Genomic DNA, 56,060 nt, shown 5'->3' with positions numbered 1-56,060 from the left:
AGGACTTAGGTAAGTATCTACACTAACGTCGTTAAACACAGAGGGAAAAACATCATTAGAGTCATTGGGAAGTCCGAGTAATTGCGTGATCTCTTCTACAATACAATCCAAAAAGCGCGCCTTTCTGCGTGCATAATCGACAGGAATAATGATGCTACCTTTGGTGATTTCGTATTTTCCATTACGGCTAAAGTTACCTAGGCAAATGGCTTCATTTAGCGCTGCACGAATTTTTTCTGGGTCACCTATGTATTGTCTGACTTTGTTTTCGATATTGTCATAGGTGGTGAAAATAATAAAAATATTGGCTTGTTTAGGGTCGTTGGTAAAGTCGATTGGCAGCCCTGTAATGTAGGCAAGGTGCTGTGCGTGGACGCTGAGTAATTCTTTTTGTAGGCTGGCGTCACCACTGTCGCTTTCAAAAAACAGCTTAATAGGTTTATTCCAGCGGATTAATTTAGGGTATTTGGTTTCTTTGTACTCACGCTCTAAAGCAATTTTAATAAAGCTGTCTTGTATGTAAGCATCGTTTTGCCAGCGTTCCTCACCTAAAGCGAATGAGGAGAGGAAAAAAACTATGAGCCAAAAAGGACTATAGCGGATCATCAGGCTGAGGCTGAGTAAGTTTGTTAGCATAATGTTGTAACGCACTTAACGAATCTGGCGTGAATGGTAAATTGTCAGTATTGTTTAGTACGTCATCGATACTCATTTCATGAACAGAAGCGACTTCTTTAGGTTGTAAGGTTAGTTCGCCATGTACCGTTTCATCGTAGTGACAAGTGAAAATCTTCCCCCATATTTTAAAGCCTTCCCCTTCGGTAAAAAACACACCTTGGCTTTCGAGCGGGGCATCAAATCCTAGTTCTTCTTGCAATTCTCTATGGGCAGAATCAATGTAGGATTCGCCCTTTTCAACCACGCCACCAGTCGTCACTCCGTAAAAACTTGGACAAAAAGCCTTGTCGTCGGTTCTTTTTTGAATGAGTAAATTTCCTGCCGTGTTAAAAACCAAAATATAAGTGACACGATGAAAGTCTCTGCCAAAGTTCATTAAGCGTCGTGGCACATCGCCAATTATCCTGTTATTTTTATCGACTAAGATAATGACTTCGTCATTTTCGGGCATAAAATACTCAATTAGAAAGTGAATCTGGTAGAAAGCAAAAGGGTATCGGCATTTGTCTTGAAAGAAAAGCCTTCTTACTCATTAAAGAGTGCAGAGTGACTCAAGATAATAAGCCTACTAGAGCGTGTAGGGTGTCGAGAAAGCGACCTGTTTTTGCGTAATAGCTACGTCTTGGCATTATTTACCTTATTATTTAGCCTAAAGCGGTATCATAATCTGTTGCTTCTAAGCTGTATTTTGTAATCAAATTAATAGGGAAGGTTAGTGGAAAACATGTCCATTTTGAACAATGATTTTTTAGCGTTAACACTTGCTAACCAAGATGGCATTACGCCTTTTCAGTTTTCTTTTCCAGGTGGTATAGGCTTTGTTGAGGATACGGGAGTTTTACGTCTTGAGCCTACACAGTCGAGTGCGACTAGCCTTGTTTTGTCCGTTGGCGTCCACGGTAATGAAACCGGTCCGATCGAGTTAGTAAATCAATTGGTTACCAATATATTAGAAGGCGCCGTTACATTGAGTGTTCGGTTATTAGTGCTAATAGGTAACCCGGTAGCGGCTAATTCGGCAAAACGTTTTTGTGATGTGAATCTGAATCGATTGTTCAGTGGCGCGTGGCAAAAGTTTGAGGGTTTTGAAGCAAAGAGAGCGCAACGTCTAGAGCAAGCTGTTAGTGATTTTTACTCAAACGTTGAGAATAAAGCGGATCAAGTAAAGCTACATTACGATCTGCACACGGCCATTCGAGGCTCTGTGTATGAAAAATTTGCCGTTTATCCTTATGTTGAAAATGGTGTTTATAACCAAGAGCAATTGGCGTTCTTAGCAGCCAGTGGAATCGACGCGGTTTTATTGTCGCACCAGCCAACAACGACTTTTTCTTATTATAGTTTTGCCGTGCATGATGCTCATGCTTTTACGGTTGAATTGGGGAAAGTGTATCCGTTTGGTGAAAATGATTTGTCGCGCTTTGCTGATCTTAAAGACAGTTTGACTTTGTTATTGGAAAAGGGCGTTCTAGCACAATCTTCCTTGTCTAGTTTGTGTGCATTTAGCGTGTTAGATAGCTTGGTGAAAGACGATGACAGTTATGAGTTAAGTATTGCTGCTGATGTGAAAAACTTTACTTCATTTGAAGCTGGCTATCGAATAGCGCTCTCTAACAAAAGCGATTATTACATTAAGCAAACGGGTGATGCGATTGTGTTTCCAAATACCAATCTCCCTGTTGGTCAGCGTGCTGGCTTGATAGTGCGTTGCGCCTTAATGGCTGATTTAACGTTAAATTAAGCGGGGTAATTTTTGCCTTATGAAAAAAGAGATTTAAGCTAACCCCTTGAATCTCTTTTTTTAATATCGTACTGTTACGTTATAACATTAATTTGACGGTATTGAATAATGAATAAACTTCTTTTGGCCTTAGGTGTGTCAGCCTTATCTCCTTTAGCATTCGCTAAACCCGTAATTGTTACCAGTATTAAGCCTGTTTCTATGGTCGTTGCCGCGATTGCTGGCGATAAAGCGGAGATTCAGCAAATTGTATCCAGTACGGCATCGCCGCATGATTTTGCTTTGCGCCCCTCGGATCTGCGGAAAATTGTCAATGCTGATACAGTCGTCTGGGTAGGCGAGTCTTTAGAACGATTTTTAGAAAAACCACTTGAGAATGCCGGTAAAGAAGACTCGTCAATCGAGTGGTTAGCATTAGATGGTATGGCATTGCATAACTTTGCTAAAGAGCATCACCATGATGAAGACGAAGCGCATGATGATCATGAACACGAAGGGCATGGAGATCATGATGAGCACGAAGAACATGATGAGCACGAAGAACATGATGAGCACGAAGGACACGAAGGACACGAAGGACACGAAGGACACGAAGGACACGAAGGACATCATCATGATGGTGTAGATCCACATGTTTGGCTATCACCTGATAACGCTCGAGTATTGGCAAAAGCAGTTACAGCTCGTTTGGTGTCATTAGATTCGGCGAATGCTGAGTATTACAAAGGGAACTTGGCGTCCTTTGAAAAAGGTTTGAGTGCGAAAGACGCAGAAATTCGCAAAGCACTCAACAAGGTCAATAAAGTTCCTTATATTGTATTCCATGATGGCTATAGTTACTTTGAGCAGCATTACGGACTAAATCACGCTGGCGAAATTACCGTCAGCCCAGAGCGTAAACCGGGTGCGAAAAAAGTCGCTGAGATCCGTCGCGAGATTGAAGAGCATAACGTGCAGTGTGTCTTCAGTGAACCACAATTTAGCCCTGCGATAGTGAAAACGCTATTGGAAGGTTCTGATGTTAAAACTGCACCTTTAGACCCATTGGGTGGCAAGGTGAAAATGGGAAGCAATGCTTACTTCTCATTTTTAGACAGTTTGAGTGGTCAATTTCTTAGCTGTTTAGGATAATACCTCTGTGTTTATCAAAGAGTAGGCAAGGAATGCTTGCTCTTTGATAGTCCTCCCGCTTTCTCCTCTGTATAATGGTCTTACTTTACGATTATTACATTGGGCAGCGAGGCTTTATGAGCGATATATTTAATTTGAGTGCCGATTCGAGTTCCCACTCCGATATCCTTATTGAAAGTGCTCGACGTACTTTATCTACACAAGCTCAATCTTTAGCTAATTTAGCCAACCAAGTAACCGAAGAATTTCCCAAAGCCGTTCGACTGATTCTTGCTAGCAAGGGTCGTACTATTATTTGTGGCATGGGTAAGTCTGGTTTGATTGGTAAAAAAATTGCTGCCACATTAGCTTCAACTGGCACGCCGAGCTTCTTTCTCCACCCAGGAGAGGCTTTTCATGGCGATTTAGGCATGATCCAGCCGGAAGATGTTTTGGTATTGATCAGCTTTTCTGGTGAAACTGAAGAGTTGATGCGCTTACTTCCTTCGCTGAAAAGTTTCGGAAATCCAAGTATTGCCATGGTGGGAAACACAGATTCTACTTTGGCGAAACATTGCGATTGCGTACTGGACCTTTCTATTGATAAAGAAACCTGCCCAAATAATTTAGCGCCAACTACATCGACAACAATGACAACCGCTATGGGTGATGCTTTGGCCGTGGCTTTGATGGAGTGTCGTAACTTCCAGCCACAAGACTTTGCCCGTTTTCATCCTGGTGGCAGCTTAGGTCGTAAACTGTTAACTCGTGTTAAAGATCTAATGCATAAGGATAGTCTGCCTGTTTGTGCACCAGAAACTACCTTGAAAGACGCCATTTCTGTTATGACACGTGGCAGAATGGGCGTGGTATTGATTCAAGAAGCAGGGAGGTTACTGGGGATCTTTACCGATGGTGACTTACGTCGAGCTATGCTTAAAGAAAGTGAAGGCATGATACATAAAACCATGGCTAACTTGATGACTCCTAACCCCAAAACCATCAATGAAAATGTGATGATAGTGCAAGCAGAAGAACAAATGCTGCGTGATAAAATTACCTTGTTGGTTGTGGTGGACGATGCGAACAATTTATCCGGTATTTTAGAAATTTACGATCGATAAAAAACGGCCCAACAAATTTTACGCCGCTTTAGATTTGTTTAAAGTGAGCAAACCTAGATTAAAATGGAGTTCTCATGACGCAGTTAGCTCAAGAATCAAAGATTATTAAAATTGGTAGCAAGATTGAAGTGGCTAACCACCTTCCTTTTGTGTTGTTCAGTGGTGTGAATGTATTAGAGTCTCGCGACTTGGCAATGCGTGTAGCAGAAGAACATGTAAAAGTGACGGAAGCGCTGGGCATTCCTTATGTCTTTAAAGGCTCTTTTGATAAAGCGAACCGTTCGTCTATCAATTCTTTCCGTGGCCCTGGTATGGAAGAAGGGTTGAAAATTCTACAAGAGATCAAAGACACCTTTGGTGTGCCTGTGATTACCGATGTGCACGAAGAGTATCAGTGTGCGCCAGTTGCTGAAGTGGCAGATGTGATTCAGTTGCCTGCTTTCTTGTCTCGCCAAACGGACTTAGTTGTGGCGATGGCGAAAACCGGTGCTGTGATTAATATCAAAAAAGCACAATTCCTAGCGCCACATGAAATGAAACATATCCTGACAAAATGCCAAGAAGCCGGAAACGATCAACTTATGCTTTGTGAGCGTGGCACCATGATGGGCTACAACAACTTGGTTGTTGATATGCTTGGCTTCGGAGAAATGAAAAAGTTTGGTTTCCCTGTCATGTTTGACGTAACCCATTCTTTGCAGCGTCCAGGTGGACGTGAAGATTCTGCTGATGGCCGTCGTGCGCAAGTCACTGAATTGGCTCGTGCAGGTATGTCACTTGGCTTGTCTAGTTTGTTCTTAGAAACTCACCCAGATCCAGATAATGCTAAATGCGATGGTCCATGTGCTTTGCCTTTGGGTAAATTAGCGCCATTCCTAAAGCAGATGAAGCAGCTTGATGAATTGGTAAAAACCTTCGAAACATTGGATACGAGCGTTTAAGAAATGGATGCGGCTTTTCTTTCTTTTTATCCTGCGCTCGAAACTAATAAGGGGTTGTTAGCTAAGCTGCAAGCTTTGAAACTGGTGGTGTTTGACGTTGATGGCGTACTAACTGACGGACGTCTGCTTTACACTGAGCAAGGCGAAACCATAAAGCGCTTCAACGTAAAAGATGGTGTGGCAATGAAGCTGTTGCCAAAGTGGGGTATTCAGGTTGCGGTTATCACCGCGAAAGATTCTGCACCATTAAGGCAACGAATGAAGGAATTAAAAGTAGAACATTTTTATCCTGGTTGCCATAACAAAGCTGAAGCCTTTGATGAGTTGGTAGAGCGTTTGGGGATTAAACCAGAAGAAGCCGCTTATGTTGGCGATGACGTGATTGACCTTCAAGTCATGCCTAAAGTTGGTGTTGCCCTATGCCCAGCAGACGCACATATTTTATTGCAACGTCATTGTCCTATTATACTTAGTAAAGCCGCTGGTGAAGGCGTCGCAAGGGAAGTTGCTGACATGGTGTTAGCGTCTAGAATGTCTTTGGAATACGCCTATGAATTGGCTCAAAAGCCGGAGTTTGAAAAATAATGACGATTCAATCTTTACCTGATTTTCACATCGTAATTCCTGCTCGCTACGCTTCTCAGCGTTTTCCACAGAAGTTGATGGCCGATTTAGGTGGCAAGCCAGTATTGCAGTGGGTTTACGAGTTAGCCTTAAAAGCGGGTGCGCAATCAGTAACGATTGCCACAGATCATCAGCTTATAGAGAAAGCCGCGCTTGGTTTTGGGGCATCAGTTGTGATGACTCGCGATGATCATGAAAACGGCACAGAGCGTCTTGCTGAAGTGGCGGCCAAAATGGGTTGGCTGGGCGATGAGATTGTCGTTAACGTGCAAGGTGACGAACCTTTTTTACCGGTTAACTTGATTCATTCAAGTGTAATCGCGTTAAACCAAGATAAAGAAGCTGAGATGGCAACGGTTGCCTGCGCGATTGATCAGGCCGAAGACTTCTTTAATCCCAATGTAGTGAAAGTGGTGTGTGATGAAAAGCAGCGTGCGCTGTATTTTAGTCGCTCTCCTATGCCTTGGGATAGAGATGGCTTTGCTAGTAACCTTGATAGAACAGGTTTATTGCCAGTTGGTTTTCCTGCCCTTCGTCATATTGGCTTGTACGTATATCGGGCTAGCTTATTAGCGCGATACGCCGATTTGCCAATGTCACCACTTGAGCGTTGGGAAAAACTTGAGCAGTTACGCTTCTTGCATCAAGGCATCAAGGTTCAAGTAGCTTTGGCGGATGGTCTGCCTACTCATGGTGTGGATACCCCAGAAGATTTGGAGAAGCTTAGGTATCAGCTTTCTTTAGATAGCATTTAGTCTATTTATTAAAAACAATTAGAGCGGTAAATCTTATTAAGGTTTGCCGTTTTTTTATGCTTTATGTATTTTTCCGGTATATTTTTCCCTTATTTAGGGTAGGAGAAATGTAAGTAATGCGTATACAATTAGTTCAAAGGTGGTTATTTTTTGCTAATTACTTACGTTTTTGTTTTGCGAAGGGCTATATCATGAAAAAACTCATACTCGTTTCAAGCAGTTTGCTAAGTACTGCAGTCTTGGCAGCAATGCCAGTCAATCAGCCTGTAGGCTCAAGTTTTACATTGAGTAATGCGCCTAACCAACGCGCATTGGCTACCGCTCTTGCTAACCCAGCCGCACCCTTTTTAATGGTTAACCAAGAAGATGAAGATAACTTCCGTTTTGGTATTTTAGGGCCTGTAAGTATTGGCATTGAAATGGGCGATGTGAGTGATTTATCGGATCGCGCTGAAAAAATTGAAGATATTATTGACAATACGACGGATGGAAATGAGGCTACAAGTGCTACTCAAATTCAAAATATTTTGTCTGATATTGGTGACTCGGCTTATGTGAAGACATCCGCATCTCTGCAAGTGCCTCTCATGCCTGTTATTTACAAAACGGACAATAAGGGGGCTTTTACCCTTGATGCTAGTATTTCAGCAATAGCAAAAGCTAATGTGGTATCAAGTCAAGTTGTTGCCGATACCGCTAATGATACTGTTGATACGGATGCTTCTTTTAATGCCAAAACAGCTGTAGATCTTGCTATTGGTTTGGGTTATAGCCAGTCCATGTGGCAAAACTCTCATGGTATGTTGGTCGGTGGTATCAAGGCGACTATGCATAATATTTCAATGGGTCATGCTTTGGTGGCATTGGAAGATGATTCGGTTGAAGTGGATGATGCTATTTCTGATGCAATAGATGATGACGCGGTAGAGTCTACAGGTGTTGGTGTTGATTTGGGAGCCGTTTGGGTGTCGAATTATTACCAAGTCGGTGTGACTTTTGCGAACGTGAATGAGCCGGAGTTTGATGGAGTTGCATTAGATACTACCTGTGGTACCGATAGCTGTGGTGCCGCATCTTCTCTGATTACAGCAGGGAAAGTGGCCTCAGGCGGTAAGTATGTTATGGAAATGCAAACTACAATCGATGCGGCGGTTTCTACGTCTGGTAAACAAGTCACTTTGGGTATGTCTTATGACACTAATGCCGTAAAAGATGCTGTAGGTGATGAATATCAATGGGCTTCCGCTTCTTTGTCTTACTACGGTGATTCGCATTTCTTACCTGGTATTCGTATCGGTTATCGTCAAAATATGGCTGGTACTGAGCTAAGTTACGCGTCACTTGGTTTGACTTTCTTGAAGCGTTTGAATCTAGATCTTGCTGTAGCGCTGGATACTGTTGAAGATGAAGACGGTGATGAAATGCCACGCGGTGGATTCTTATCACTTAGTTACGATACTGCCTTCTAAAAAATGTAAAGATATGACAAAAAAAGCCGATAACATGAATTTTATCGGCTTTTTTATTTTACGGGCTATTTTCGAGCAGTAAGTTTTGGTTAATAGAGGTGCTTCTTTATCATGATCAAGTATTGTTTCTTCGTTTGCTTATCACTGCTTAGTTCTTCAGTGATGGCGGCGATGTATACTTATCAACCTATGGGATCCAGTACTGTATTGGGCAGTTACGCTAACCGCCATGCCTTATCTACGGCTATGGGAAATCCCGCTGCTTCTTATCTTATGGCCAATTTACAAGGCTTTCGGGTTGGCTTTCTTGGGCCAATCGGAATCGGAGTGGAAGGTGGCGGTGTAGGGACTATCAATGACAAGGTGGATGACCTAGAAAGTAGTATTGATACCGACTTTTTATCATCTCTTGATTTAAGTGCGATTGAAGCCGGGGCAACCAATGTCTATAACAACACGGCTGGCAGCGATGCTGACAAAGAGGCTGCTGCGAATGCCTATATTGTTCAGGAAGTAAATGCAGCTCTCGATACAATTGACAGTAGCTTGGCAAATGTGAGCAATGATATTACCGAGATTGCAGATACAACTTATGTTAAATTTGCGACTACGGTGCAAGGACCTTTTATGCCCATCATTTACAAAACTCGTAGAAGAGGGGTTTTTATGGTGGATGCCAGTGCGTCTTTAGTGGGAAGCGCGCAAATTCTATCGGATGATTTATCTTTGCCTGGTTTGAGTGCGCTACGAGATATTAGTGATGCTAATGAGTTACAAAATGCCGACTTGGATGGGATTGAATTAGAAACAGACACGTCTTTGTATTTAAAACGCGTTTCCAATTACAAATTTAGTATTGGATATAGTGAAATGTACTCACGTACTGAGGGAAGTGCTTTGATTCTAGGTGGTCGAGTAAACCTTCATAAGCTCGCAATGGATCAGAAGCTGGAAGTGTTAAATGACGATGGTGAGTCTAGTGTGTCTTACGGTGATTTCTTTTTAAGTCGAGAGTCTGTGTCTGATGGTATTTCTTTGGACTTGGGGGCAATTATTGCTGCTCGATATTTGCAGCTGGGTGCAACATTATCTAATGTGAATGAGCCTGAGTTTGATTATAAAGTAATAAGTAGTTGCGTCGGGCTAACGGGTGCAGACTTTTCTGCGTGTAATGCGGCTCATGATTTCGCGGCTGATGGAAAGCTATCATTGAATGAAACCTACAAAATGAAGGCTCAGCTAAATTTGAGCGCTGCCTTGAAGAGTAAGGATCAAAATTTTTCTATTGCAGGTTCATTTGATGCTAACTCAATCAAAGACCCTTTAGGAGATAAATATCAATGGGGTGCAGTATCCGTTTCTTATTTCAGTGATAATTTTTTCTCAATGGGATTACGAGCAGGAGTTCGCAAAAACATGGTTGAGGATGGAATGACGTATTACACAGCAGGTGTTACTTTATCTCGACGTTTGGATATCGATGTTGCCTACGCACCAGAAAATGAAAAGGGAGATTCTGGTGCGTTTTTCTCGATAGGCTATAGTTTTGTTTATTAATCCTGCTTTGGTTAAACAATGATGATTTGTGTAGGGCTTATAATGCCTTGCAATGGCACATCCCAACCTTCAATAGGTAGGCTTTTTACTTCTTGGCAGTCATGCGCTAAACCTATTAATAATGGTTTTTCATCGGCTCTTTTGTTGGCAAAGGTTCTGTCGTAAAAGCCGCCCCCCATTCCAAGCCGTCCGCCTTTTGAATCGAATCCAACTAAAGGTAATAAGACGATATCCAGCTCATTACCAGATAGGTACTCTTTAGTCATAGGTTCTTTGATACCAAAAACGTTTTCTTGCCAGACCGTTTCTTCGCTATAGCGTGCAAATGTTAGTTGTTTGCCTTGTACGACAGGAAGATAAGTTTCGATTTGCTGTTGCCAGAAATGTTCACAAAGTAGATGAGGAGATATCTCACCATCATTGCTTAAATACAAAGCAACGCGTTTAGGTGGCTGAATAGTTAGTTGTTCAAGCATTTTAGCGTAACGACTTACTAGCGAGTTAGCCGCGTTTAATTGCTCATCAGTAGAAAGGTTTCTTCTACTTTGACGTAGCTGGCGACGAAGGGTTTGTCGAGGATCGAGATGTGAAGTCATAAAAGAGTTTCCCAAGTTGCCGTTTCGGCTATTGGCCTTGAACCCAGTGGTTCAAGGTGGAGAGAGCTGTGATTCTTTAGGCTTTCCGACGCACGGACATGCACACCAAACCAGCAGGCTCTTTCCGGGGTATTACTCATAGGCTCAAGGGCGTTAAGCCGCTTCGAACAACCCAGGAAACGAAGTCCAGTATAGAGTAACTCACCATAGAAATCACTCAATAGCACAAAACGTTTTCTGCATTGTATGAAGAAAATTCGTGTTCTACGCTTGCAATCAAAAAAGTAGATCAAGAAATAAACCATGGATGTTTATTCGTTAACCAACTTTGTTTCATGCGTTAAAGCAGCATCAAGCTGTGATGTCAGTTCTCGCAACTGCTGCTCGTTAGAACGGGCGTATTTTCGGTTATTAAGCATATCGTGAGTAATATTCAATGCCGCAAGTACGGCTATTTTTTCAAGGCCGACTATTTTGCCGCTGGCTTTGATTTCGCGCATTTGATTGTTTAAATACTCGGCAGCTTCTTTCAAATCTGCTTCATGCCCTTTAGGGCAATTTATCTTATAATTTTGTCCCAGTATGGCGACTGAAACGGTTGGCTTATCCATATTGACTCCATTTGATAGCAAGGCCCACAAAAAATGGTCTGTTTTTCCATCATTGGGTAGCGAATGGCATTTTATGCTGCGACTAAATTCGTTACAATTCCGAATCACATTTATCCACACTGTTTATAGCAAATTGACGCCAATATGGAAATAAACCCGATACTTTCAAAGATAAAAGACCTTTCAGCTCGTGCTTTAACCCTTCGGGGGTATCTTTGACTACGAGTCAAAGAAAGAACGCTTAGAGGAAGTTAACCGTGAACTGGAAGATCCAGCTATTTGGAACGATCCAGAATACGCCCAAAAACTCGGTAAAGAGCGTGCAGCGCTTGAAGCCGTTGTTGAAACCCTAGACAGCATGGAATCTGGTCTTAATGATTCCAAAGAACTGTTAGATATCGCCGTAGAAGAAAACGACGAAGATTCTGTAGAAGCGGTTGAACTTGAACTAGAAGAGTTAGAAGCTCTGTTAGGCAAGTTAGAATTCCGCCGCATGTTTTCCAAAGAAATGGACGAAAACAGTGCTTTCTTGGATATTCAGTCAGGCTCTGGCGGTACAGAAGCTCAAGATTGGGCCAACATTCTATTGCGCATGTATTTGCGTTGGGGTGAAGACAAAGGCTTTAAAGTTGAGTTGATGGAAGTATCCGCGGGCGATGTTGCTGGGATTAAATCCGCGACTATTCGTTTTGAAGGCGAGTATGCGTTTGGTTGGCTGCGTACAGAAACCGGTGTACACCGTTTGGTTCGTAAGTCGCCTTTTGATTCAGGTAACCGTCGTCATACATCGTTTGCGTCTGTCTTCGTTTCTCCTGAGATCGACGACAACGTTGATATTGAAATCAATCCGGCAGACATCCGTACAGATACTTACCGTTCATCTGGTGCCGGTGGTCAGCACGTAAACACCACTGACTCTGCGGTACGTATTACCCACGTTCCTACGGGTATCGTGGTGCAATGTCAAAACCAGCGTTCTCAACATGCTAACCGTGACTTTGCCATGAAACAACTTCGTGCCAAATTGTACGAATTTGAAATGATGAAACGGACTGAAGCGGCGCAAGCGGTTGAAGACAGCAAATCTGATATCGGTTGGGGCAGTCAGATTCGCTCTTATGTATTGGATGCGTCACGTATTAAGGATTTGCGTACAGGAGTGGAAACTTCCAATACTGGTGCTGTGTTAGATGGCAATTTAGACCAGTTTATCATTGCAAGTTTAAAACAGGGCCTATAAAGCGCCGTTTCTTATTTAGAACACTTAAAAAGAGTAGATAGCAAAATCATGGCTAACGAAAATAACACAGAATCCGCAGTACAATCTGACGACAACCGCTTAGTAGCAGAACGTCGCGGTAAATTAGCGGCTATTCGCGCTGAGCGTAATGCTTACCCAAATACGTTTCGTCCAAATGCTTACGCAGCGGATCTTCAAGCGGAATTCGGCGAACTAGAAAAAGCCGAGCTAGAAGAAAAAGACCACAAGGTTAGTATTGCTGGTCGTATCGTGCGTAACCGTGGCGCTTTCATGTTGTTACAAGACATGACAGGTCAAATCCAAGCTTATGTAAACCGTAAAGCCTTAAGCCCAGAGCTATTGGCTGATCAAAAAACGTGGGATTTGGGCGATATTATTGGTATTTCAGGTCCAGTTCACAAATCTGGAAAAGGCGACTTGTACATTGATATGCAAGAAGCGCAATTGCTAACCAAATCTCTACGTCCATTACCAGACAAGCACCACGGTTTGTCTGATATGGAAATGCGTTACCGTCAGCGTTATGTTGATTTGATCGTAAACGAAGAGTCTCGCGAGACTTTCCAAATGCGTTCAAAAATCATCTCTACGATTCGTCGCTTCTTAGAAGATCGTCGTTTCATGGAAGTTGAAACGCCAATGCTACAAACCATTCCTGGTGGTGCGTCAGCGCGTCCATTTGTTACGCATCATAATGCGATGGACATGAGTATGTACTTGCGTATCGCGCCTGAGCTTTACTTGAAGCGTTTGGTTGTCGGTGGTTTTGAGCGTGTATTCGAGATTAACCGTAACTTCCGTAACGAAGGTACATCGACTCGTCACAATCCAGAATTCACCATGATCGAATTCTACCAAGCGTACGCAGACTACAAAGATCTAATGGATCTAACAGAAGCTATGTTGCGTGAAGTGGCTGAGAAAGTTTTGGGCACAACGACAGTCACTTACCAAGGTTCTGAATATGACTTTGGTGCGCCGTTTGTTCGCATGAGCATGTTGGATTCGATTTTACACTACAATCCAGAATTGACAGCGGCAGATCTAGAAACGCTAGAAGGCGCGACAGCTGTTGCGAAGAAACTAAAAATCGACGTGAAACCAATTTGGGGCCTGGGTAAGCTTTGGACAGAAATCTTCGAAGAAACCGCAGAGCATAAATTGGATCAACCGACTTTCATTACGGAATACCCAGCGGAAGTATCGCCACTGGCGCGTCGTAATGATGACAATGATTTCATTACCGACCGTTTTGAATTCTTCGTGGGTGGTCGTGAAATCGCTAACGGTTTCTCGGAGCTTAACGATCCAGAAGACCAAGCAGAGCGTTTCATGCGTCAAGTTGCAGAAAAAGACGCGGGTGATGATGAAGCCATGCATTACGATGCAGACTATATCAATGCACTGGAATACGGTCTACCACCAACCGCTGGTGAAGGTATCGGTATCGACCGTTTGGTGATGTTGTTTACTGATGCACCATCTATCCGTGATGTATTGTTGTTCCCACATATGAAGCCTCAGGACTGATCCCAGGCCGGATAGTCACTGATACTTAGTAATGTATTTATAAGGCCTCAATTGAGGCCTTATTTTGTTTCCATACTCTATTTTTGATGACGTACAACGGAGCATTCCATGAGTCGTTTTTGGACAGATAAAATTGCTTCTCTTGACCCTTATGTGCCAGGCGAACAACCGCAAGATAAAAAGTACATCAAGCTAAACACCAACGAAAGTCCATACTCTCCGTCGCCTAAGGCGCTAGAAGTAATGGCGTTGGAAGTCAGTGAGCGTTTACGTCTTTATCCAGACCCAAACTGTGTAACCCTGAAAAACGCCTTAGCAAAAAGTTACCAGCTAAATGCGAATCAAGTGTTTGTTGGCAACGGCTCGGACGAAGTATTGGCGTTGGCTTTCATGGGGTATTTTGCTGGTGGTAAACCATTGGCTTTCGCTGACATCACTTATAGCTTTTATAAAGTGTACGCTGGTTTATACAGCATCGAACCAAAACTGATCCCGCTTAACGATGATTTCGACATCGTCCCTGCAGATTATGAAAACCTAGATGTGTCAGGTGTGGTTATTACCAATCCTAACGCACCGACGGGTAAAGCCTTACCTTTGGCTGATATTGAGAAAATTCTAAAAGCGAATCCAGATGTGGTTGTGCTAGTAGACGAGGCTTATGTGGACTTTGGCGCACAAAGTGCCGCGTCTTTGATTAACCAATATCCAAATCTGTTGGTTGTGCAAACCTTGTCGAAATCACGTGCCTTGGCAGGGATTCGTGTGGGTTATGCATTGGGTCACCCAGATTTGATTGAAGGTTTGGAGCGTTTGAAGAACTCTTTCAACTCCTATCCAATCGATCGCATTGCTTTAGCAGGTGCGACAGCAGCAGTGGAAGATGAAGCCTATCTAAAAGAGATTTGTGATAAAACCATCGCCACGCGCGAGCAGTCTGTTAAAGATCTGCAAGCGTTAGGGTTCAACATCATTCCATCAGCAACTAACTTTGTTTTCGCAACACACCCAGACAAAGACGCTGAGCAAATTTACTTGGCTCTAAAAGAGCAGGGGATTCTTGTTCGTTTCTTTGGTAGCAACAAACCACGTATTGGCAACTATTTACGAATTACTATCGGAACGGATGAAGAAATGGCCGCCCTAACGGCAGCGTTGAAAACACTGTAATCGCGCACTTGTGTTTATTTTAATGGTTATGTTTTATAAAACCGCTTCTCAATGAGCGGTTTTTTTATGCTCTCATTTTTTGTTAAGCTGCATTATCAGGGAAGCGACAGAGAAGAGGGTTATGGGAATATTTGAAACGCTTGATGGCTTGAAAATTTCATACGAAAAGTTTGATCATGAGCCTGTTTATACGTGTGAAGAAGCCAACCGTATAAATTCTCATATATCTGGAGCAAAGACTAAAAATTTATTTTTACGGGACCGAAAAGGCAAGCGTCACTTTCTAGTCGTTGTTTTGGATGAGAAGCAAATTGATTTGAATTACTTATCTAGCATTCTTGATGTGAAGCAGTTGAGTTTCGCCTCTCCTCAACGACTAGAAAAGTATCTAGACACTGCGCCTGGCTCTGTTTCTATTTTAGGTGTGGTGAATGACCCTGAGGGCTTAGTGGAAGTTATTATTGATCAAGATGTATGGCAATCCGAGACGTTACAGTGTCACCCCTTGGTGAATACCTCTACTTTGGTTATGAAACTTAGCGACATAGCGATATTATTTGAACACTTAGGCAGGACAAGTAAGGTTATTCAGCTTTAAATATTTAAGGAGCCATTAATGCTTGAACCTGTAATACAAGAGGAAGCCACTGGTTGCGGCATTGCTACTGTGGCGAATATTCTGGGTAAAACCTATGGACAGATGAAAGCCTCAGCCAATGCAATGGGGATTTATGCGGACGATAAATCTCTTTGGTCGGACACTCAATATGTAAGACAAATGTTATCTGCTGCTGGCGTGAAAACATCGACAGAAGAGATTTCGTTTTCATCATGGAATGATTTGCCGGATTTGGCCTTGCTTGCCATTAAGCATCATCAAGAAGCAGGTAAAGACTTCTGGCATTGGGTGGTGTTTAAGCGAGTTGATGGTAAAGCTTTTGTGCTAGATTCCGCCAGTTACTTACCTGTGAATATTCGAACTGACTTCGAGGCTATGCAGCCAAAATGGTTTATTGAGGTTATGATTTCTTGAATTGGGTTTGATCAAAAATAGTGTAATACTGACACTCTACGAAGTGGGTACCTAATCGATGCGAGTCTTATGAATCAATCTTTATTATCGGAACAGCACACGACGGAATCCTTGGCGAATTTGCTTATTCGAGTGGCAAAAGAAGATCGTTCTGCCTTCTCTGAACTGTATGAAGCAACTTATCGGAAACTTTTTGGCATTGTTTATCGTATCTTGAAGAATCAGGCGGTATCCGAAGAAGTGCTGCAAGAGGTTTATCTTAAAATATGGGATAAAGCATCAAGCTTTGATGCGAGCCTTGCATCACCGATTACTTGGATGGCGACGATTGCACGTAATCGTACCATTGATGAAGTACGAAAAAATCAATTACCAGACAGTGATGCTGATGTGGATTTTGATTTAATCGTAGATGACTCTATGACGCCAGATGATTCTTTTAGCAAGAGTCGAGATTTACTAAAGCTTGAAGCGTGTTTAGATGGCCTCGAATCGCCTCGTGCACAAATGATAAAAGCGGCATACCTTGATGGTTGTTCCCGTCAGGAGCTTGCTGAGCGTTTCGAACAGCCTTTAGGCACTATTAAAACTTGGCTTCATCGCAGCATTAAACAGTTGCAAGGTTGTATGAACTTATGAATAACGACGAAGAAACATCCATTCAGACATTGGCGGCAGAGTATGTGCTTGGTACTTTGGACAAAGACGAGCGTGACGCGGTAGAAGCACGCCGTGTGAGTGAACCTTTGCTTGAACAAGCCATTCTAAGCTGGCAAGCGCACTTTTCTGGGTTGAACGACTATGTGCAGGATGCAGAGCCAAGAAAAGGCTTGTTTGATGAGGTTTTGGCTAAACTCGACCAACGAACGGATAAAAAATCTGTGAGCAGTAGTTCACTAAACTCAGCCGCCTCTGCTGTTGTTATTGAAATGGAAGCGATGCGGGCGAAGCTGAAACGTTGGCGATTTGGTGCGTTTGGCGCGTCGGCTATTGCGGCTTGTCTTGCCATCTTTATGGTGGTTAAGCCACCTGTTGCGCCAGTCGTTCAGGCTAACGCACCTTTTGTTGCGGTGTTTCAAGCAGACGATAAACAACCTGCTTTTATCATGTCGCTGGATATTGATACTCGCCAGCTTACTGTTCGCCCTGTAAGCGCACAAGGGCAGGCAGAGGGGAAAACCTATCAGTTGTGGATTAAAGCGGATGAAATTGGCCCCGCGCCGCGTTCTTTAGGTTTGTTGGCCAATGTTGCTAATCCTATTCAAAAGCAAATCAATTATGATCCAGCGGTGATTCGCCACGCAACGTTTGGCATAAGTGTTGAACCTGCTGGTGGTTCGCCAACGGGAGTACCAACAGGACCAGCCATTCACGGCAGGCTATATCCAACGTCTTTGTGATTTAGGAATCGCGGTACGCAAAGTCGACCTAAAAAACAGCCCTAGCAGCTAGCTAGGGCTCATTAGTAATCAGTATTGCCTTTTTTGAGCAAAGTTTTGTCGTCAAGCGGCGTCAAAACTTGGGCTTAATACTTCTGCAATCGCATCATTTGAAAGACAGGCGATTACTTGGTTGTCACTGTCTAGCACTGGCAACAAATGATGGTCCGTTAATAGGGCGATTGGTAACACAGTTTGTAAGTAGTCTTTTTCTTTCACACAGGCTTGATGCAAAAGTGGTGAATCGATGCGGCCTGCTTGGTAAGCTGCTAGACGATTTTTACTGACCACTCCTTGCAGCTGATTGTTTTTGATCCAAACTAGGGTGTCATGCTTTTTGAACGCATCGCTTAAGCCTTCTGCAAAATCGCAATCGATGATTTTGTTCTTACTTCGATCCATAATATGCCTAACTTTCAAGGCTTTGGCTCGGTTTACGTCTTTGGCAAAATCTCTTACATAATTATCGACTGGATTTAGAATGATGTCTTCAGGTGTGCCGACTTGAATCATTTCACCATCTTTTAGTACGGCAATACGATCCCCTAAACGTAATGCTTCATCTAGATCATGGGTGATGAAAATGATGGTTTTCTGTAATTTGCCTTGTAACCCGATTAACTGAGTTTGCATTTCATAGCGGATCAGCGGATCAAGCGCAGAAAAAGCTTCGTCCATTAAGAGTATTTCAGCGTCCGTGCACAGGGCACGAGCTAATCCAACCCGCTGTTGCTGACCTCCAGATAATTGAGAAGGGTATTGATCCTCATAACCTTCTAAACCTACGACTTCAAGCCATTCTTTGGCTTTGGCTTTCCAAATATTAGGCTTTTCCCCTTGAACAGATAAGCCGTACCCCACATTGTCGAGGACACAGCGGTGAGGCATTAAGCCAAAATGTTGAAATACCATAGACATCTTATGGCGACGGAATTCTATTAACTCTTTTGGACTTAAAGTTAGTATGTCTTCGCCTTCCACTTTTATCTTACCAGCTGTTGGGTCTATTAAGCGGTTAAAATGGCGGATTAAAGTGGATTTGCCAGACCCAGACAGTCCCATAATGACAAAGATTTCACCGCGATTAACCGATAAATTAATGTCACGCAAACCAACGGTGTGGCCTGTTTTGGCGAGCACATCGCTTTTGCTCATACCGTCATTCACCTTTGGTAGTACCTTTGTAGGGTGGTTGCCAAAGATTTGAGTGAGAGACTCAATCTCAATAATGGGCGTTGCGTTATTGTCCATTCTGGCCGCCTCCAAGGTGTTTTTGTGTGCGCTTTGCATAACTCTGAGAGACGCGGTCAAACATGATAGCGAGGGCGACAATCGCCAATCCATTCAGTAGGCCTAGCGTGAAATATTGATTGGTGATGGATTTCAAAACGGGTTGTCCAAGTCCTTTTACACCAATCATGGAAGCGATAACGACCATGGCGAGTGCCATCATGATAGTTTGGTTGATGCCAGCCATAATCGTTGGCATAGCGAGTGGTAGTTGAACGCCAAATAAACGTTGTGTTGGCGTTGCACCGTATGCCGTTGCGGCCTCCAAGGTTTCATGCGGCACTAGGCGTATGCCCAAATTGGTTAAACGAATGACGGGGGGAATGGCGTAGATTACTACGGCGATTACCCCCGGGATTTTACCAATGCCCAATAGCATCACTACAGGAATCAAATATACAAAGGCAGGCATGGTCTGCATTATGTCTAAAAAGGGTGTGATGATGGATTGCGCTCGATTTGAACGTGCCATCATGATTCCCACGGGAATGCCTAGGACGATGGCTAAGAAAGTACAAACGGTAATAATACTGAGAGTTCGCATCGTATTATCCCACATACCAAAATAACCAATGGCTAACAAAGAAACGGAGACGCCAACACAAAGTTTCCAAGAGCGACTCATGAAATAGACTAAACCAGCTAAAACCCCCAACACTAACAACCAAGGTGTATCTAGCAGCAAGTTTTCAAACCACACTAGGAAACTCAGTAGAGGATCGAAGAAAGCTTCGATTTGGTCTCCATAAGCACGTGAAAAATCACGATACGCGCCATCCAGTGTTTTTCGTATTCCCAGAAGTTCTCTGCGGCTCATATCGGGAAATTCAGTAAGCCAAGATTGATCTGCCATAGTGTATTCTTTCGGTTATATCAGGTAGGAAAAGTCATGAGCATGGCAGACACCATGCTCATGATATGAATGTTATACGGCATACTTATAGGTTATCTAATGCGGCTATAAGTTTATTTTTTACCTCTGTGCTGACCCACTTAGACCAGACCTCCTCATGTTCAAACATAAAGTTTTCTGCTGCATATTGTCCATCCGCTTGGTTTTCTTCAATCCAGGCAAGCAAACCATTCATTTGCTCGTTGGTGAAAGAGCGTTTGCCTAAATAGTCATAAGCTTCTGGTGATGTATCAGCAAATTCGTCTGTGGTAACGGTATAGACTGGAGAAGGTGGGTACATAGACACAGTTGGCTCTAAACAGTCTGCTAGCGCAATACAGTTTATGAATTCCTCTTTTTTCACCCCTGAGCCAAAGTCGACTTTAACCATTTTGTACTTTCCTAGCACAGCAGTTGGTGCCCAGTAGTAGCCAAACCATGGTGCTTTACGTTCATAAGCTTTGGCGATGGAACCGGCTAAACCTGCGCCAGAACCTGGGTCGATCAATTCAAACCCTGCTTCCTTCAGTTTTAGGGCTCGGAATAAATTAGAACTGGAAATCTGGCAGCCCCAACCTGCAGGGCAGCCGTAGAAGCCTGATGCGCTGTCATCTTCAGTGTGTGGAAATTCTTTTGCGTGTTTAATTACCCCTTCGATTGTGGCAAGTTCAGGGTTTTCTTTAACCATGTAAGCAGGAACCCAGAAGCCTTCTTCACCGCCGTCAGATAGAGATTTGCCTGCCAGTTTTAAGCGACCCTCATCAACACCTTGATTCAATAAGTCATTGAAAGAGTTGGTCCAGAGTTCCGGCGCTATGTCTGGTTGTCCTTTTTCAATCATTGATGTACCAGTTGGCATTGTGTCGCCCGGTACTAATTCTGCGTCACAACCAAAACCATTGGCTAGAATGAATTTATCGATGTTGGCAATCAGTGAAGCTGAACTCCAATTCATGTCTGCAATAGTCACTTTTCCGCACTCATGATGAGCCGCGAATGCCCCTGAAGCGCCTAGGGTCAGGGCGACAGAAAGTAGCAGTTTACTTTTCATAATAGTGTCCTTTAGTGATGATTTTTATCAAAGAATTTTTAATATTTTTATAGGAGGTTGACTATTAACTTACATCTCTAATTATTGTATTTCAAATATTTAGCCGCTTTAGTTGTGATTGTATGCGTCTAATATGCTTGATTTAGTTGCTTTTTAGCTGAAAAAGATACCCTGAGTATTTGAGAGGGTTGTGTCTAAATTAGAGGTGTAAATTGTTTTGTTTGCCGGAGTTTATTAGCGTTTAACTCTTCTCATAATTTGAAGGATTTGTACTTCTCATGTGTGGTGGGCTGGCATTTATTTTCAAGTGTTAAAAAAATCTAAGAAAACACTAATTGGCTGAAACCTTTTTCAATTGTGCTCGTAGCTATCAGTGTAAAAGGAAAATACTACTCAATAAGACACTATTTAGGAGTTTATTATGAAAAATACATTTTCACGTATAACACTTGGCTTAGGTATTTTGACAATGACTGGTGCTGCTTTAGCAGGTGGAATGAGCGGCAATCTTTCGGTAAAAGGCAGTGATCAAGATGTATCTGGTGGTACAGTAAGTGCAGATGTCGTTACCGCTGATAGTAATGGCTGGTTAGTTGTTCATCGTACAGATAAGGCGATGAAACCCGGTCCTGTCGTGGCCTATGCACCACTTAGAAAAGGTATGAATCATGATGTATCAGCGATTTTAACTGAGCCTGTTAAATCAGGTGAAATGTTGATGCTGATGTTACATGGTGAGGCTGGTGGCATGAAAACCGGTATTTTTGAATACACCTTAGGTGCGAAAGAAGATGGCCCTATCAAGGTGAACGGCAAGCTAGTGATGGACGTAATCACAGCAAAATAATGTCGAAGATTATTGATTCACAAGGGGGAGGTGTATTTTCATCTCCCCCTTTCTTATGCGTTTTCAATAAGGCGTTTATCCCAGTAGGGATGCGAACGGCCAAAAAAGTCTGCCATAAAATCAAGAAAATACACCACTTTTGAAGACTTTAGTCTGTTGCCTGGATAGAGAGCATAAATGCTTTGTAGGGTGTCTTTCTCTGATCCTTCCCAGTTCTCTAGCAAGGCAACCAATTCTCCTGATGCCAAGTACTTAAATACTAACCAGCGTGGAAATAAAATAATTCCTTGGCCAGCTAAGGCAGCTTGCACCAGAATGTCTGCATTGTTGCTGCATAGGTTGCCAGTGACTTCAATGTACTCAAATGCGGTCTTGCCTTCCTGTTGGAAGAACCAGCTACGACGTCCGTTATTGCCTTTATAAACCAAGCAGTTTAAATCGAGCAGTTGCTTTGGATGAGTTAGGGTGTCGATTTTTTCTTTTATGCTTTCAAGGTAACTTGGTGCTGCGCACAGTACGAATTGTTCGTCGGCAATGGCTTGGTAATTCAAACTAGAGTCTTCAAAACCACCAATTCTAATAACAATATCAGAGCCATTCGCGACAGGATCCACATAGGCATCGGTTAGCATCAATTCAACATTAATGTCTGGATAGCGCTGCTGAAACTGACCGATTAATTGAGATAAGTGTAATCGGCCAAATGAAACTGGCGCATTAATGTTTAGATTGCCCTGTGGAGTGAGAAGCGAGCCTTTAGCATGCTCTGTGGCTAAATCTAGGCTAGTTAATGCTTCTCTTACTTCCGCAAAATAATAATCGCCCACTTCGGTAAGTTTCACCGCACGGGTATGCCTATAAAAAAGACGCTGGCCAAGCTCCTCTTCCAAGGCTGAGATGTATCGAGAAATGGAAGAGGGTGGTAAATCCAGCTCGCGTGCTGCTGCGACAAAGCTACCTGTCTTAGCAACGGAAAGAAAAACTCTGAGTGGTTTAATGCTCATAATGCAATTATCACTTGTTATCTGTGTTATTGATTTAATTTAAGCATCAATGAACAATGCTCGCAACGAAAACGAGTGGAATAAAAGCTATGCAAATAATTGTTTATCTCTTGGTGTTGGCAGCGGGCATGGGATTGTCTATTGAGGCTGGACTGTTAGGGCCATTAGGCGAATTAGTTGGGCATTTTTCAGCCACCTTAGCGATTTTTATGATTGGGTCGATATTGTTGTCATTGATTATGGTGTTCTTTGCTAAGCCTAATTTACCTGAGTTGTTTAAACAGCCTAAATGGTTATTAACCGGCGGCGTCTTAGGGCCTGTTTATGTTGTTTTTCTCACCATAGCAACACCGATTATTGGTGTGGGTATGACGATGACCAGTGTTTTATTAGGACAAATCGGTATGAGTCTGGTGATTGATCATTATGGTTTGTTGGGCAGTGAAAAACGCGGGATTGATCCGTATCGAATTTTGGCTGTGGTGATGATTGTCGCCGCCCTTTGGCTTTTGAGTTAGGAGAAAATAGTATGACCGTAATTATCGCCGTGTTTATGTTGATATTGGGTGGTGTGGCCCTGTCTGTTCAGTCTTCCATTAATGGCCGTCTTGGCAATACGGTTGGCGTAATTGCCAGTGCTTGGCTGACTTTTGTGATTGGTTTCGCTATCTCCTTCTTGCTGTTTTTCTTTTTTGAACCAAACCATGACGTTACCCTTTTTAGCGCGCCAAAGTGGCAACTTATGGGGGCGCTTTTTGGTGTGATGTACATGTTAATTGTGGTGTTTGCGGTGCCTAAAATCGGTATCGCAGCAGCGACAGTATGTACGATTTCAGGTCAATTGATTATGAGTCTGGTCATCGACCATTTTGGCTGGTTGGAAAATAATATTATTCCATTAGATAGCAGCAGATACATTGCGATTTTGTTGTTAATTGGCGCGATCATAATGATCTATTTGAGTAACAAGCGCAGTTTAAAAGCCGCTTAATCATTCATCCTGTCACCTTTAGTGGCCTAGCCGATCTATAATCAATAGATTGGCTAGGCTATTTTTGTCTTTACTAGTTCATCACGAGAAGCCTTCTCAATTGAGCTGTCTCAATAAAAGTCTCCGAACTGCGTTCTGTATTTTGCATTTAGCTTGTAAACTGGCATTTTTGGCGAAACACTGCCGACTATAAAGTCAGTAATTACGGAGTAGAAATGGATATTCAGAAAGTTGATATAGCTGATTTGGAACTTGTTAAGCACTTTATTGGCCAAGTATCTGCTGTGGATGTGTTGCCTAATTTTAATGATCAAGGTAAGGCTGAGTACAAAGCGCGTGTTTTGCCAGATATCGTAACAACGTTTGATATAGAACGTTTTCAGACTCTTAAAGCCGTTTGTGCAGGAGAAATTGTTGGTTTTGGTGCGTTACGCGATGGCAATTATCTTACTCATTTATTTGTGTCCAAGTCTGTGCAAGGGCAAGGGGTAGGTAAACGATTACTTAGTGCTTTATTAGATACGACAGACACTAAAGAAATCAGTCTGCGTTCGTCAGTGAATGCGGTTGGCTTTTATGAATCTTATGGGTTTGAAGTAACAGGGAGCGAGGCCGATTTTAATGGTATTCGCTTTGTTCCTATGTGTTTAGAGCGTTGATCAGATTATTAGAAGGAATACTCTTTTGCCTGAGTTAAAAACACTAGGTCTTTTTATGGTAACTGCACTGGCAGAGATTGTTGGATGCTATTTGCCTTACCTTTGGTTGCGTGAAGGCAAAACAATCTGGTTGTTAGTGCCTGCCGCATTAAGCTTGGCGGTATTTGCTTGGTTGTTAACGCTGCACCCGACAGCATCAGGCAGAGTCTATGCGGCTTATGGCGGTGTTTATATCTTCATGGCCGTTTTATGGTTGTGGGTAGTTGACGGTATTCGTCCAACGACGTGGGATATGCTTGGTTCTGCGGTGGCGCTATTAGGAATGGCAATTATTATGTTTGCACCACGGTCAGCATAACGACAGACCGTGGCTTAGATTCAGCCTTGGAAGCCTTCTATAGCGAATTTAGCTTTTTTTCGATACTTTGCAAAATCCCTTCTGCGTCCAATCCTACGCGTCTTAGCATAGATGCATGGCTAGCATGTTCTTCGTATTGATCTGGTAAACCAAGGTGAAGCGTTGGAATGTTTATGTTGTTAGCAAGTAGGAATTCACTTACTGCTGAACCTGCCCCGCCCATGATGGCATTCTCTTCAACGGTTACGATAAGTTTTGCCTCGCGATTAGCAAGTAACGCTTCTTCATCGATCGGTTTAACAAAGCGCATATCGAGCAAGGTCGCGTCTAATTTATCTGCGGCTTGTAGAGCATCGTAAGTAGGGCGACCAAAACCGCAAATGACAACACCAGATTGACCTGCTCTTAGTGTACGAGATTGGCCAATGGCAAGTGTGCTCAATGTTGATTCAATATCAATACCTTGGCCAGTTCCGCGAGGATAACGCACGGCAGCTGGGCCTTTATGTTCGTAACCAGTTTGTAGCATCTTACGGCATTCGTCTTCATCAGAAGGCGCCATAACAACCATATTTGGGATACAACGAAGGTAACTTAAATCGTAAACGCCAGCATGAGTTGGACCGTCTTCACCGACTAATCCTGCTCGGTCAATGGCGAATAAAACATCAAGATTTTGCAAAGCGACATCGTGGATAAGCTGGTCGTAAGCGCGTTGTAGAAAAGTTGAGTAAATCGCAACAACAGGTTTAACGCCATCACAGGCCATGCCAGCGGCTAATGTCACTGCGTGTTGCTCTGCGATGGCAACATCAAAGTATCTTGCTGGGAAGCGATCAGCAAACTCAATGAGATCGGAGCCTTCTTTCATAGCTGGGGTGATAGCGACCAATTTGTCGTCTTGTTCGGCGGCATCACATACCCATTTCCCAAACACATTGCAGTATTTTGGTAATTTGCTTTTCTCTACGTTTGGTTTCGGATCAGGCTCGATCTTATTGATAGCGTGATAGCCGATAGGGTCGCCTTCAGCAGGCTCAAAACCTTTGCCTTTTTTTGTTATGACATGGAGGAATTGAGGGCCTTTTCGGTCTTTTAGATTAGCGATCGTTGTTAATAAATGGTCCATATCGTGACCATCAATCGGCCCGATATAGTTAAAACCAAGTTCTTCAAACATCATGCCTGGCGATACCATGCCTTTCATGTGTTCTTCGGCTTTTCGAGCCAGCTCTAATGCGGAAGGCAAACCTGAAAAAACTTTTCTGCCACCTTCGCGAATGTGGTCATAAGTTTTACTGGCCCAAATACGAGCAAAATAGCTAGACAGTGCGCCAACCGGCTTCGAAATAGACATCTCGTTGTCATTTAGAATGACCAGCATATCGGCTTTCACATCACCCGCATGATTAAGTGCTTCGAACGCCATACCAGCAGACATGGCACCATCACCAATGATTGCCACCGCTTTGCGGCCTGTTTTTAATTGACGTGCAGCAAGTGACATACCCAATGCGGCACCAATCGATGTGCTTGAGTGACCAACACCAAAGGTATCGTATTCACTTTCATCGCGTTTTGGAAAACCGGATATACCGTTTTCTTGGCGAATATTAAGTAACGCGTCGCGACGCCCCGTCAGAATTTTGTGTGGGTAGGCTTGATGCCCTACATCCCAAACAATACGATCTTCTGGTGTGTTGTATAAATAGTGAAGGGCAACGGTTAGTTCTACGACGCCAAGACCAGCGCCAAAGTGACCGCCAGTTTGTCCGACGCTGTACAGCATGAACTCTCGTAACTCGCGGACAAGAGAAGGCAATTGCTCTTTTTTAAAGGCACGCAAGTCAGCAGGTGAGTTGACTTGATCAAGTAGCGGCGTGTCAGGTCGCGCAGTAGGTATCTCTTCGAACATCGGCACAGGTTTGGTCACATTTTAATTAATCTAAAAAAGCGGGTAAGTATATCAGTGGTTACGACCAATAATATAGTTCGCAAGCTCAACTAAAGGCTGGGCTGCGTCACCAAATGGTGAAATAGCGGTAATGGCTTGCTCATGTAAACTCTGCGCAAGCGCTTGAGCGCCTTCTAAACCAAGCAGTTTTGGGTATGTTGGTTTATTTGCGTCTTCATCAGAGAATTGCGTTTTACCCAACGTCGTTGTATCGCTGGTGATATCGATAATATCGTCTTGAACTTGAAATGCTAAGCCAATCGCTGCAGCATAAGCATCTAGAGCAGCGAAATCGGCTTCGCTCTTTGCTCCAGTACTGATTGCGCCCATGCGAATACTGGCTCGAATCAATGCGCCCGTTTTATGCTGGTGCATTTGTTCTAGCGCTTTAACATCAATATTTTTTCCTACATTAGCTAAGTCGATCATTTGTCCCGTGACCATGCCATGGCGTCCAGAAGCATGCACAAGCTCTTGGATCAATTGTATTTGATGTTTTGTGTTCTGGTGTTTTGAGTCACTCAGTAATTCAAAGGCAAAGGTCTGCAATGCGTCACCAGCAAGTATGGCTGTCGCTTCATCGAATTCAATATGACAAGTGGGTTTGCCACGGCGAAGTTCGTCGTTATCCATTGCTGGAAGGTCATCATGTATCAAAGAATAGGCATGGATAGATTCAATTGCTGCGGCGCTAGCGTCAGTCAGTTCATTAGACGGCCCAAACAAAGATGCGGTAGCATAGGTCAGCATAGGGCGAACGCGTTTGCCACCATTAAACAGGCTGTATGCCATGGCTCTTTGTAAATCAGAGGCTGGTTTGTATTGACCTAAGTTTTTTGTAAGGTAATCATCAACTCTACGGCGAGCGTATTGAGAAAAATCGTCTAAAGTCACGAATTTAGTTCCGGATCAAAAGTTTCTAGGTGCTCACCATCTTGTTTTTCCAAGAGTATTTGAACTTTTTGCTCAGCTTGGGTGAGAACTGATTGGCATTCTTGGCTCAGTTTAACACCTTTTTCAAAGGCTTTTAGCGCCTCTTCAAGAGAAAGTTGGTTTGACTCCAGCTGAGTGACGAGCGTGTCTAATTCACTGAGGTTCTCTTCAAAATGACGGACATTCGTTTTACGGGACATGATGATTACTCTTGTTTAAACCTACGTTTTGTAACAGAAAATGAGCTACTGTTCGAGGGAGTGTTAATGAAAATTACAAAAATCCTGTAAGAAGATGTCATTCTTCTTCTGTGTTTCGTATAGAATCATTTAATTGTACTGGTCGCATTATAGCTTTTTTGTTAGGAGACGTGTGTGGATATCGCAACGTTAATAGGCCTTATAGGGTCTTTTATAGTAATTATTTCCGCCATATTTGTCGGTGGATCAGCAGGGATGTTTGTCAATATTCCATCGATTTTGATTGTGTTAATCGGTTCTGTCTTTGTTGTGTTGATGCAATACCCATTAAGTCAGTTTCTTAGTGCTGGTAAGGTCGCTGCAAAAGCCTTCATGTTTAAGACCATTCCATTGGACACTTTGATCGATGAAATCTATGGCCTAGCAGATGAAGCGCGTAAAGGTGGTTTACTTTCATTAGAGGGTAAAGAGGTTAGTCACCCGTTTTTATCAAAAGGTATTCAGATGTTGGTGGATGGCCATGATAGTACGGTGGTGAAGAACCAATTATCTAAAGATATGAATCAGGCATACGCTCGACATACGGCCGGTGCAAAGATTTTTAAAGCCTTCGGTGATGTCGGTCCGGCCATGGGGATGATCGGCACATTGGTTGGTCTAGTACAGATGTTGGCAAATATGTCTGATCCGAAAGCAATCGGACCTGCGATGGCAGTTGCTCTTTTAACAACTTTGTATGGTGCTATGATGGCTAACATGGTTTTCTTGCCTATGCAAGTGAAGTTGAACGTCCGCGCAGATGAAGAGTTGATATGTCAAAAATTGATTTTAGATGCTTTGCTTGCCATTCAGTCTGGTCAGAACCCTCGTATTTTGGATGGTGCTCTTAAGTCTTATATGGCTGAAAACAAGCGATTAGAGCGTGAATAAAATGTTAGATGTAAGCGGAATTTAAGAATGAGTGATGAAGATGAGTCAGAATGCCCTGAATGCGTAGAGGGTTTACCTGCTTACATGGGAACCTTTGCGGATCTCATGTCTTTGTTGATGTGTTTCTTTGTGTTGCTGTTGTCATTTTCAGAAATGGATGTAATAAAATTCAAGCGGTTGGCTGGCTCTATGCAAGAAGCATTTGGTGTGCAACGTGAGGTTCGAGCTGACTCCATTCCTATGGGCACATCTGTAATCGCACAAGAATTTAGCCCAGGTCGCCCAGAGCCAACACCTATTAATGAAGTGAAACAAAAAGTAGACAGTACGCCTGAAAATACGCTCGAGGTTATTTGTAAGCCTGGCGACGCGGAATTAAAAGAGCAGAGCAATTCGGGTTTGCCTTCATCTGTAACTTTTGTTAATAAATCAAATGCCGATCTTGAAAAAGAGAAGAAAATTCAAGAAACAGAAGGCGACGCGCAGATGGTTGCCTCGGTTATGCGTGAAGAAATTTCCAAGGGTACGGTGGAGATTGAAACGCAAGAAGAAACCATAACAATTCGGATCAAAGATCAGGGCTCGTTTGAGTCTGGCTCTGCTGAATTAAATTATGACTTTATTCCTGTTATTGATTTGATTCGTGATGTTCTTGTCGATATTCAAGGCACTATTTCGGTTGAGGGTCATACCGATAACGTGCCAATAGGAAGTGGTCGATTCCGTTCTAATTGGCAGTTATCATCAGCTCGGGCTATTTCTGTTGCTGAAGAGCTGTTTTCAACTGGGCAGCTTAATCAGGGCCGATTCGCTGTTACGGGTTATGCTGATACGCGTCCTTTGGTGCCTAATGATACAGCGGCTCATCGTGCAACCAACCGACGTGTTGAGATTGTCATTAAGCAAAATGACACATCTCGACCTAAAATGCGTAACACAATAGATGAAATACCGTCGGACGGCGTTATTGAGTTTGACAGAGATATGGTTGATGAGCTGAAGCCAAACGAAATATTTTAATCGGCTGGTATTATCATATGAAGGAGCTTCGGCTCCTTTTTTATGCTCTGTAGTCGACCATATTGATTTTTAATGCTGAGATTTAAGTGAATTTTTGCTATGGTTTGCGCAGACAAAATTGATGAGGTAGATCAATGCGAGTAGCAGTTATTGGCGCATCAGGGCGCATGGGAAAAAATTTAATCACCGCGATCCATGATGCTAAAGATGTATCTTTGGGTGCCGCGATTTTGAAACCTGGTAGTAGCCTAATTGGTGCGGACGCCGGTGAAATTGCTGGTGTTGGAAAACTGGGGGTTGCCGCAGTTGCATCATTGGCAGATTGTGTGGATGACTTCGATGTACTGATTGACTTCACAACACCGACGCTAACGTTAGAAAATGCTGCTTTTTGTGCCAAACATCAAAAAGCTATAGTGGTTGGGACAACCGGCTTGAGCGATGCTGAAAAAGCTAAGTTAAATGAGGCGGCTCATAAATCACCCGTTGTTTTTGCTCCGAATATGAGTGTAGGTGTGAATTTGACCTTGAAATTGCTTGCTACTGCTGCACAGATTTTGGGTGATGATTATGATGTGGAAATTGTAGAAGCGCATCATCGCCATAAAGTCGATTCACCTTCTGGGACAGCATTGAGAATGGGTGAAGTGGTCGCTGAAGCGCTAGGTCGTGACTTAAAAGAATGTGCAGTGTATGGCCGTGAAGGACAAACCGGCGCGCGTACTCAAAAAGAAATCGGCTTTGAAACTATTCGTGCTGGTGATGTAGTGGGCGAACACAGTGTGTGGTTTGCGACAGAAGGTGAGCGTATTGAGATTGTTCATAAAGCTAGTAGTCGTATGACTTTCGCTAAAGGCGCTGTTCGCGCAGCAAGCTGGCTGGAAGGTAAATCTGCTGGTATGTATGATATGCAGGATGTGCTTAACCTGAAGTGATTAGTTATCCACTAGATAAAAAATGGCCGCTAACTTGCGGCCATTTTTTTATTTTATATCTTAAACTGATGTATCGGGAGAGTTGATATCCAGTAAAGGCGCAGCGTCTAAGTTTTCTGCGTCCATCATCATTGCGATGCGCTGCAAAGAGGCAAGAACTTGAGTTTGCTCCCAGCCTTCTAGAGAGTCAAACTCGGCAATAAACTTCTCGTGTAACAAGGGGGGCGTGGTTTTTAACGTTTCTACGCCTATTTGTGTTAAGCGAGCGTTAACGACACGCTTGTCTTTTTGTCCTCGAACTCGTTCAACGTATTTTCGATCTTCTAAACGGTTCAGTATCGTTGTGACCGTCGCTTGGCTTAGGGACACACTGTCAGAAATTTTTCGTACAGTAACATCGCCTAGAGCTTCAATAGAACGAAGCACCATTATTTGTGGAATCGTTAGTCCGCAGGCTTTTACAACGCGCTTTGATTGTAGATCCGTAGCACGGATAATGCGTCTAAGGTGGACAAGGACATCATGTAAGTGTTGTGGTGAGTCAGGCATAGCAATTAATATATCCAAAAAAATTTTACGGATTATATGTTTTTGTTTTGATGTGTAAAAGCTTAGTTTGATAAATATTACAACTCAAAGTATAGGCGTGTTTTTTATTTTTGCCAATTTGCCAAAATCGCCATCAGAAAAACACACCTAACTTAGCGTCCCTTTAATTTATCGAACGCCGCAATAGCGGCTAATCTTGCAGGTTTATAATCAATGATTGCTTCTGGGTAATGGCACTGTTTTCTTTGTTCAGGCTTAGGGTCATGAATGGATTTAGCGTCTAATTTTGCGAGTTCAGGCACAAAGCGACGGATAAAACTACCGTCTTTATCATAGGTTTGTGATTGTCTGGTCGGGTTAAAAACTCGAAAGTAGGGTGCGGCATCGCAGCCTGTCGACGCACTCCATTGCCAGCCGCCATTATTGGCAGCGAATTCACCATCGATCAATTTACTCATGAAATAGGCTTCGCCTCTGCGCCAATCAGCAAACATGAGTTTGGTGAAGAAGCTGGCCGCCACCATTCTTAATCGGTTATGCATCCAGCCTGTTTGATTGAGCTGGCGCATGGCAGCATCGACAATAGGGAAGCCTGTTTTACCTTCGCACCATGCTTGAAATTCTTTTTCGTTGTGTCGCCAAACCAACGCATCTGTCTCTGGTTTAAACGGACGGTTTTTGCAAAGAAAAGGAAAGTGCGCCATGAGCTGGCGGTAGAAATCTCGCCATGCCAGTTCTTTTAGCCAAATGCTGTCTTGCCAGCGCCTTTCTTCCTGACCGCAAGTGTAAAAAATCGCTTCCAAACACTGTCTTGGACCTAGTGCACCCAGTGCAAGGTACGGGGATAGCGTGCTGGTGGCAGGCTCAATTGGGTAGTCTCTACTTTCTTGATAATGGCGTTCTTTATGATGACAAAACTGCCAGAGTTTTTGTTTGGCAATGTCGTGATCAGCTGGCCATAAATCCTCTCTAAATGGCTTTTCCCATGTAAGATTTAAACTTGGTTCTGGCAAGGCTTCAGCCTGTGGATCTGGTGCTGGCAATGGTGTTATATCTTGCTGAGCAAGCATGGTGACCCAGCGATTGAAAAACGGTGTAAAAACTTTAAATGGCGTGCCTTGCTGACTAAGTACATCTTGCGGAACAATGATATCTGTCGCCTGAACATGAGCACTAACCTGGTGTTGCTGTAATTTTTCGCATACGGCTTGATCGCGTTGTTGCTCGTGAATAGGTAGATCGCGGTTAAACCAAATATGTTTGATACTATTATTAATGCAATATTCAGTAATGGTATCTGGAAGCTGCCCAAACGTTTCGGCATGCAGAATATGCATTGGAATACCAAGAGTTGCGAGTGTGTTCGCTAGATTTTTGATGAGTCCAGCACGAAGCCCTGTCTTAGCATCCGATTCGTTATGGGTTGCCCATTGTGTTGGTGTGGGAGTAACAACAACCGCAATGCCTTCTTTAGCGGATTTTGCTTCTAAAGAGGCATAATAAAGTGCTGGATTGTCTACGCAGCGAAGGTCGTTTCGCAACCAAACCAAATGTGTGATCTTCATTTTATTGCGTTACCTTAAACCGTGTTACGAATGCCAAGAGGCGATGGATAGGGGATGAAATAGCTTTGCTCATTGATGTACTCACTGCCGTAATGTTTTAAGTAGTGATGCAGTAAGGTGACAGGCGTGGCAAGATTGACTTCACCGCGACGATATTGCTCAACCACATCTAAAATATCCTTTCGAACCGATACATCCACGGCGTGTTTTAAATAACCCACAAGGTGCATGAGCACGTTACAGTGATTTTTACGCTCTGCTGGTTTTGAGAGGGTTGTCATTAAAATTTCAAAATAAGCCGCTTTCAATTCATCAAAAGGTCTTGGATCGTTGCCAGAAAGCATGCGTCCAAGCTGGCGGTAAATGGGTTGAGAATGAGCCATAACCATATATTTATAACGGCTATGAAAAGCAATAAGGTCCTTCATTCTAGATTCTTCGCCCATGCTGTGACGAAAATCATGATGAGTAAAAACACGTAATAAAAAGTTTTCTCTTAGTGCTGGATCATTTAAACGACCATCTTCTTCCACTGGTAATAGTGGATAGCGCTGCTGAAGGGCTTTGGTAAAAAGTCCTGCGCTTCGTTGCATGTGTGGATGACCATTTTCTTGATAAACCTTGATGCGCTCCATGCCGCAGCTTGGCGATTTCTTCATCAAAATATAACCATCTAAATGGGATAAGTTTTCTAGATACTTGTTAGACGCTGCCATGAAGACATCGGATACGTCTTCTTCGGCGTTCTTGCTGAAAACCATTCTTGGATCTTCTGGATTGCCTTCTAGGCGCAGTGTTGGACGAGGCGTGCCAAACCCTGCAGCGACTTCAGGGCAGAATTTTTGATAATCAAAATAGTGGCTGAGTACTTTATCGCAATAATCAGAATGGCTGTGTCCGCCGTTAAATCTAACATTTTCACCCAATAAGCATGAACTAATACCAACAGGGATTTTATGTTTTAGCTGATCTGGTGATGGTTGAGAATGTGGCATAGATGAGTCCTCCATTGGACAACGTCATTGTTCTATTCTGAATCTTTCATATGATTAACAAGTGATAGGGCGCTGAGTAAAGCGCCTTCAGCGTCGCCCTGACACAGCCAGTCACCCGCTAGGCCCACATTGTGTTCAGGAGACCAAACGAAGCATTTGTTGCCCTTGTTTTCAGTAAAGCGACTGAGGAACCAACGATGTGGTTCACCATGTTTTAAAACCCTGTGTTCGGTGATTTCGGCAAACGCTTGTAACAGCGTTTGGGTGATCCATTCTTTATCTGAATCAAGATTTTGCTTTGTCCAGTTAGGCTCTGTTTGAATAACCCAACGGTCGACTTTTTCGTTGTGACGCATGGGTTTGTAGTTGTCTTTTATCATGCGTTTGATTAAAGAGTTTTTTGGTTCAATCAAAGCGTTTAAGTCGCACTGTTCTGTTTCTAACCACATGGCCCACTGAGATAGATAAGAAGCGCTCGCCTGATTTGCCCTCAGTAGCAGTACAGCCAAATTATCGTGTGAAGCCAGTATTGATGCAGCTTGAGGTGCTGGCGCTGCGACGATGATTTTTTTGGCAATGACAACAGGTTGGTATTTATCGTCTCTTAATAACCAACTTGATTGATCATCGCCTTGCTGTGAGATCTGATCCAAATGATGAATGCGAGTGCTCGTAATGAATTTAGCGTTTTGAATCCAATGGCGAGTGATAGCGCTCATTTTGGGCACACCTACAAAGGCTTGTGAGCCCATATTACTAAGCTGTTTCCATGGCGCGACAATATGCTCTTCCATAAGCTGTGCAAAGAGTGCGAGGGTATCTGGATGCTTAGCAACAACGTAAGGCGTACCGAGGTCGCAGCTGATGTCACCATCTAATCTTTTGCTGCTAGCTCTGCCGCCACTACCGCGGCTTTTGTCTATTATGCAAACGCTTTGTCCTGACTGGGAGAGTAAATGCGCACACAAGCTTCCCGCCAGACCAGCGCCAATAATGGCGATATCAAAGGTTGGAGTGTGGACTTGACTGGCGGTTAATGTATTCATCTTATTTTTCCCAGTGTTCATGCTGCTTTTCTTATACAATATATAAAACCGTACAAGAAAATCAACTATCTTATACAAAAAAATATTTGTATAGTTTTTGCTGTGATCTTTGGTGGTTATAAAAGTTTAGGTCACAATCGTTTTATTGCCTTAGATGAATGATGATTTTTGGAAAAATGTATGAATCAGTCAAACAAAAATGCGGAAATAAAAAAACAACAAGACCAAGAATCTTTAGATGAGTTGGTACTATTGGATAGTCCTGCCTATTTCCCTATTCGAGAGTTATCTCTGAAAACTGGCGTGAACTCAGTCACATTACGAGCTTGGGAGCGCCGTTATGGCTTGTTAAAGCCCAAGCGTACTGGCAAAGGTCATCGATTGTATGATCAAAGTGATGTGCAACTTGTAGAAAGTATAGTGCGTTGGATACAACAAGGGGTTGCAGTCAGTAAAGTTCGAGCTTTGCTGGAGAAAGGGGCGACGCTAGATGGCGTAGTGCCATCGAATGAATGGCTAGAGTGGCAAGCATCCTTGGTGAGAGCATCTGAGACTTTTCAAGAGGACAAAATTGAACAGATGTATCAGCAAATTTTTTCACAATATCCTGCTGATATTGCTATACGAGATTGGTTATTACCCAGTTTTGAGCAAATGGGGAGAGGTGCTGTCTTAGCATTCTGTGAGTCTGTTGTACTATCTTGTTTAATGGCTCGTGTGAGTACGTTTAAAGTACAAAAAAGGAATGCGCCTAAGGTGTTGATTACTGGGTTAACTTCCCAGCGTAGCTTGTGGTGTTATATGGCAGCGACCATTTTCTTAGACAAAGGTATGTTGTGCAGTGTCATCCCGAATGTACAGCAAAGTAGTGACTGGTCAACTCTTATTGAGGGGGTTCAGGCTGATTCTGTGTTGGTTTTTTGTGAGAATGAACTTGCTAATAAAGCAATAGAATTAGTTAATCAAATGCAGCAATGGCAAAGGCCCGTTGGTGTGATTGGTGCTAGTTTTTGGTTGGCGGTTCATGAGTCTAATATGACGAGCCTCAATCAGGTCAAAGTGTATTCTGAGCCATTCGAAGGGGTGATGAATTTTATGGATAGGTTGACTGATTGATAAAGTAAAAAGCTATTAGATGCATATCTATAATATATTTTTCTTATGGCAAGGTCTGGCTTACTCTTCTGTTATCAAATAAAACAAAGAAGGGTATTCAATTATGGCTAAGACAATGACGTTTGCTGTTATGCACTTTTCGATCGCGTTCTCTGTTGCGTATCTTATTACAGGGAGTTTGTTAGTCGGTGGCTTGGTGGCTATCGTAGAGCCAGCGATTAATACCGTTGCCTTTTATTTTCATGAGATTGTATGGAATAAAGTTCAACATGCGGGTGTAGCGTCTGAGTTAAGTAAGACGATTCAAACCGCAGGGGAAAATTACGCGCTAAGATCAATGTGACTTTATAGCGACTATAAAAAAACAAACCCCACCAACGCTCTGCGCTGATGGGGTTGGTATTTACAGAAAAGCCTGATTAATAATATTTACAGTATGTAAGTGTTATTTCATCGGGTTTATCAAGAAGTACAATACAACAGCCACTGCGATTGGAGCTGTGAACTTCATAGAAAAATTCCATAGTTTGAATACAGTTTCAGACAAGTTTAGCTCGTCTTGTGCGTATTTGTTTTTCACAATCCAGCCTGCAAATAGTGCAATCAAAATACCGCCTAATGGCAACATGATGTTCGCAGTAATGTAGTCTAGGAAATCAAAAGTATTCTTGCCGAAGAAGGTGACGTCAGACATAAAGCTGAATGAGCCTAAACATGCAATGCCCAATCCCCATACCACAATGCCTAAGCTAATAGACGCTGTAATACGCTTCATTTTGAAACGTTCAACTAGGAAAGCTATGGTTGGTTCTAGCAAAGAAATGGCAGACGTCCATGCCGCTACGCCTACTAAGACGAAGAACAACACACCGAACAACTGACCGAAAGGCATTTGACCAAATGCCACAGGCAAAGAAATAAACATCAAGCCCGGACCTGCAGCAGGGTCCATTCCGTTCGAGAAGATGATAGGGAAGATAGCCAAACCAGCGACCAAAGCAACCAAAGTATCTAGTGCACCGATAGCTAGAACGGTTTTACCGATGGACGCATTTTTAGTCATGTAAGAACCGTAAGCCATGATGGTTCCCATACCCAAGGATAGAGTAAAGAACGAATGGCCCAGAGCGACCAAAGCGGCATTCCAAGTTAACTTGCTAAAGTCAAACTCGAACATGAAGTTCCAACCTTGCGCAAAACCGTCAGTTGTCATTGCATAGCCAAGTAAGATAATTAGCAAGACAAATAAGGCCGGCATCATAATGCGAGTTGCTGTTTCAATACCTTTGTTGATACCTGCAGCAACAACAAAAACAGTCATAATGCTGAATAGAGTGTGCCATCCTAGCAAAGTTGCTGGATCAGCAAGTAGGGCACCGAATGCAGCGCCAGCATCATCAGAAGATATCCCAGCCATTTCGCCCGTTAGCATCACTTTAATATAGTGAAGAACCCAGCCGCCCACGACTGAATAAAATGAAAAGATAAGAAGACCAGACAGCATTCCCATCAAACCAATCAATCCCCAAGACTTAGCGCCTTCAGATTCTTCAGCGACATCCGTTAAAGCGGCAATTGGGTTCTTGCGTGCGCGACGGCCGATAAACACCTCAGCCATCATAATTGGAATACCAACAAGCAAGATACAAACCAAATAAACAAGAACAAATGCCCCGCCACCGTTTTCCCCTGTGATGTAAGGGAATTTCCAGATATTACCTAGACCTACAGCGGAACCTGTTGCCGCCAAAATGAATATCCATCGGCTCGCCCACGAGCCTTGAATAGAAGTTTTATTTTTCATAGTTATCTCTAATCTAAATGGTTGAAAGCAAAATACATAAACAGCGATCGGAGTAGGTATTTTTTGCTATACCAATGCCCCCCACTTCCCCAGCATAAATGAATGCCAGTAAGCAAAACTCCGAATAGGGGCGGGATTTTCCGAATTTCGATGCATATATGCAACTAAAAATGTTTTTTTATGATGTTTTTCGTAAATTAATGAGTGCTTTTTACCTTAGGGCTGCTCTAGCTTTGGGTAGAATGTTACGGCTGTAATCGTTAGTTCTCTAAATAAATATCTGGACATGAAATTACTTTTAGGTAGAATGATTAGACATCAAATCAAATTGACGTGATAACCAGTTTAGTAACATTAAATTCATATAAATCAGTCACCATTGTTCCTTGTGAACATTTTTTGTATGAAAAAACTGGTTGATAATGCTTTGTTTTCTAATGGATGTGATTATGAGTTCAGAAAAAATTGTGTTTACTAAGCCTAGTGCTGTAGATGGTATGGCAGTGAATAAGTTGGTTGCATCTTGTCCGCCGCTAGATACCAACTCTGCGTATTGTAATTTGCTCCAAACCAGCCATTTCAAGGAAACATCCATAGCGGCTAGCTTCGAAGATGGTGAAATGGTGGGTTTTGTCTCTGGTTATATTATTCCTAACCAAGCAGACACTCTGTTCGTTTGGCAAGTAGCGGTTAGTGAAAAAGCGCGCGGACAGGGTTTAGCGAAAAAAATGGTTTCATCACTACTTGAACGATCCAGCTGTTCAGATGTGCGTTACATAGAGACCAGTATTACTGCATCAAATGAAGGTTCTTGGGCTTTGTTTCGACGTCTTGCAAATCAGCTAGACGCCCCTTTGGAAGAATCTGTCATGTTCGATAAACAAGATCACTTTAAAGGGCAGCACGATACCGAACATCTCGTAAGGATTGGCCCCTTCACTAAAAATTAAAAAGCTAATAAGTCAAACGACTTAATAAATGTAAACGTACGCGAGTTAGAAATGCGATGAGTTAGAAGGTGCTGCTTTCACTCTCAGTTTTTGCTTTCTGCTTGATGTCTAAATAACTATTTATAAACTTAAAGGATGATAAAAAATGAAAATTTTTGACGAAATCGAATCAGAAGTACAATCTTATGCGCGCTCTTTCCCTCGAATTTTTAATCGTGCACTAGGCGCTCATTTGTTTGATGAGGAAGGTAATAAATACTTAGATTTCTTGGCGGGTGCCGGAACATTGAATTATGGTCATAACAACCCTGTCTTTAAAGAAAAGCTCGTCGAATACATCATGGAAGACGGTATTACTCATGGCCTAGATTTACATACCAAAGCCAAAGGTGAGTTTTTAGAGTCTTTCAAACAGTATATTTTAGAGCCTCGTGGCTTGGAATATATGATGCAGTTTACAGGGCCGACAGGTACCAATGCGGTTGAAGCCGCGCTTAAGTTAGCTCGCAATGTTACAGGTCGAGAAAATATTATTAGCTTCACTAACGGTTTCCACGGTTGTAGCTTGGGTGCTTTGTCTGTAACAGGTAATTCACACCACCGTGGCGCAGCAGGAACCACATTAGGTGCCGGCGTTTCTACCGTTCCTTTTGATGGCTATTTAGGTGATGGCATTGAAACAACAGAGTACCTAGACAAAGTATTGTCTGACTCTAGTAGCGGTGTAGATACGCCAGCGGCTGTTATTGTTGAAACCGTTCAAGGTGAAGGCGGCATTAATGTGGCAAGTTTTGAATGGTTACAGAATCTAGAAGCGGTTTGTAAGAAACATGGTGTTCTATTAATCGTTGATGATATTCAAGCGGGTTGTGGTCGTACTGGTACTTTCTTCAGTTTTGAAGATGCAGGCATTAAGCCTGATATTGTCACTATGTCGAAATCACTGAGCGGTTATGGTTTGCCATTCGCTGTTGTTTTAATGCGCCCAGAGTTGGATGAATGGAAACCAGGTGAGCATAACGGTACTTTTCGTGGTAATAATCTAGCCTTTGTAACCGCTAAAGTGGCGATTGAAACTTATTGGAAAGATGATGCGTTTGAAAAAGAAATTAAACGTAAAGGTGAATACATCCATCAGCGTACACAAGATATTATTAATGAGTTCGGTGAAGGTAACTTCGTTGTTCAAGGCCGAGGCATGATGCGTGGTATCAACTGTATCAGTGGTGATTTAGCGAATAAAATCACTAAAAAGTGCTTCCAGAATGGGTTGATGATTGAGACATCTGGTGCAGATGACCAGGTTGTTAAGTTTCTTTGTCCACTTATCATCAGTGATGAAGACCTGAAAGAAGGTATTGATATCTTAGAGCGCGCTATTCGTGATGTGTGTGCTAAAGAAGATGATATGCCAGAAGCAAAAAGCTACTTTGATGAAAACTACGACATTGCCGTCTAGTTTCTCTTCTATAAAAGCCGCCTTCTTAATTTGAAGGCGGCTTTTTCATCTACTTGAGTGAAGTAAATTGTAAGAAAAAAACCTCAGGTTTCCTCCGGTAACTCTTTACCGGCATTTAAGCGATCTTCGGATCATAAAAGGAGAAAAGAATGTTTGCACGTGATTTAGCAGAATGTGAGAAAACCGAACGTCGTGTAGTGTCCCCAGATGGTAATTGGGAAAGTACACGTCTGTTGTTGAAAGAAGACAATATGGGGTTCTCTTTTCACATTACGACTATTTATGAAGGCAAAGATTTTGATATGCATTATCAAAACCACCTTGAGTCTGTGTACTGCATTTCTGGTGAAGGCGAAGTAGAAAGCCGCGAAACAGGTCAAAAACATCATATTAAGCCAGGCGTAGTGTACGTACTTGATAAACATGATGCGCATACACTTCGAGCTTTTAAAGAGCTGAAGCTAGCTTGTGTTTTTAATCCGCCAATTACGGGTAAAGAAGTACACAACTCTGAAGGCGCTTACGAGCTGCTGGATTAAACCCGAATGTTTAGATCAGATTATTAATTTTTGAAGGAGTAGATCAGGAGGTACGTTAATGTCAGCGTCGGCATCAGCTTTAGCAAGTGATATTTTTTATGATACAGAGCTTTTGGAACAAGAGCTTTTAAGTAAAGATAATTCTAGCGAAGAGAGGGTGAAAAAGAATTCACAAGGAGGAGGGCAGAAAGATCACTATCCTTCAAGAAAGTATTCTTTGCCAACGTATATTAACCGTAAGGACCCCGTTATTTACTCAAATGATCGACAAAAAGCGCCGCTCGAAGAAGCGCTTTTAGATCAATATGAAGAAAAAGGTTTTTTATTTTTAGATCATATTTTCAATGATCGTGAAATCGCTGATATGCAAAAGCAAATGCAGAGCTTGCGAGACAGCGATGCAATTAAGCAAAGAGAAGAGAGTATTACAGAAGCCAGTAGCGGTGATGTTCGTTCGGTCTTTGATGTTCACAAATTAAGTGGCTTTTTTCAGAAGATTGCCCAAGACCCAAGATTGATTCGAATCGCAGAATACCTTTTAGGGGATGAGGTTTATCTTCATCAGACGCGTTTGAATTATAAACCGGGCTTTCGTGGTAAAGAGTTTTATTGGCATTCAGACTTTGAGACTTGGCATGTGGAAGATGGCATGCCACATATGAGAGCCTTAAGTATGTCCATTACATTGACTCCAAACGATCACCACAATGGCCCTTTGTTACTGATTCCCGGTTCTCATCATACTTATATACCTTGTGTTGGTGATACCCCAGAGAATAACTACCTTTTCTCACTTAAAAAGCAGAATGTTGGCGTTCCTGATGATGCCTCATTGCAGTCACTGATAGAGCAGAATGGTATAGAAGCCGCAGTAGGTCAGCCTGGCAGAATCATCTTGTTTGATTGCAATGTATTACATGGCTCAAACGGCAACATTACATCAGCGCCTCGTTCGAATTTATTTTTTGTCTACAATGCCTTGTCGAACCGTGTGGACTTGCCATTTGGCAACACAGCCCCAAGGCCTGAATACATCGCGGCTAGGAAGTCGATTAAAGCGCTTAGAAAAAGCGATTAATGCTTAAATTTTCCGCAACCTTATGACAATATAGCGGCAGTTTAAATTTTGGCATGGCTTTTAGCCCCTTAACATATTGGAAAAATGATGGGACAACATACAGTTGAAAAAATTGGCGGCACGTCCATGAGTGACTACCGTTCAGTTAGAGATAATATTATTTTCAAACCCACTTTAGTGAACAACATGTATCAGCGTGTTTTTGTTGTTTCTGCTTATGCCGGTATGACGGATAAGCTGCTTGAACACAAGAAAACGGGTGATGCTGGGGTGTTTGCTTTATTCGCTCAAGAGCGTAAGCAAAATAACTGGTTCCCTGCGTTACAAGATGTTCGCACGGCCATGTTGGACATTAACCATAGTTTGTTCGAAGTGGGTGAGTTACGTAATAAAGCGGACGCGTTTTTGAACAGTCGTTTGCAAGAAGCCCAAGAGTGCCTAGAAGATCTACATCGCCTTTGTCAGCACGGCCATTTTTCGATTAGTGAACACCTTGCTACCGTACGAGAAATGCTTGCCAGTCTTGGTGAAGCGCACAGTGCTTGGAACACCGCTCATCTATTGCAACGTGACGGTGTGAATGCCGTATTCGTTGATTTGACAGGTTGGAACAGCCCAAGCCATATGTCGCTTGATGAGCGTATTATAGATGCGTTTAAAGACATTGATATGAGCAAAGAGCTTCCTATTGCGACGGGCTATGCTCACAGCGAAACTGGTTTAATGTCTACTTTTGATCGCGGTTATAGTGAAATGACGTTCAGTAGAATTGCTGTACTAACGGAAGCTCATGAAGCTGTGATTCATAAAGAATTTCACTTAAGTAGTGCCGATCCTCGTTTAGTTGGTGAAACCAAAGCTGTGCCGATAGGTCGTACTAACTACGATGTGGCCGATCAGCTTGCCAACCTTGGTATGGAAGCGATCCATCCTAAGGCTGCAAAAGGTTTGCGTCAAAGCGGTATCGCATTGCGTGTGAAAAACACCTTTGAACCAGAGCACACTGGTACGCTTATTACTGGTGATTACGTAAGTGATGCACCCTGTGTTGAGATCATTGCAGGTTGTCGTGGTGTATTTGCTGTAGAGCTATTTGACCAAGACATGGCTGGTGATATTGATAAGTTTGATGTGGATATTCTTAAAGTATTAAGACAATTCCACGCTCATATCATTGCTAAAGATATTAATGCCAACACGATTACGCATTATTTAGCGATCAATCTAAAAACCTTGAAGCGAGTCATGCGAGTTCTGCATGAACGTTTTGCGGACGCTGAAATCACACAGCGTAAAGTGGCGATAGTTTCTGCAATCGGTAGTGATATGAAAACCACAGGTATGTTAGCCAAGGCTGTGAAAGCCATTGCTGAGCAAGAGGTTAACGTATTGGCAATGCACCAATCTATGCGCCAAGTAGATATGCAGTTTGTGGTTGATGAAGAAGACTACGAAAAAGCAATCTGCAGTCTACATAAAGAATTGGTTGAAGTTCATAACCATGGTAGAGCGATTTGCTTAGCGTCTTAATCAATAAGCCGCACTGTTTAGGGTAATCTAAAGCCCCAAGTATCTATGATGATACTTGGGGCTTTTTTGTGACCGACGTGTAAGGTTGGAGGATTTTACATACAGAATAAGACAACACACTAATTCTTATGCACAATGGGAGTGCCTTGATTAAACTCATCGGCTGTTACTGCCTTACTAACATAGTAACCTTGGCCAAAATCACATTGAAATGCCACGAGCATTTTCCATTGCTCTCTAGTCTCTACACCTTCCGCTAATACTTTGATATTGAGTTTATGAGCCATGGCGATAATGGCTTCCACTATTTTTCGATCATCTGGGTCGTTTTCTAAATCCATCACGAAACTACGATCAATTTTTAGTAAGTCTACTGGGAGGTTTTTAAGTTGAGACAGTGATGAATAGCCTGTACCGAAATCATCTATAGCGATACAGATCCCCATATCTTTAAGGGTTTGCAGCAAATATCTAGCAAGATGAATGTCTTCAAGAATAGAAGTCTCAGTGATTTCAAAGCCAACTAAATGAGCGGGCACTTGATATTTTGATAATAATGCCTGAACTAGAGTGACAAAATGAGGATCTGATAATTGCTCAGAAGCTAGATTGATATGCAGTAAAATATCAGGCCGACCTTCCTGTTTTCGTTTTGCCAAGTAAGCGATGCTACTTTCTAGAACCCAGTAGCCCAACTCGACAATTTTTCCTGTACTTTCAGCAAGAGGGATAAAGTCATTAGGGTAAATTAACCCCATTTCAGGGTGATTCCAGCGAATGAGCGCTTCAGCACCAATGACATGGTTGGTACGAAGATTAAACTGTGGCTGGTAATACATTTCAAATTCATTTCTTTGTAGTGCAAGTGTTAAATCTTCTTCGGCTTTTATCAGGTTGTGTGTACTGATCTTCATTTTTTCAGTATAGAAAGCATACTGGTTTTTGCCTTTTTGCTTGGCTTGATACAGAGCCATATCGGCATTTTGCATGATAGTAACAAGATCATAGCCATGCTCTGGAATCATTGCGATGCCCAATGACGTACTTAAAGTATAATCTCGTGAGTCCATTTTGATAGGAACTCGAATACTTTCTAATATTCGATTTGCTTGCTCTGCTGCTTGTGCTTTATCGCCAATATCTCCAAGTAAAATACCAAATTCGTCCCCACCCAAGCGTACAACAAGGTCAGATATACCTTTTATTTTGTTTAATCTCTCTGCTGCAATAACAAGTACTTGGTCTCCAACATCGTGGCCAATGGTGTCATTAATTCGCTTGAAGTTATCTAAATCAAAGTAGATAAAGGCGGATACACGCTTGCGTCTTTGATTGTTGTGCAGAATCTTGGACAGACTATCTTGCAAAAAACGTCGATTTGGTAATCCAGTTAATGGGTCGTTATAGGCAAGTTCTTGAAGTTCGGCTGTCTTTTCTTTGACTAACTTTCTTAGTTTTAATGGTTGGTTAAGAATGGCGTATAAAGCGAGAGAGAGTAAAAATGCCACTGCTAGGCTGATAGCATAACCCGTTATTTTTCGCTGCTTCAACTGAGAATCTACTGCTCGGCTTATTCGCAAGGTCCAAGTGCCCACTGGAAGAATTAGGCTGGTTGATGCTTGGATATCAGAAAGTGGTGTAATGGAGGCTGATAAAACGATGGTTTCCTTTGTTGCAGCATGTTGTCTTGAAAGACTGTATTGATAGCCTTCACTTTCTAGCTGTTTTAATTGTGTTGCTTCTAATAGATCATCTAAATAAATAACCGCTGAAGCAAAGCCCCAAAAAAGCTCTTTTTGTGTACCTTTATGCAAGAAAATAGGTGCTCGGCTAATAACAGCTACGCCACCTTGGACTAATGCTACGGGGCCTATAACAAACATTCTATGGTTTTTAATAGACAGCATGGCTTCTTCGGTAAAGCGGGGCGTCGAAATGATGTTAAACCCAATGGCGCTCTCGTTTCCTTTGAAAGGGTATATTTCAGAAATGATGCCATCCGGGGCAAGTTGAAGGTTTTCAATGCCGCCAATGGATTTGATCAGTTTGTCAGCATAACTTGGGAACCACTCACCGCTACCGCTATTTTGTTCTACTTCATAAGCTAGAATTTGCGCGGAAGTAAAGGCCGAAGAAAGGCGTCTTTCTATAACGGATGCTTGTGTTCTTGAGATACCACTTAACAAGGATTGCTGCTGATTAACGATGGACTGGTTTGTTGACTGAGTCCAATACCCACCAAATACAGCGATAGCGAAAAAAGCAATCAACGAAAAAAATAAGGCGGAAGGTTGCTTAAACTCTGCTTTCTTCAAGGATTGATCCTTTCTTAACAAATTAATAAATATGCAAAAATCATACACATAAACTCTTACAGGGTATTTAATATTTTTGTAAATAGATGCGCTGTTACGTGATTATGCAAAAATTAATGTAACCCATTTTTGACTGGTTGATTGAGACGGTAGATGAGGTGGGGAAATAGTGTAAAAATAAAAAAAACCACGGTATTTATGACAAAAATACCGTGGTTTTAGTAGCGTTTTAAGCTTTTATGCTAGAGCTAAAAATACTCCAGCAATAGCAATAACACTGCCTGTTAGGCGAGTCACGATAGGGGCTTGGAAGCGCGCAATTGCCATACCAAAGCCAATACCGGCAACATGCAACAAAGCCGTTGCTAGTGCAAAGCCCAAAGCGTATTCCGCACCATTAGCATTTAATGGCATTTCTAAGCCGTGTGCAGCACCATGGAACAAAGCGAACAATCCTGCAATGCCTGCGCAGACGGCAACAGGGAAACGTGCTGCACCAACCAACAATGCCCCCATCAGAATAACGGACAAGACAATACCTTGTTCAATGAAAGGTACTTGCACGCCAGCAACCGCTAAACCGCCACCGACTAACATAGTACCAACAAAAGCGGAAGGCACAGCCCACAAAGCTCGACCGCCAAGGCTAGCAGCCCAAAGACCAATGGCCAACATGGCCAATAAGTGATCCAAGCCCCCCATAGGATGCATGAAACCCGTCATGAAGCTCGTTGTGTGTTCGTGTCCTGGGTGAGCAAATGCAAGAGCAGGTATTGCGGCAACAAGAGCAGCTAATGCCATTTTTAGCGATAAACGCATGGTGTTGTCTCCAAAAAAATATGTGAGTATAAAAGACGTTACAAAATAGTCTTCTCTAAACCACCGCTCTTGCGGCTGGAAGCGAAGATTCTAACATACCCACAGTGCGGGTAAATTGAATGATGTTGCCAATAGGTAACGAAATATTCAGTTTGGCAAATAAAGTATAGATAAGAAGTGCTTAACTTTATGGTATTGTCTTGAAATAGAGGCCTGAAAGGGGTTATTTTCGAGAGAGAATTAACAATCGATACAAGGAGGTATAACGATGACAATGTTTTATTTAGGTTTGGCAATCATTAGGGCACTTGTGCCTTATGCGGCTTTTGTTCCTTGGTTGCTTCAAAACGGTGTCGATATCCCACAGTTTTTTACTGAAATGATGGCTAATCCTATCAGCATGTTTGCATGGCTCGATGTGATTGTGGCAGCGATTACGTTATTGGGTTTTATTATCCATGATGGCCAAAAAAAACAAGTTAGATGGCGATTTATCGCAATAGTTGGGACGTTAAGTGTTGGAGTGTCCTGCGGACTCCCTTTGTACCTTTACTTACGAGAAAGGCAGCGTGGTGAGGAACAGATTAGAAAATGAGAAATGCCATTATCATTTAACAACAAATTTAGGGATCAGCTATGACCTTTCATCTATGGACTTTGTTTTTCTTAGCTTACTTGGTGACCACCTTGTCACCTGGCCCGAACGTATTGTTAGTGCTTGAAAATAGCATTCAATTCGGTTGGAAGTCGGCCTTTATTACGATTTTTGGTAATTTGACCTGCCAATTTTTGATTGTTTGTTTGGTTGCTTTAGGTGTTGGTGCTCTTTTACAAACTCTACCTGCCTGGTTTCTGGTGATGAAAATATTGGGCGGAACTTATTTGATTTACCTTGGAATTAAAGCCTTGAGATCTAAAAAGAAATCAACTTTTGATGCTATGGATAATACAGCCGTAACCACTTCCACTAAAAGGGGACTTGCACTGTTTGGTGAAGCTTTCTTAGTCTCTGCAAGTAATCCTAAAACACTGATATTTTTGTCCGCCTTCTTACCTCAGTTTTTAACGTTAGAGTCGTCAGCTTACCAACAGTTTTCGGTCATGTTTATTACTATCTGTGCTATCGTGACCTGTGTACATATCGGCTATGCTTTTGGAATCGCTCGTCTAGGAAAACGTTTTTCGCTAAAAAACATGGAAGCCAAAATCACTAAAATAACTGGCGGATTGTTTATTACCATGGGCGGTGGAATACTGCTTAGTAATCGATAAGGCGAATACGAACAGGCTTACCATCCCAGTAAATCAAAGTATGACAAAAGCCAGCCTTATTTATCCTGTTTATTAGGGATGAATAAGGCTTTTTGCTATCTATATTAAAAATGATGAGAGAGCTTTACACCAAAATTCGTGCTGTGGTTGTTTTCAAATGTAGCTTCATTTCCAGCTAGATTGGTTTTAGCTTCGCCAATCCATGTATAAGATACGCCAGTTGCAATGGCTGTATTTTGTGTTGCTTGATATTTTAGCCCAGCAATTAATGAAGTATAACCATCGGTTGGTGACAGATTACTCGCCACTTTTTCTGACGGTTTTTCATACGCGACGGAGAGAGACCCTGTCAGTTTGTTCGTTAGTTTTTGACCAAGCCCGAGAGAATAAGTGATTGTGTTGTCTTTAAAATCAACGAGGTTATTTCCAGCATCGACAAACTGGGTGAAAAGTTGGGGAGTGATTTTTGTTTTTTTCCATTCAACCCAGCGCGCAGAAAACATCAGCAGTGTGGATTGTGAAACACCCATTTGAAAGTCAAAGTTTACAGATTTCGGCATATCAATGTTAAATGAAGTCTCTCTTGCAAAAGAAGAACTGACAATATTTTCTTGGCTATTAAAGTTCACCTTGATAGCGGAGTTATAAGTCAGTGACGCTCTAAGAGCGATATTTGGAATTTCATAGGCCGCGCCAAATAGATAGCCCCAATCGTTCTGAGTGTCCGTTTTCATTGTATAGAGTAGATGGTTTGATGGCTGATTCACGGTAACCTCACCGTTGGACGTGACATTTCTGAGTCCGCCGTAGACTGAAAACGGTGTGTTTATTTTATAGCGAATGATTCCTTTGATAGCTGTAGTATCGACAGAAGCACTGGTTTTAGAAAGGGGGTATGTCGAGCTAGAAGGGTAGCGAATATCTGCACCAAAAGGCTGATCTATAATAATGGCCATTGACGTAGAGTGAGGAAGATCTTGTTTATAGGCTCCACTAAAAAAATAGCCTTTTTTCGCTACGTTTCCTGAATGGATTGAGTCCGTTAGTTTTCCTGACACTTCCGGATCAAAGCTATAAGCGCTTAATTCAATATAGGTTCCTTTTTCGAATAAGGGCGTAATGGATTGACCAGATAGACTCATGCCGCCGGCATATACCTCTTTGGTACTAATTGCACAAAGAGTGATTAAAATGACTGTTTTTTTCATGGAGCTTATACCTGTTATCGGTTCTATGTCGGCTTAATGTTTAAAATGGTGCGGTAAAGCAAATAAAAAATATTTAGCGTGCCTTTTATGGCGGCCAATAATAAAGTATTTACAAAAAATTACTAAATGGTAAATCAGTTATTTATAAAGTTTGAGGCTTAACTATTATGGCTAGCGGTTGGGCGCAAGATGGCGCAGTTCAAGATCAAATAGACGCAACAGTTGACTCCGAAGTTGAGCGTGCAAAAAACAGCATGCCAAAAGGTGAGAGTCTGACTCATTGTGAAGAATGTGATGCGGTGATCCCGGAACCTCGTCGTAAAGCTATTCAAGGTGTGCGTTTGTGCATCCAGTGCCAATCTGAGCAAGAGAAACAGAGTCGTTCTGCTTTGTATAATCGCGCTGGCAGTAAAGATAGCCAGCTAAGATAATGATTTATCTCATTTGTTAACGAGAATTTCTCCTGCTTGGATGCCTTCAATATGATAAGGTTTCGTCTATCTATAAGGGCACTTTGACCATGGGGCTGATGCTCAATTTCTTTCAGAATAAATAAGGATGAGGCTGTGGTAGACACTTACTCAACAGAAGTAAATAAATTAGAAAAATTGCGTGCAGCTTGGTTGCCTGCTGTCGAGTTTCTTTTTGGCGAAGCCGTTGAAGAGGCCAAATTTGATGGCTTTGAAGTTTGGGATGATATAGCCAAACCAAGTGCTGTATTTACACACGCTGATGAGCCATATCGTTACAAAATTCATATGCCAGCCAGAGTATTCAGTAATGACGTTATGCTGTTAGCGGATGTCATCCAAGAGATGGTACGTGGTCAATATCCGGTTGGTTATGACGGTGCGACAACGTCAGCCTTGTGTGAAGGTGTTGCTGTGTTTGGTGCTGTTACGGCGATTAAGCAAGTGTTTGGAGAAGAGTCAGTCGACTCTTACTTAAATGCGCTCAAAGAACAGGCTTTTTCTTACTATGATGCTTTTTCTTATGTTGCCGTCTTGCTGGCTGAAGATCCACAAGCGATCAAGAAACTACGTGCTGTTCAGCCTTTCTTGTACAAGGTAGAAAGAGCCGATTTTGAAACGGCACAAGTAGAAATAGATCGTAAAATCAAAGATATCCTCTTGCTGGCGTTTCGTGCCTAAGAAATATTATTGAACACAAGAAACAAAAATGCCGCGTGATCGCGGCATTTTTATTAGCTAACTTAGAAGCAGCTGAATATTAACTTTTTAGTTCAGATAGCTCTTCACTGAACCAAATTTTGCGTTTAAATCGTGGGTTTTTAGAAGACATATCGATCTTGTAAGGATTTGGCTCGTGAGTTTGTGGCAAATCAAGAATGTTGCAGAGCTCTTGAGCAAGCCATTTCTCTACCTTGAGTACGACCATTTTCTTACGTAGACGGCCTTGCTCATCACGGTTCAAAATCGTTGGTAAGGTATTTAGCGTTAAAATTTCACCAATCGCAGGATGAGCCATACGCTCACGGCCTTCATCGCTGGCATAAAAATGCGATACCGCAAACACCATACGCTCAGGATTGATCTGCTGTAAGAACTGGCAAGATTTCACAACAGTAGAGCCCGTGCGAACCATGTCATCGAACAATACAATACTCGCACCATCTAGACCGTCGAAAGTGTGTTCGCTTTCTTTATGAAGCGTAATTTCTACTTTGCGTTCCGCCGTACGGTCTTTATCAAGCATGATAAATTTAGCTTTGCTAAGACCCAGTGTTCTGAACATTTCTTTAACGAAGTCGCGGGCGCCTTTGTCTGGTGCGCATAGCACCAAACCTTCACCGTCTTCACCGTAGTTCAAAATGTTTGAATTCAATAAGTAATGGGCGTAAATCTCATAAGGGATTAAGTTATGGAAATCGCCTTCAAATACGTCATTAAAGATTTTTTGAACTGAATCAGAATGGTTATGGATGGTCATTACCGTATCCACACCAGACAGCTTCAACAGTTGAGCGTAAAGTTTCGCAGTGAAAGGCTGTCCGTCAAATTTCTTAACATCGTTGATGTCACGCTCGAAGCTGGTTTCACCTAGGCTTTGATGAGGGCCGCGGTCTTGTGCGCTGTAGAATAAATCTGGTTCAACCAAGATAACGCGATCAGCACCATTTTCTTTTGCGGCGCGAGCGATAATTAAGTTAGACATGGCTAATTCTTGGCGGCTTTTTACATGACTGCCAGTACTGACGATGATGACAGCTTTACCCTTAAGTTTACGGCCAATGTTTTCGAAATCTGCTTCGTCAGAAATAAAACGAGGGCAAAATTCAGAGTTCATGAATTGCTTCATACTGATCAGATCAGCGATGTCTTCGTGCTGGCCCATTGCATAGGCAACATCAATAGCAAAGGGATTATCAGAAGAGTTACTAACAACTACGACATTAGTTGACTGGCTGGTCGACAAAGTCATGAGGTTTCCTTAACTAAGGGTATGGGAATTTGCGCTGATTTTAATACTTGTAGGCTTTTTTCGATAGGGCTGATTGCGGAAAAAGGCATTTTTATGTCGATCTAATGAAGTCTTACTTTTTATTGAGTCAAAAATTAAGAGAAATTTTCAATGTGTTGTCAGTGATGATAGTTATTCTCAGCTACTTTCATTCTTTCTAAATACTTTATTCAAACGAAATTGATGCGGAAGATAAACTGGTTCTGTTGGCGGTGACTGGTTCCAGATGGCTTTTAAAGTGGCAACGGTAGCTGACCCATATAAATTAGCTGGAACACCGACTGAATTAAGCCAGTTAGCGATCCAAGGGTTCAGTGGATTATCGTCAAAACCGAAAAACGTTATGTCTTCAGTGGGATCTAGCCCAGCTTCTTGTATGAGACGATACGCACCATAAGCTAGCATATCGCTGAGACAGACAATGACATCGGGTCTTTTAGGCATATCTAAAAAAGCGTGCATACTTTTATATCCTACCTCTAGATGATTAAGTCCCTCTGCATGAGCATGAGGGACATCATCGGGAGTAATTCCTGCTTCTGACAGCCTGTCTAGTAAACCCCTTCGTCGCTCAGCTGCTGCAGTTTGATCAAGCGATGCATGAATGATCCCGATGTTTTTCTTTCCATGTTGCAGAAGTAAATTCGCAACATCGACACCTGCTTGATAATTATTGATGCCCACATAGTGACTATTTTCTTGATCTGGAGCTGGACGGTTAACAAACACCAATGTCGTGCCATTATCACGGTACATATGTAAAAGCTCACTTTTTACCGCACCAATAATGACTACCGCACGAGCCAGTTGAGACCGCATTTCTTGTAAATATTCGTCTTGTATTTTTGCCTCTTCGTGGGTGTCGCACAATGACATAATGTAGCCCTCATCCCTTAATGCCCACTCTATAGAGGAGGCAATGGCGGACATTGTTGGATTAGCCAAACTTGCGGCTAAAACACCTACAATTTGGCTTTCTTGACACCTCAATGCTCTGCCAATACTCGCTGGTCTATAACCAAGTTCTTCAACCGCTTTTTTGACTTGCTGAATGGTTTGCTCAGAGGCCTTGTTAGTTATGCCATTGATGATACGAGAGGCTGTTGCTGTCGATACCTTGGCATGAGCGGCCACCATAGCTAAAGACACTCTATTATTTGATGAATGTTTTTGTTTTCTACGCTGGGTGGGTGGCATTACGCTTCCTTGATGAAGGCATTGAAGAGCCAAGATTTTATCTTTGTTTGATGGGAGCAACAAGCGGGGAAGCTAGCTTGTCAGCATTAAGTACGTTTTAGGGCTTGAGAATGGCGGGTAGACCTGTTTATACTTTGCTGGTTAATCGATTACCTAAATGTTGTCCGAAATACTTTGGTTGTTTTTAGGTGGATCTTTTAAGCGCTAAAAACAATAAAGATAATAAGGACTGTTGTAATGAAGAATAAACAAATAACCCGATATGCCGTCATGTTACTGGTTGCGTCTTGTGTCCCTTTTTCTGCGGTACAGGCTGAAAACAGAATTGATATTATCCGTGCCGATGCACCTGAATTAGCGGCTTATGGCGAGCAAGCGGTTGGAGTTAGGCAAATCAATTTTGTCCATAAAAATCAGATTGATGTATTAAATACAGATAGAGATAGACAAGAAGGCGATGCATTTCCATATTATGATCGCCCTTTAACGGTTGAAACTTGGTATCCGGCGCAAGCCAACTCGAAAGGTTCGCAAATATTAAAAGTCTTGGCTCGAGACGGTAAAACAGAAATAGAGTTACACGGACAGGCGATTCTAAACGCCCAGCCTACCAAGGTAAAAACAGCCTTTCCATTGGTTATACTTTCCCATGGTTACCCCGGTAACCGTTTTCTAATGTCTCCCATAGCGGAAAATATTGCCTCAAAGGGTTATGTTGTCGTTGCGATTGACCATACTGACTCAACCTACAGCACCTTGTCTGATATCAGTTCCAGTATCGTTAATAGAACCAAAGATCAGTTGTTTATTTTGGATCAAATTAGCCAGTTGGCAAAAGATAAATCCTCCTTTTTATATAACTTAGTTGATGTGAATAATACCGGTATTATTGGTTATTCAATGGGAGCTTATGGCACGGTTGTTACGGTTGGTGGTGGTTTAACCTCATATGGAGTTAAGAAAAATGAAGGTTTCTTTTCTACGCCGAGCGGCACATTGGATCAGTACTTAAGTGGCAGCGAGGATTATCTTGCTTTGGCGGACAGTCGTATTAAAACCGCAGTCACCTTTGCTCCAGCAGGTATGAATAATGGCTTTATGGATGCTAAAACAGCGAAAGGGATTCGTGTTCCTATGCTGTATATAGCAGGGTCGGTAGACGACACAGTGGGATATGAAGACGGAGTACGTGCGTTATGGAAAGCATCAACTAGCGTTGACCGTGCTTTACTGACGTTTGATTACGCTAATCATAATGCAGGTGCTCCAATGGCACCCCCAGCTGAAATGTATAAAGTGGACCCAGAGTTAGGTTTCAACTTGTCTATGCATTACCTGGACCCTGTTTGGGATAATGTGCGTATGAATAACGTTTCGACTCATTTTATTACCGCTTGGTTAGGTCAGTATTTGAAGCATGATGATGCAATGTCAGGCTATTTAGATTTAGTGCCGCATTCTAATGAAGGCACTTGGGGTGATGGTGAGGGTAGCGCCAACCACACTTACTGGAAGGGCTTTCCTAATAGAAGCGCCAGTGGATTAAGGTTTGAAACACTGAAAACGGATTCTTAAAAACACCTTTAATGGCGCATATAGGCAAGATCGAAAAGGACAGAATCAAGCTTTTGGGTCTTGCCTATATGGCTTAAGTGTCACGGGTAAATGATTAGTGGATAAGGGATCAGAAGTAACACTGTAATTTTTACGGAATTGCATTGGGGTCGTATTGAAGGCAAGTTTGAACTTTTTGGCAAAGTAAGCAGAGCAATTAAAGCCACTTGCGTAGGCAATATCTGCGATTTGCTTATTGCTTTCAGTTAGTAATTGTACAGATTGTCTTAGCCGATAATTCAATAAGTAGCTGTTAGGAGAGCAGCCCAACGCATTACGAAATAAACGATAGCATTCACTCTCACTGATGCTTGCCGCACGGCTGATCTCAGCAATGGAAATACGTTCATCATAATGGCTATGAATAAAATTGAGTAAAGTTTGTACTCTTTTTTCATTCGTTTTCGAGGCGTTCTTTGAAGAGGTAATATCTTGATGATTAGTACAGAAAATATGCCAAAATTTCATTAAGGCTATATTCATATAGAACTCGCGATCAGAGCGCTTCTCATCCCATACCTTAAAAGCACTCGCTAATTCATGGATGACTTGTTGGTGCCAAGCTTTATCCGTAGAAAATTTATAGAACATGAGCTCTTTGTTATTAATAACCGGAAGTACATGCTTTTTATAGATGAGCCCAAAATCGCCACCACCGAGTATTTTCGGGCTGAATACCACATTGAGTATACGGCAATCTTCAGTTCCATGGTTCGTCAGCTTGTGGAGGGTGTTCGCGTTGATAAAGATCATTTCACCAGCTCTTACAATGTCACTGGTATTGAGACATTCGACCTTAGTAGCCCCTTCGATAACCAATACGACTTCAATTTCATCGTGCCAATGCCATGGAACTTCGCCACCAACAAAATGGGAAAAGCGTTCGTCATAAGATCCACAGGGAAAGTCATGGCTACCGTGAGTGGTTAGCTCTTTGCCATTTTCTTCGGTTTCAATTTTATAAATTTGCATAACATCACTTCGTAAAATCGTCTTGGTAGAATCGTTGTATTTTAAGAGAGTATATACCTATATATAAAGCTAATTAGACGGTATTGTTTTGAAAAAAATCAAATAGGCAAACAGAATTATGCTACTGCTTTTCATTATTTACATCGCTTTTATTAGTTTAGGACTACCAGATGCTGTACTAGGCTCATCGTGGCCAGTAATGAGGAGCGACTTAAATGCCTCGATGGAATTTGCGGGTGTCATTTCTCTCATTATTAGTGCTGGTACCGTTCTTTCTAGTCTTTATGTGACAAAAGCAATTAACTGTTTTGGGATTGGAAAAGTCGTCGCAATAAGCGTTTTGCTGACAGCCATCGCATTACTTGGTTTTAGTATGTCCAATGTGGCTCTAGCGCTTGTATTTTTGGCTATTCCTTTGGGTCTTGGGGCGGGTGCAGTGGATGCTGCATTAAACAACTTCGTGGCTTTGCATTACAAAGCGAAACACATGAATTACTTGCATTCATTCTGGGGCGTGGGTGCGACGGCAGGTCCACTATTAATGGCGAATTACCTGACCCTTAGTGAAGGCTGGCGTGATGGCTATGTAACAATCGCAGTAGTGCAATTTTTACTCGTTATTTTGCTCTTTTCCTCCCTGCCACTGTGGAAGAAGTTTGTTGTTAAATCTTTAGAAAGTAATGACACTGGTGGTGCGCTAGTGTCGAATGCGACCGCCTTGAAAATAAAAGGTGTTCCATTGCAAATGGCGGTGTTCTTTTGCTATTGCTCAATAGAAATGAGTACTGGATTGTGGGCGGCAAGTTATCTCACGACACAAAGAGACGTTTTGGCTGCCGATGCCGCGT

At 42.4% G+C, this 56,060-nt stretch carries 58 protein-coding genes and 1 other RNA gene (2 of these 59 cut by a window edge); 36 read left to right on the top strand and 23 right to left on the bottom strand.

Translation table 11 applies throughout. From position 1 onward, the window contains the following. Positions 1 to 636 carry the 5' portion of a DUF2927 domain-containing protein gene (locus AC2A4J_RS13590; protein ID WP_484176413.1) on the bottom strand. The gene continues 177 nt to the left of window position 1, outside the view, so 636 of the gene's 813 nt are visible here — the first part of the coding sequence; its start codon is at positions 634 to 636; its stop codon lies beyond the left edge, outside the window. Next, positions 593 to 1,129: an NUDIX hydrolase gene (locus AC2A4J_RS13585; protein ID WP_484176412.1), complete on the bottom strand. Its 537-nt coding sequence runs from the start codon at positions 1,127 to 1,129 to the stop codon at positions 593 to 595. Before AC2A4J_RS13585 ends, AC2A4J_RS13590 begins: the two co-directional genes overlap by 44 nt. A 273-nt stretch (positions 1,130 to 1,402) precedes the next feature. Between AC2A4J_RS13585 and astE the strand changes: the two genes are divergently transcribed. The 8 genes from astE (at position 1,403) to traF (AC2A4J_RS13545) (ending at position 9,999) form a co-directional block, all read left to right on the top strand. After that, positions 1,403 to 2,419 (top strand): succinylglutamate desuccinylase, encoded by a 1,017-nt coding sequence (astE, locus tag AC2A4J_RS13580; RefSeq protein ID WP_484176411.1) that lies wholly within the window; start codon positions 1,403 to 1,405, stop codon positions 2,417 to 2,419. Positions 2,420 to 2,527: 108 nt separating this feature from the next. After that, the gene (gene znuA / locus AC2A4J_RS13575) at positions 2,528 to 3,550 is read left to right on the top strand and encodes a zinc ABC transporter substrate-binding protein ZnuA (protein ID WP_484176410.1); all 1,023 of its coding nucleotides are present in this window, start codon (positions 2,528 to 2,530) and stop codon (positions 3,548 to 3,550) included. 116 nt (positions 3,551 to 3,666) lie between these two features. Further along, positions 3,667 to 4,653: a KpsF/GutQ family sugar-phosphate isomerase gene (locus AC2A4J_RS13570; protein WP_484176409.1), complete on the top strand. Its 987-nt coding sequence runs from the start codon at positions 3,667 to 3,669 to the stop codon at positions 4,651 to 4,653. A gap of 74 nt (positions 4,654 to 4,727) precedes the next feature. After that, positions 4,728 to 5,594: a 3-deoxy-8-phosphooctulonate synthase gene (gene kdsA, locus AC2A4J_RS13565; RefSeq protein ID WP_484176408.1), complete on the top strand. Its 867-nt coding sequence runs from the start codon at positions 4,728 to 4,730 to the stop codon at positions 5,592 to 5,594. A gap of 3 nt (positions 5,595 to 5,597) precedes the next feature. Beyond that, entirely contained in the window at positions 5,598 to 6,179 is a 582-nt protein-coding gene (locus AC2A4J_RS13560) for a KdsC family phosphatase (RefSeq protein ID WP_484176407.1), read from the top strand. Then, complete coding sequence (kdsB, locus tag AC2A4J_RS13555; protein ID WP_484176406.1) at positions 6,179 to 6,973, top strand: 3-deoxy-manno-octulosonate cytidylyltransferase; 795 nt, start codon at positions 6,179 to 6,181, stop codon at positions 6,971 to 6,973. Before AC2A4J_RS13560 ends, kdsB begins: the two co-directional genes overlap by 1 nt. Positions 6,974 to 7,164: 191 nt before the next feature. Continuing rightward, positions 7,165 to 8,442: a conjugal transfer protein TraF gene (gene traF / locus AC2A4J_RS13550; protein ID WP_484176405.1), complete on the top strand. Its 1,278-nt coding sequence runs from the start codon at positions 7,165 to 7,167 to the stop codon at positions 8,440 to 8,442. Positions 8,443 to 8,553: 111 nt separating this feature from the next. Continuing rightward, positions 8,554 to 9,999, top strand: a complete 1,446-nt coding sequence (gene traF, locus AC2A4J_RS13545) for a conjugal transfer protein TraF (protein WP_484176404.1) — start codon at positions 8,554 to 8,556, stop codon at positions 9,997 to 9,999. An 11-nt stretch (positions 10,000 to 10,010) separates the two neighbouring features. On the opposite strand, the gene AC2A4J_RS13540 is transcribed toward traF (AC2A4J_RS13545), so the two are convergent. The 3 genes from AC2A4J_RS13540 to AC2A4J_RS13530 all read right to left on the bottom strand — a co-directional run bounded on the left by AC2A4J_RS13540 (position 10,011) and on the right by AC2A4J_RS13530 (position 11,206). Continuing rightward, positions 10,011 to 10,595 carry a 5-formyltetrahydrofolate cyclo-ligase gene (locus AC2A4J_RS13540; protein ID WP_484176403.1) on the bottom strand — a complete coding sequence of 195 codons (585 nt, stop codon included), beginning with the start codon at positions 10,593 to 10,595 and terminating at the stop codon, positions 10,011 to 10,013. Positions 10,596 to 10,599: 4 nt separating this feature from the next. Next, positions 10,600 to 10,777: non-coding RNA, 6S RNA (gene ssrS / locus AC2A4J_RS13535), on the bottom strand. A 129-nt stretch (positions 10,778 to 10,906) separates the two neighbouring features. Further along, a complete protein-coding gene (locus AC2A4J_RS13530; protein WP_421849301.1) occupies positions 10,907 to 11,206 on the bottom strand; it encodes a cell division protein ZapA in 300 nt (99 codons plus the stop codon). Between the two features lie 144 nt (positions 11,207 to 11,350). Here AC2A4J_RS13530 and prfB point away from each other — a divergent pair. The 7 genes from prfB to AC2A4J_RS13495 all read left to right on the top strand — a co-directional run bounded on the left by prfB (position 11,351) and on the right by AC2A4J_RS13495 (position 17,600). Then, positions 11,351 to 12,446, top strand: a protein-coding gene (gene prfB, locus AC2A4J_RS13525) for a peptide chain release factor 2 (protein WP_255828189.1) whose coding sequence is annotated in 2 segments (ribosomal slippage) — positions 11,351 to 11,422 and positions 11,424 to 12,446 — 1,095 coding nt in all. Because the reading frame shifts where the segments join, the coding sequence is not laid out codon by codon here. A 48-nt stretch (positions 12,447 to 12,494) separates the two neighbouring features. Further along, positions 12,495 to 13,997, top strand: coding sequence for a lysine--tRNA ligase (lysS, locus tag AC2A4J_RS13520; protein ID WP_484176402.1), 1,503 nt, complete (start codon positions 12,495 to 12,497; stop codon positions 13,995 to 13,997). Positions 13,998 to 14,105: 108 nt separating this feature from the next. Next, positions 14,106 to 15,167, top strand: a complete 1,062-nt coding sequence (gene hisC / locus AC2A4J_RS13515) for a histidinol-phosphate transaminase (RefSeq protein ID WP_484176401.1) — start codon at positions 14,106 to 14,108, stop codon at positions 15,165 to 15,167. 121 nt (positions 15,168 to 15,288) lie between these two features. After that, the gene (locus AC2A4J_RS13510) at positions 15,289 to 15,765 is read left to right on the top strand and encodes a prolyl-tRNA synthetase associated domain-containing protein (protein ID WP_484176400.1); all 477 of its coding nucleotides are present in this window, start codon (positions 15,289 to 15,291) and stop codon (positions 15,763 to 15,765) included. Between the two features lie 18 nt (positions 15,766 to 15,783). Further along, positions 15,784 to 16,200, top strand: a complete 417-nt coding sequence (locus AC2A4J_RS13505; RefSeq protein ID WP_484176399.1) for a hypothetical protein — start codon at positions 15,784 to 15,786, stop codon at positions 16,198 to 16,200. 69 nt (positions 16,201 to 16,269) lie between these two features. After that, positions 16,270 to 16,839 carry a sigma-70 family RNA polymerase sigma factor gene (locus tag AC2A4J_RS13500; RefSeq protein WP_255828194.1) on the top strand — a complete coding sequence of 190 codons (570 nt, stop codon included), beginning with the start codon at positions 16,270 to 16,272 and terminating at the stop codon, positions 16,837 to 16,839. Next, positions 16,836 to 17,600 (top strand): anti-sigma factor, encoded by a 765-nt coding sequence (locus AC2A4J_RS13495; protein WP_484176398.1) that lies wholly within the window; start codon positions 16,836 to 16,838, stop codon positions 17,598 to 17,600. The genes AC2A4J_RS13500 and AC2A4J_RS13495 overlap by 4 nt, the downstream gene beginning before the upstream one ends. 102 nt (positions 17,601 to 17,702) lie before the next feature. On the opposite strand, the gene AC2A4J_RS13490 is transcribed toward AC2A4J_RS13495, so the two are convergent. The 3 genes from AC2A4J_RS13490 to AC2A4J_RS13480 all read right to left on the bottom strand — a co-directional run bounded on the left by AC2A4J_RS13490 (position 17,703) and on the right by AC2A4J_RS13480 (position 20,872). After that, positions 17,703 to 18,890: a quaternary amine ABC transporter ATP-binding protein gene (locus AC2A4J_RS13490; protein ID WP_484176397.1), complete on the bottom strand. Its 1,188-nt coding sequence runs from the start codon at positions 18,888 to 18,890 to the stop codon at positions 17,703 to 17,705. After that, positions 18,880 to 19,782 carry an ABC transporter permease gene (locus tag AC2A4J_RS13485; protein ID WP_255828198.1) on the bottom strand — a complete coding sequence of 301 codons (903 nt, stop codon included), beginning with the start codon at positions 19,780 to 19,782 and terminating at the stop codon, positions 18,880 to 18,882. The genes AC2A4J_RS13490 and AC2A4J_RS13485 overlap by 11 nt, the downstream gene beginning before the upstream one ends. 85 nt (positions 19,783 to 19,867) lie before the next feature. Beyond that, positions 19,868 to 20,872 carry an ABC transporter substrate-binding protein gene (locus AC2A4J_RS13480; protein WP_484176396.1) on the bottom strand — a complete coding sequence of 335 codons (1,005 nt, stop codon included), beginning with the start codon at positions 20,870 to 20,872 and terminating at the stop codon, positions 19,868 to 19,870. Between the two features lie 421 nt (positions 20,873 to 21,293). Between AC2A4J_RS13480 and AC2A4J_RS13475 the strand changes: the two genes are divergently transcribed. Further along, a complete protein-coding gene (locus AC2A4J_RS13475; RefSeq protein ID WP_255828202.1) occupies positions 21,294 to 21,719 on the top strand; it encodes a DUF7282 domain-containing protein in 426 nt (141 codons plus the stop codon). 53 nt (positions 21,720 to 21,772) lie between these two features. Here AC2A4J_RS13475 and AC2A4J_RS13470 read toward each other — a convergent pair whose 3' ends face one another. Beyond that, positions 21,773 to 22,723: a LysR family transcriptional regulator gene (locus AC2A4J_RS13470; protein WP_484176395.1), complete on the bottom strand. Its 951-nt coding sequence runs from the start codon at positions 22,721 to 22,723 to the stop codon at positions 21,773 to 21,775. A gap of 89 nt (positions 22,724 to 22,812) precedes the next feature. Here AC2A4J_RS13470 and AC2A4J_RS13465 point away from each other — a divergent pair, with 89 nt between their 5' ends. The 4 genes from AC2A4J_RS13465 (at position 22,813) to AC2A4J_RS13450 (ending at position 24,731) form a co-directional block, all read left to right on the top strand. Continuing rightward, a complete protein-coding gene (locus AC2A4J_RS13465; protein ID WP_484176394.1) occupies positions 22,813 to 23,241 on the top strand; it encodes a DMT family transporter in 429 nt (142 codons plus the stop codon). 11 nt (positions 23,242 to 23,252) lie between these two features. Next, a complete protein-coding gene (locus AC2A4J_RS13460; protein WP_484176393.1) occupies positions 23,253 to 23,714 on the top strand; it encodes a DMT family transporter in 462 nt (153 codons plus the stop codon). Between the two features lie 215 nt (positions 23,715 to 23,929). Continuing rightward, a complete protein-coding gene (locus tag AC2A4J_RS13455) occupies positions 23,930 to 24,373 on the top strand; it encodes a GNAT family N-acetyltransferase (RefSeq protein ID WP_484176392.1) in 444 nt (147 codons plus the stop codon). Between the two features lie 25 nt (positions 24,374 to 24,398). Further along, entirely contained in the window at positions 24,399 to 24,731 is a 333-nt protein-coding gene (locus AC2A4J_RS13450; RefSeq protein WP_484176391.1) for a YnfA family protein, read from the top strand. 37 nt (positions 24,732 to 24,768) lie between these two features. Here AC2A4J_RS13450 and dxs read toward each other — a convergent pair whose 3' ends face one another. The 3 genes from dxs to AC2A4J_RS13435 are packed head-to-tail and all read right to left on the bottom strand — an operon-like array spanning position 24,769 to position 27,818. Next, entirely contained in the window at positions 24,769 to 26,646 is a 1,878-nt protein-coding gene (gene dxs, locus AC2A4J_RS13445; protein WP_484176458.1) for a 1-deoxy-D-xylulose-5-phosphate synthase, read from the bottom strand. Positions 26,647 to 26,697: 51 nt separating this feature from the next. Continuing rightward, the gene (gene ispA, locus AC2A4J_RS13440) at positions 26,698 to 27,579 is read right to left on the bottom strand and encodes a (2E,6E)-farnesyl diphosphate synthase (protein ID WP_484176390.1); all 882 of its coding nucleotides are present in this window, start codon (positions 27,577 to 27,579) and stop codon (positions 26,698 to 26,700) included. Next, a complete protein-coding gene (locus tag AC2A4J_RS13435; RefSeq protein WP_072839552.1) occupies positions 27,576 to 27,818 on the bottom strand; it encodes an exodeoxyribonuclease VII small subunit in 243 nt (80 codons plus the stop codon). The genes ispA and AC2A4J_RS13435 overlap by 4 nt, the downstream gene beginning before the upstream one ends. Positions 27,819 to 27,992: 174 nt before the next feature. Here AC2A4J_RS13435 and pomA point away from each other — a divergent pair, with 174 nt between their 5' ends. The 3 genes from pomA (at position 27,993) to dapB (ending at position 30,703) form a co-directional block, all read left to right on the top strand. Then, positions 27,993 to 28,748, top strand: a complete 756-nt coding sequence (gene pomA / locus AC2A4J_RS13430) for a flagellar motor protein PomA (protein WP_484176389.1) — start codon at positions 27,993 to 27,995, stop codon at positions 28,746 to 28,748. A gap of 27 nt (positions 28,749 to 28,775) precedes the next feature. Continuing rightward, positions 28,776 to 29,768, top strand: coding sequence for a flagellar motor protein MotB (locus AC2A4J_RS13425; protein WP_484176388.1), 993 nt, complete (start codon positions 28,776 to 28,778; stop codon positions 29,766 to 29,768). A gap of 134 nt (positions 29,769 to 29,902) precedes the next feature. After that, positions 29,903 to 30,703 carry a 4-hydroxy-tetrahydrodipicolinate reductase gene (gene dapB / locus AC2A4J_RS13420; RefSeq protein WP_484176387.1) on the top strand — a complete coding sequence of 267 codons (801 nt, stop codon included), beginning with the start codon at positions 29,903 to 29,905 and terminating at the stop codon, positions 30,701 to 30,703. 60 nt (positions 30,704 to 30,763) lie between these two features. Here the strand turns inward: dapB and AC2A4J_RS13415 are convergent, their stop codons facing one another. The 4 genes from AC2A4J_RS13415 to AC2A4J_RS13400 all read right to left on the bottom strand — a co-directional run bounded on the left by AC2A4J_RS13415 (position 30,764) and on the right by AC2A4J_RS13400 (position 34,858). Then, positions 30,764 to 31,252 carry a MarR family winged helix-turn-helix transcriptional regulator gene (locus AC2A4J_RS13415; RefSeq protein ID WP_484176386.1) on the bottom strand — a complete coding sequence of 163 codons (489 nt, stop codon included), beginning with the start codon at positions 31,250 to 31,252 and terminating at the stop codon, positions 30,764 to 30,766. 152 nt (positions 31,253 to 31,404) lie between these two features. Beyond that, on the bottom strand, positions 31,405 to 32,817 hold the full coding sequence (gene phrB, locus AC2A4J_RS13410) for a deoxyribodipyrimidine photo-lyase (protein WP_484176385.1): 1,413 nt from the start codon (positions 32,815 to 32,817) through the stop codon (positions 31,405 to 31,407). Positions 32,818 to 32,831: 14 nt separating this feature from the next. Next, positions 32,832 to 33,812, bottom strand: a complete 981-nt coding sequence (locus AC2A4J_RS13405) for a YbgA family protein (protein WP_484176384.1) — start codon at positions 33,810 to 33,812, stop codon at positions 32,832 to 32,834. A gap of 32 nt (positions 33,813 to 33,844) precedes the next feature. Beyond that, positions 33,845 to 34,858, bottom strand: a complete 1,014-nt coding sequence (locus tag AC2A4J_RS13400; RefSeq protein ID WP_484176383.1) for an NAD(P)/FAD-dependent oxidoreductase — start codon at positions 34,856 to 34,858, stop codon at positions 33,845 to 33,847. A 180-nt stretch (positions 34,859 to 35,038) separates the two neighbouring features. Here AC2A4J_RS13400 and AC2A4J_RS13395 point away from each other — a divergent pair, with 180 nt between their 5' ends. After that, complete coding sequence (locus AC2A4J_RS13395) at positions 35,039 to 35,974, top strand: MerR family transcriptional regulator (protein WP_484176382.1); 936 nt, start codon at positions 35,039 to 35,041, stop codon at positions 35,972 to 35,974. Positions 35,975 to 36,077: 103 nt separating this feature from the next. Next, positions 36,078 to 36,317: a DUF2061 domain-containing protein gene (locus AC2A4J_RS13390; protein WP_255828220.1), complete on the top strand. Its 240-nt coding sequence runs from the start codon at positions 36,078 to 36,080 to the stop codon at positions 36,315 to 36,317. Positions 36,318 to 36,419: 102 nt separating this feature from the next. Here AC2A4J_RS13390 and AC2A4J_RS13385 read toward each other — a convergent pair whose 3' ends face one another. Further along, entirely contained in the window at positions 36,420 to 37,778 is a 1,359-nt protein-coding gene (locus AC2A4J_RS13385; protein ID WP_255828221.1) for a sodium-dependent transporter, read from the bottom strand. A gap of 449 nt (positions 37,779 to 38,227) precedes the next feature. Between AC2A4J_RS13385 and ectA the strand changes: the two genes are divergently transcribed. The 5 genes from ectA (at position 38,228) to AC2A4J_RS13360 (ending at position 43,334) form a co-directional block, all read left to right on the top strand. After that, positions 38,228 to 38,728, top strand: coding sequence for a diaminobutyrate acetyltransferase (gene ectA, locus AC2A4J_RS13380; RefSeq protein WP_484176381.1), 501 nt, complete (start codon positions 38,228 to 38,230; stop codon positions 38,726 to 38,728). Between the two features lie 145 nt (positions 38,729 to 38,873). Then, positions 38,874 to 40,187 carry a diaminobutyrate--2-oxoglutarate transaminase gene (gene ectB / locus AC2A4J_RS13375; protein WP_255828223.1) on the top strand — a complete coding sequence of 438 codons (1,314 nt, stop codon included), beginning with the start codon at positions 38,874 to 38,876 and terminating at the stop codon, positions 40,185 to 40,187. Between the two features lie 149 nt (positions 40,188 to 40,336). Beyond that, complete coding sequence (locus tag AC2A4J_RS13370) at positions 40,337 to 40,726, top strand: ectoine synthase (RefSeq protein WP_067013657.1); 390 nt, start codon at positions 40,337 to 40,339, stop codon at positions 40,724 to 40,726. 58 nt (positions 40,727 to 40,784) lie between these two features. Then, positions 40,785 to 41,804: an ectoine hydroxylase gene (gene thpD / locus AC2A4J_RS13365; protein WP_484176380.1), complete on the top strand. Its 1,020-nt coding sequence runs from the start codon at positions 40,785 to 40,787 to the stop codon at positions 41,802 to 41,804. A gap of 87 nt (positions 41,805 to 41,891) precedes the next feature. Next, complete coding sequence (locus tag AC2A4J_RS13360) at positions 41,892 to 43,334, top strand: aspartate kinase (RefSeq protein ID WP_255828225.1); 1,443 nt, start codon at positions 41,892 to 41,894, stop codon at positions 43,332 to 43,334. A gap of 119 nt (positions 43,335 to 43,453) precedes the next feature. Here AC2A4J_RS13360 and AC2A4J_RS13355 read toward each other — a convergent pair whose 3' ends face one another. Beyond that, entirely contained in the window at positions 43,454 to 45,649 is a 2,196-nt protein-coding gene (locus AC2A4J_RS13355; protein WP_484176379.1) for a bifunctional diguanylate cyclase/phosphodiesterase, read from the bottom strand. 237 nt (positions 45,650 to 45,886) lie between these two features. Further along, complete coding sequence (locus AC2A4J_RS13350) at positions 45,887 to 46,468, bottom strand: HupE/UreJ family protein (protein ID WP_484176378.1); 582 nt, start codon at positions 46,466 to 46,468, stop codon at positions 45,887 to 45,889. A 268-nt stretch (positions 46,469 to 46,736) separates the two neighbouring features. On the opposite strand from AC2A4J_RS13350, the gene AC2A4J_RS13345 reads away from it, so the two are divergent. Both AC2A4J_RS13345 and AC2A4J_RS13340 read left to right on the top strand, forming a co-directional pair. Next, the gene (locus tag AC2A4J_RS13345) at positions 46,737 to 47,063 is read left to right on the top strand and encodes a DUF2834 domain-containing protein (RefSeq protein WP_484176377.1); all 327 of its coding nucleotides are present in this window, start codon (positions 46,737 to 46,739) and stop codon (positions 47,061 to 47,063) included. A 41-nt stretch (positions 47,064 to 47,104) separates the two neighbouring features. Further along, positions 47,105 to 47,740 (top strand): LysE family translocator, encoded by a 636-nt coding sequence (locus AC2A4J_RS13340; RefSeq protein WP_484176376.1) that lies wholly within the window; start codon positions 47,105 to 47,107, stop codon positions 47,738 to 47,740. 104 nt (positions 47,741 to 47,844) lie between these two features. On the opposite strand, the gene AC2A4J_RS13335 is transcribed toward AC2A4J_RS13340, so the two are convergent. Next, positions 47,845 to 48,948 (bottom strand): OmpP1/FadL family transporter, encoded by a 1,104-nt coding sequence (locus tag AC2A4J_RS13335; RefSeq protein WP_484176375.1) that lies wholly within the window; start codon positions 48,946 to 48,948, stop codon positions 47,845 to 47,847. A 167-nt stretch (positions 48,949 to 49,115) separates the two neighbouring features. On the opposite strand from AC2A4J_RS13335, the gene AC2A4J_RS13330 reads away from it, so the two are divergent. Together AC2A4J_RS13330 and AC2A4J_RS13325 are read left to right on the top strand one after the other, a co-directional pair. Then, entirely contained in the window at positions 49,116 to 49,379 is a 264-nt protein-coding gene (locus AC2A4J_RS13330; RefSeq protein ID WP_255828231.1) for a DksA/TraR family C4-type zinc finger protein, read from the top strand. 135 nt (positions 49,380 to 49,514) lie between these two features. Continuing rightward, positions 49,515 to 50,099 (top strand): hypothetical protein, encoded by a 585-nt coding sequence (locus AC2A4J_RS13325; protein ID WP_484176374.1) that lies wholly within the window; start codon positions 49,515 to 49,517, stop codon positions 50,097 to 50,099. A gap of 79 nt (positions 50,100 to 50,178) precedes the next feature. Here the strand turns inward: AC2A4J_RS13325 and AC2A4J_RS13320 are convergent, their stop codons facing one another. Together AC2A4J_RS13320 and AC2A4J_RS13315 are read right to left on the bottom strand one after the other, a co-directional pair. Beyond that, on the bottom strand, positions 50,179 to 51,390 hold the full coding sequence (locus AC2A4J_RS13320) for a phosphoribosyltransferase family protein (RefSeq protein WP_114410709.1): 1,212 nt from the start codon (positions 51,388 to 51,390) through the stop codon (positions 50,179 to 50,181). A gap of 177 nt (positions 51,391 to 51,567) precedes the next feature. Next, the gene (locus AC2A4J_RS13315) at positions 51,568 to 52,626 is read right to left on the bottom strand and encodes a LacI family DNA-binding transcriptional regulator (protein ID WP_484176373.1); all 1,059 of its coding nucleotides are present in this window, start codon (positions 52,624 to 52,626) and stop codon (positions 51,568 to 51,570) included. 237 nt (positions 52,627 to 52,863) lie between these two features. On the opposite strand from AC2A4J_RS13315, the gene AC2A4J_RS13310 reads away from it, so the two are divergent. Continuing rightward, the gene (locus AC2A4J_RS13310; RefSeq protein ID WP_484176372.1) at positions 52,864 to 54,201 is read left to right on the top strand and encodes an alpha/beta hydrolase family protein; all 1,338 of its coding nucleotides are present in this window, start codon (positions 52,864 to 52,866) and stop codon (positions 54,199 to 54,201) included. Positions 54,202 to 54,246: 45 nt separating this feature from the next. On the opposite strand, the gene AC2A4J_RS13305 is transcribed toward AC2A4J_RS13310, so the two are convergent. After that, a complete protein-coding gene (locus AC2A4J_RS13305; protein ID WP_484176371.1) occupies positions 54,247 to 55,212 on the bottom strand; it encodes an AraC family transcriptional regulator in 966 nt (321 codons plus the stop codon). 118 nt (positions 55,213 to 55,330) lie between these two features. Between AC2A4J_RS13305 and AC2A4J_RS13300 the strand changes: the two genes are divergently transcribed. After that, on the top strand, positions 55,331 to 56,060 hold the 5' portion of the coding sequence (locus tag AC2A4J_RS13300; protein WP_484176370.1) for an MFS transporter. Its footprint extends 437 nt past the window's final position; only the first 730 of its 1,167 coding nucleotides appear in the window; its start codon is at positions 55,331 to 55,333; the stop codon falls past the right edge of the window.

The sequence above is a fragment of the Marinomonas sp. ATLA20 genome (assembly GCF_057180105.1).
The sequence above is the reverse complement of the archived record's forward strand: the minus strand, read 5'-3'. Positions and strand labels throughout refer to the sequence as shown.

Coding starts and splice junctions, on each gene's coding strand:
- AC2A4J_RS13585 (WP_484176412.1), bottom strand. CDS start 1,129: ATGCCCGAAAATGACGAAGTCATTATCTTAGTCGATAAAAATAACAGG.
- astE (WP_484176411.1), top strand. CDS start 1,403: ATGTCCATTTTGAACAATGATTTTTTAGCGTTAACACTTGCTAACCAA.
- znuA (WP_484176410.1), top strand. CDS start 2,528: ATGAATAAACTTCTTTTGGCCTTAGGTGTGTCAGCCTTATCTCCTTTA.
- AC2A4J_RS13570 (WP_484176409.1), top strand. CDS start 3,667: ATGAGCGATATATTTAATTTGAGTGCCGATTCGAGTTCCCACTCCGAT.
- kdsA (WP_484176408.1), top strand. CDS start 4,728: ATGACGCAGTTAGCTCAAGAATCAAAGATTATTAAAATTGGTAGCAAG.
- AC2A4J_RS13560 (WP_484176407.1), top strand. CDS start 5,598: ATGGATGCGGCTTTTCTTTCTTTTTATCCTGCGCTCGAAACTAATAAG.
- kdsB (WP_484176406.1), top strand. CDS start 6,179: ATGACGATTCAATCTTTACCTGATTTTCACATCGTAATTCCTGCTCGC.
- traF (WP_484176405.1), top strand. CDS start 7,165: ATGAAAAAACTCATACTCGTTTCAAGCAGTTTGCTAAGTACTGCAGTC.
- traF (WP_484176404.1), top strand. CDS start 8,554: ATGATCAAGTATTGTTTCTTCGTTTGCTTATCACTGCTTAGTTCTTCA.
- AC2A4J_RS13540 (WP_484176403.1), bottom strand. CDS start 10,595: ATGACTTCACATCTCGATCCTCGACAAACCCTTCGTCGCCAGCTACGT.
- AC2A4J_RS13530 (WP_421849301.1), bottom strand. CDS start 11,206: ATGGATAAGCCAACCGTTTCAGTCGCCATACTGGGACAAAATTATAAG.
- lysS (WP_484176402.1), top strand. CDS start 12,495: ATGGCTAACGAAAATAACACAGAATCCGCAGTACAATCTGACGACAAC.
- hisC (WP_484176401.1), top strand. CDS start 14,106: ATGAGTCGTTTTTGGACAGATAAAATTGCTTCTCTTGACCCTTATGTG.
- AC2A4J_RS13510 (WP_484176400.1), top strand. CDS start 15,289: ATGGGAATATTTGAAACGCTTGATGGCTTGAAAATTTCATACGAAAAG.
- AC2A4J_RS13505 (WP_484176399.1), top strand. CDS start 15,784: ATGCTTGAACCTGTAATACAAGAGGAAGCCACTGGTTGCGGCATTGCT.
- AC2A4J_RS13500 (WP_255828194.1), top strand. CDS start 16,270: ATGAATCAATCTTTATTATCGGAACAGCACACGACGGAATCCTTGGCG.
- AC2A4J_RS13495 (WP_484176398.1), top strand. CDS start 16,836: ATGAATAACGACGAAGAAACATCCATTCAGACATTGGCGGCAGAGTAT.
- AC2A4J_RS13490 (WP_484176397.1), bottom strand. CDS start 18,890: ATGGACAATAACGCAACGCCCATTATTGAGATTGAGTCTCTCACTCAA.
- AC2A4J_RS13485 (WP_255828198.1), bottom strand. CDS start 19,782: ATGGCAGATCAATCTTGGCTTACTGAATTTCCCGATATGAGCCGCAGA.
- AC2A4J_RS13480 (WP_484176396.1), bottom strand. CDS start 20,872: ATGAAAAGTAAACTGCTACTTTCTGTCGCCCTGACCCTAGGCGCTTCA.
- AC2A4J_RS13475 (WP_255828202.1), top strand. CDS start 21,294: ATGAAAAATACATTTTCACGTATAACACTTGGCTTAGGTATTTTGACA.
- AC2A4J_RS13470 (WP_484176395.1), bottom strand. CDS start 22,723: ATGAGCATTAAACCACTCAGAGTTTTTCTTTCCGTTGCTAAGACAGGT.
- AC2A4J_RS13465 (WP_484176394.1), top strand. CDS start 22,813: ATGCAAATAATTGTTTATCTCTTGGTGTTGGCAGCGGGCATGGGATTG.
- AC2A4J_RS13460 (WP_484176393.1), top strand. CDS start 23,253: ATGACCGTAATTATCGCCGTGTTTATGTTGATATTGGGTGGTGTGGCC.
- AC2A4J_RS13455 (WP_484176392.1), top strand. CDS start 23,930: ATGGATATTCAGAAAGTTGATATAGCTGATTTGGAACTTGTTAAGCAC.
- dxs (WP_484176458.1), bottom strand. CDS start 26,646: ATGTTCGAAGAGATACCTACTGCGCGACCTGACACGCCGCTACTTGAT.
- AC2A4J_RS13435 (WP_072839552.1), bottom strand. CDS start 27,818: ATGTCCCGTAAAACGAATGTCCGTCATTTTGAAGAGAACCTCAGTGAA.
- AC2A4J_RS13425 (WP_484176388.1), top strand. CDS start 28,776: ATGAGTGATGAAGATGAGTCAGAATGCCCTGAATGCGTAGAGGGTTTA.
- dapB (WP_484176387.1), top strand. CDS start 29,903: ATGCGAGTAGCAGTTATTGGCGCATCAGGGCGCATGGGAAAAAATTTA.
- AC2A4J_RS13415 (WP_484176386.1), bottom strand. CDS start 31,252: ATGCCTGACTCACCACAACACTTACATGATGTCCTTGTCCACCTTAGA.
- phrB (WP_484176385.1), bottom strand. CDS start 32,817: ATGAAGATCACACATTTGGTTTGGTTGCGAAACGACCTTCGCTGCGTA.
- AC2A4J_RS13405 (WP_484176384.1), bottom strand. CDS start 33,812: ATGCCACATTCTCAACCATCACCAGATCAGCTAAAACATAAAATCCCT.
- AC2A4J_RS13400 (WP_484176383.1), bottom strand. CDS start 34,858: ATGAATACATTAACCGCCAGTCAAGTCCACACTCCAACCTTTGATATC.
- AC2A4J_RS13395 (WP_484176382.1), top strand. CDS start 35,039: ATGAATCAGTCAAACAAAAATGCGGAAATAAAAAAACAACAAGACCAA.
- AC2A4J_RS13390 (WP_255828220.1), top strand. CDS start 36,078: ATGGCTAAGACAATGACGTTTGCTGTTATGCACTTTTCGATCGCGTTC.
- AC2A4J_RS13385 (WP_255828221.1), bottom strand. CDS start 37,778: ATGAAAAATAAAACTTCTATTCAAGGCTCGTGGGCGAGCCGATGGATA.
- ectA (WP_484176381.1), top strand. CDS start 38,228: ATGAGTTCAGAAAAAATTGTGTTTACTAAGCCTAGTGCTGTAGATGGT.
- ectB (WP_255828223.1), top strand. CDS start 38,874: ATGAAAATTTTTGACGAAATCGAATCAGAAGTACAATCTTATGCGCGC.
- AC2A4J_RS13370 (WP_067013657.1), top strand. CDS start 40,337: ATGTTTGCACGTGATTTAGCAGAATGTGAGAAAACCGAACGTCGTGTA.
- thpD (WP_484176380.1), top strand. CDS start 40,785: ATGTCAGCGTCGGCATCAGCTTTAGCAAGTGATATTTTTTATGATACA.
- AC2A4J_RS13360 (WP_255828225.1), top strand. CDS start 41,892: ATGGGACAACATACAGTTGAAAAAATTGGCGGCACGTCCATGAGTGAC.
- AC2A4J_RS13350 (WP_484176378.1), bottom strand. CDS start 46,468: ATGCGTTTATCGCTAAAAATGGCATTAGCTGCTCTTGTTGCCGCAATA.
- AC2A4J_RS13345 (WP_484176377.1), top strand. CDS start 46,737: ATGACAATGTTTTATTTAGGTTTGGCAATCATTAGGGCACTTGTGCCT.
- AC2A4J_RS13340 (WP_484176376.1), top strand. CDS start 47,105: ATGACCTTTCATCTATGGACTTTGTTTTTCTTAGCTTACTTGGTGACC.
- AC2A4J_RS13335 (WP_484176375.1), bottom strand. CDS start 48,948: ATGAAAAAAACAGTCATTTTAATCACTCTTTGTGCAATTAGTACCAAA.
- AC2A4J_RS13330 (WP_255828231.1), top strand. CDS start 49,116: ATGGCTAGCGGTTGGGCGCAAGATGGCGCAGTTCAAGATCAAATAGAC.
- AC2A4J_RS13320 (WP_114410709.1), bottom strand. CDS start 51,390: ATGACTTTGTCGACCAGCCAGTCAACTAATGTCGTAGTTGTTAGTAAC.
- AC2A4J_RS13315 (WP_484176373.1), bottom strand. CDS start 52,626: ATGCCACCCACCCAGCGTAGAAAACAAAAACATTCATCAAATAATAGA.
- AC2A4J_RS13310 (WP_484176372.1), top strand. CDS start 52,864: ATGAAGAATAAACAAATAACCCGATATGCCGTCATGTTACTGGTTGCG.
- AC2A4J_RS13305 (WP_484176371.1), bottom strand. CDS start 55,212: ATGCAAATTTATAAAATTGAAACCGAAGAAAATGGCAAAGAGCTAACC.